Source organism: Ruegeria sp. CF4 (assembly GCF_056537345.1).
Genome location: NZ_JBQFRJ010000001.1, coordinates 1,293,409 through 1,334,677 on the forward strand (window position 1 = coordinate 1,293,409; position 41,269 = coordinate 1,334,677).

Consider the following 41,269-nt stretch of genomic DNA (forward strand, 5'->3'; position numbering starts at 1 on the left):
CCATGAAATCCTCGCAACAAAGTATTGAAATCGAAAAAGAGCTGACCTGCATCAGCCCTTGCATGGTACCAGAAACCGGCATTTTTCTCAAATTGGACCATCAAGGATTGCCCCGCTTGGTCACTCATCAAGCCACGGTTTTGGCAGTTGAATGACGTTTTCGTTTGTCACCTCAACCGGCAGCGCGCGCGAGGAACGGCTGCTGCGAGGTCATCGCAATGACGATGGCTCGCTCAGCTTGTAAAGCAGATCACGTTTCAGTTTGGCAAGTAGGCGCGCGCGCTAACCTAGCTTTTGATCCAGCCAATAGGCAATCTGCCCGGCAGGTTCTTCCCACCCCGGTTCCATGAACAGAAAATGCGCGTGGTTCTCGACGGACAGGAATGTCGCGCGGTCTCCGTAGAGCTTCGCCAACGCGCGGCAGGTACTTGGATTCACAGCCCGGTCCTCGGCACCCGAGACGATCAGAACCGGGCAATCGACCTTGTCGATGTCGACCTTCATCGCGTGGTGGTCGTCGAACATCCAAAAGAACATCTCGAACATCACCCGACCGCTTTCGGGGCCGAGTTGGTCGAACACTTGATGCTGCTGCGCCTCGGGCATCTTGTTCAGCGCAAACGGGGCCATCAGATCAAAATCGACGCGCATGGGCTGTTTCCAGAATGCCCCGCCCTCCATCAGCGCGCGCGGCACGACGCGTTCGTCATCGGTTTCGGGCAAGGTGCCCCAGGCCGCGTTCGGGTTGATCAGGACGATAGCACTGGCCAAGCCCCGAGACGCCACCTGCTGCGCCACCACCCCTGCGATAGCGTGCCCGAGCAGAACCGGTTTGCCGTCCAACCCCTGCACGAAATCGGCAATGTCATCGGCGTAATCCATGACGCTGGTATCAGTCAGGCCGGGATCGGGATCCGCTTTGGGATCTCCGCCATGAAAGCGCAGCGCGGGTGTATGCACTGTCCAGCCGCGTGCGTGGAAGAACGCGGCGTAATCCTGCATGCACCATGGCCCGGCAAAGGCCCCGTGGATCAGAACAATCTCTTTTGTCATGAAAATCTCCCTCACCTCTGATCAGTATGAGAGGTGAGGGATGATATCTGCAAGCCTGTTAAAGCGCGGCTTTGAACAGCGTGGTCAGATTGTCCTCGGTCAGCTCGATCGGGTTGCCGCCACAGGACGGGTCGATGATCGCGCCTTTGACCAGTTCGGGGATCGACGCTTCGGTCACGTCCAGGTCGGACAGTTTACGCGGAATGCCGAGCGAGTTGTTGAACTCCTGCACAAAGGCGCGGAAGCCGTCGAAGCCGCCATCGATGCCCAGATAAGCCGCTGCCTGTTGGAAACGATCCGCAATGGCGGGCGCGTTGAAATCCAGCACGGTCGGCATGCAGACCGCGTTGGTCGTGCCGTGGTGGGTGTTGAACACCGCTCCAATCGGGTGACTCATCGCATGGATCGCACCAAGACCCTTCTGGAAAGCTGTCGCCCCCATCGCTGCAGCACTCATCATCTGGGCACGGGCTTCGATATCGGTGCCATCGGCATAGGCACGCGGTAGATAATCCTTAACCAGCCGCATGCCTTCCAGCGCTATGCCCTGAGACATGGGATGATAATGCGGGCTGCTATACGCCTCAACGCAATGGGCAAAAGCGTCGAGACCAGTACCGGCGGTGATGAACTTGGGCATGCCTACCGTGAGCTCAGGATCGCAGATAACGACCGTTGGCAGGACCTTGGGGTGGAAGATGATCTTCTTGGCATGCGTCTCGGAATTAGTGATGACGCTGGCACGTCCGACCTCCGACCCCGTCCCGGCTGTGGTCGGCACCGCGATGATCGGGGCAATCACGTCGGCAACTGCGCGGGTCCACCAGTCGCCGATGTCCTCAAAATCCCAGACAGGGCGCGACTGACCGCACATGAAGGCAACCATCTTGCCCAGATCCAGCCCCGAGCCTCCACCGAACGCGATCACCCCATCATGGCCGCCCGCGTTATAGGCCGCTACACCGGCCTCAAGGTTCTTTTCATTGGGGTTCGGGTCCACATCGCTGAACAATCCGCGACCCAGCCCTGCGGCTTCCATGATATCCAACGTCGCCGTGGTGATCGGCAAGTCGGCGAGCCCTTTGTCCGTGACCAAAAGCGGGCGTTTCATCCCGGCTGCAGCACAGGCTTCGGGCAATTCCTTGATCCGCCCCGCCCCGAATTTGATTGCGGTCGGATAGGACCAGTTTCCAACAAGTGTCATGTCAGATTTCCTTTGTTTTAGGGGCCTGCCCCGGCGAGGGGGTTAATCCGGGGCAAGCAGATCGTCCTTAGCTCGTTACTTTTTTCAGGTGGTAAGACTTGGGACGTGTCAAGTTGTGGTAACCGATGACAGACAAGCCGCCACCGCGCCCGGTGTTCTTGCATCCGGTCCAGCAAAGACCGGGGTCGAGGTAATCCGCCCGGTTCATGAAAACCGTACCGGTTTCGACCTGATCACCGACACGCGCCGCCCGGTCCAGATCTCGTGTCCAGAGGCTCGCAGTCAGGCCGAACTCACTGTCATTCATCAGCGCGATGGCTTCTTCGTCCGAGGACACTTTCATGATGCCCACGACGGGCCCAAAACTCTCATCCCGCATAACGCGCATGTCATGGGTGACATTGGTCAGAATCTGAGGTGTCAGATATGCGCCACCATCATCCTCGGGGAAAGTGTCGATATGGGCCACCGCGCCAGCCTCGATCGCCTCGGCAATCTGCGCCCGTACCTCATCGGCAAAGCGCACATTGGCCATCGGGCCCATCGTTGTCTCCGCATCCAGCGGATCGCCCAGCTTATACCCCTTCACGATTTCCACCGCTTTGGCGACGAATTGATCGTAAAGGCTTTCATGCACGTAAATTCGTTCGATCCCGCAACAGCACTGACCCGCGTTAAACATGGCGCCATCAATCAGAGTATCCACCGCCGCATCCAGATCGGCATCCTCCATCACATAGCCCGGATCCTTGCCGCCCAGTTCGGTGCCGACGCCGGTGAAGGTCCCCGCCGCGGCGTGCTCCATCGCCTGGCCACCACCGACCGAGCCGGTGAAGTTCACAAAATCAAACGCCTTGCCTGCGATCAGATCATTGGTCACGTCATGGCTCAGAAAGACATTCTGGAACACGTCTTCCGGCACACCCGCCGCATGAAAGGCCCGCGCCATGCGCTCGCCCACCAGCAGCGTCTGTGTGGCATGTTTCAACACCACCGTATTACCAGCGATCAGCGCCGGAGCCACCGTATTGATCGCTGTCATATATGGGTAATTCCAAGGTGCCACCACGAATACCACCCCATGCGGGATGCGCTTTATGTAGCGCTTGAAGGTCCCATCTTCGCCCACGGCGATATCGGCCAGAGACGCCTCGGCGATCCCGGCCATATGGCTGGCACGTTCGTTGAACCCGCCAAACTCACCGCCATAGCGCACAGGACGTCCCATCATGTGCGCAAGCTCTGGCACGATCTCATCATTCATCGCACCAACTGCGGCCACGCCCGCCATGACAAGATCAACCCTCTCCTGCAATGGTCGCGCCGCCCACGCTGCCTGAGCCGCGCGTGCACGCGCAGCAACCTCAAAGGCGGCGTCCTGTGACAACACCTCGCGTTCGGCAAAAACCGACCCGTCAATCGGCGAGACACATTTCAACATCTGTCCCATATTCACTCCATTTCCGAAAGAAACAGGATCCCTGCTTCATCTGGCCATAAATATCCCGGGGAGCGCGAGGGGCTGGCCCCTCGCTTCCACCCTCTCAAGCCCGCTCAAACCCGCGGGCAATTTCCCAATCGGTCACCACGCGCTCGAACTCCTCGATCTCCACTTCCGCCGCGCGGGCATAGTGATCGACAACCTCATCCCCCATCGCTGTGCGCAACATGGCCGAGCCATGCAGTGCTTCCCGCGCCGCTTGCAGATTGCCCGGGATCATCCCGGTCTCACCCTGATAAACATCGCCCGTGGTGGGGGGCTGCAACTCCAGCCCTTCTTCTATGCCAGCGATCCCCGCAGCCAGCATCCCCGCCATCGCCAGATATGGGTTCATGTCCGAGCCCGGGATACGGCACTCCACCCGAACTGCTTTGGTACCGTCTCCGCACAAACGGAAACCCGCAGTCCGGTTATCCACCGACCAGATAATGCGCGTCGGTGCAAAAGTACCCTTCATGAACCGCTTATAGCTGTTGATGTAAGGTGCCATGAAATAGGTATAATCGGCGGCGTATTTCAGCAGACCCGCCATATAGCTTTTCATGATCGTCGACATTCCAAGCGGATCTTTTTCGTCGAAAAAGATCGGCACCCCATCCGCCCAAAGCGACTGATGCACGTGTGAAGAACTGCCGACTTTCTCATGATGCCATTTCGGCAGGAAAGTCGCTGCATGACCGTGCTGCCATGCAATCTCTTTCACCGCGTTTTTTGCGATCGAGTGATACTCGGCCGTGTCCATCGCCGGCGCGTATTTGATGTTCAGCTCTTCCTGCCCGGTCTCGGCTTCACCCTTCGTATTCTCAACCGGTATCCCCGCATTCCACAGATGATTGCGGATCGGGCGCATCACATGCTCTTCCTTGGTGGTCTGTAGGATATGATAGTCCTCGTTGTATCCCGAGATCGGTTCCAGATCGCGAAAACCCTCTTTGCGGATCTGGTCGAAACTCTTTTCGAACAGGAAGAACTCCAGCTCAGTCGCGCACATGGCGTCATAGCCCATGGCCTTCAGCCGCTCGACCTGACGTTTCAGGATCGAACGAGGCGCATGAGGTACTTCTTCATGCGTGTGGTGGTCCAGCACGTCGCACATCACCATAGCTGTGCCTTCCAGCCACGGCACCGGGCGCAGAGTGCTCAAATCCGGCTTCATGACATAGTCGCCGTAGCCCCGCTCCCAACTAGTGGCGGCATAACCATCGGGCGTCGCCATCTCAAGATCCGTGGCCAACAGGTAGTTACAGCAATGGGTTTCCTCCCATGCGCCGGCCACAAAGTGGCCCGCATGGAACCTTTTGCCCATCAAACGCCCCTGCATGTCGACCATGCACACTAACACGGTGTCAATTTCACCGGCAGAAACCTGCGCCTTAAGATGCTCGAATGTCAGCATAAACTACCCCTGCGATGCGCTAGAATTTTCGTCGAAAATTCTTGATCTCCGTTGCGACCGGCCCGCATTCGAACGGGCCGGTCCAGTTTTATCAGCCGTAGCGGTAAGGCCGACCGGCCTTGAGCATTTCGGCGTTGTAGCGTTTGAAGATATCCACGACCTTTGCTTTGGTCTCGGATTCTGCGGCAATTTCGTCCCAGAATTTCACGGCAGCTTCTTCGACGGTTGCCCATTCTTCATCCGGAATACTCGTCAGCTGCATCTTGGTGCCGTTGACGCGCAAATTGGCCTCGCCGCCCCAATACCACCACTGACGGTAGTAGTGTGATTGGTCGCAGCACACTTTGAACAGCGTCTGCAGATCTTCGGGCAGCTCATTCCAGCGATCCATGTTCGCAAAGAAATGACCCGCCCAGGCACCCGAGATATTGTTGGTCAGGAAGTAGTTGGTCACATCTGCCCAACCAACGGTGTAGTCCTCGGTGATGCCCGACCATGCGATACCGTCCAGCTCGCCGGTCTGGACCGCAACCTCGATGTCTTCCCATGGCAGTGTGACCGGTACGACGCCGAACTGGCTCAGGAACCGGCCCGCAGTCGGGAAGGTGAAGACGCGTTTGCCCTGCAGATCTGCGAGGCTGTTGATCGGGTCTTTGGTTGCAAAGTGGCAGGGATCCCAGGCACCGGCGCTGATGTGTTTGACACCGACCTTGGAATATTCCTCGTCCCAGATCTCATTCAGCCCCCACTGGTTGAACAGAACCGGAACGTCCAGCGAATAGCGCGAGGCAAAGGGGAAATAGCCGCCAAACACCGTGACTTCGGTGGGCGAGGCCATCGAGTCATCGTCGGACTGCACCGCATCGATGGTACCCTTCTGCATGGCGCGGAACAGCTCTCCGGTGGGGACAAGCTGATCAGCGTAGAACAGCTCGATCTGCATCCGGTCACCAGCAATCTTGTTGAACATCTCGATCGCGGGATCGATCACATGCGCCGCCAGTGCGGGGCCAGCATAGGTCTGCATCCGCCATGTGATCGTGCTCTGCGCCAGTGCTGGCGTGGCCAGAGGTGCAGCTGCAACCCCAACCCCTGCAGTCTTCAGAAACTTGCGTCTTGTCGTCATGTCAATTTCCTCTCCGATTAAGTTTGGGTGCCCGTTTGCCGGGCCTTCTGGTTAATTTCCGTAAACATACCCGGGCAGCCAAAGGGCGATCTCGGGGAATGTCATGATGATCGCCAGTGCCAGGACCATCACCCCGACAAAGGGCACGATTGAGCGATAGATGTCTTTCAGGCTGATCTCGGGCGGTGCCATCGCCCGCATCAGAAACAGGTTATAGCCGAAAGGCGGCGTCATATACGCGATCTGGGTGGTGATGGTGTAAAGCACACCATACCAGATCAGATCGAACCCAAGCGCACCGACCAGCGGCACATAGAGCGGGGCCACGATCACCAACATCGCCGTGTCGTCGAGAAACGTGCCCATGACGATAAAGCTGAGCTGCATCAGGATCAGGATCAGCCAGGGCGACAAACCCAATTGCTCGGTGAACAGGTTCTCGATGGCCTTGACTGCGCCCAGTCCGTCGAACACCGCCCCGAAGCCCAGCGCGGCGAGGATGATCCACATGAACATGCACGAAATCGCCAGCGTCTGCTTGGTGCAGTCTTCGAAAATCTTCCACGTCATCCGACGTTTGAGAATAGACGCCACCAGTGCCGCCAGCGCCCCGATGGCCGAGCTTTCCACCAGCGAAGTCCAGCCGTTCACGAACGGAAGCATCATCGCAGCAAAGATGATCAGCGGCAGAGCCCCTGCCCCAAGAAGCCGCAGCTTCTCGGCCCGTGGCACCTCATGCGCGTCTTCCATCGCCGGGCCCAGATGCGGCTGCAGCCTGCATCGAATCCAGATATAGAGGATGAACATCGACGCCATCAGCAGCCCCGGCACAATGCCAGCCAGCCACAACTGGCCCACGGGTTGCCGCGCGATCATGGCGTAGAGCACCAGAACCACCGACGGCGGCACGAGGATACCAAGGCTCGACCCGGCCTGAATGACCCCGGTCACCATGGTCTTGTCATATCCGCGCCGGAGCAACTCGGGCAGAGCAATCGTCGCCCCGATGGCCATACCAGCCACGCTGAGCCCGTTCATGGCCGAGACCAGCACCATCAACCCGATGGTACCGATGGCAAGCCCCCCATTCACCGGCCCCATCCAGACGTGGAACATGCGGTAGAGGTCGTCGGCCAGACGGCTTTCGCTGAGGACATAGCCCATGAAGATGAACATCGGCAGCGTCAGCAGCGGGTACCATTTCATCAGCTTCATCGCGGCTGAGAACGGGATATCCTGCCCGCCTGTGCCCCATAGCGCCAGCGCCGCAATGGCCGCGACCGCGCCGATGGCACCAAAGACGCGTTGCCCCGTGAACAACATCAGCATCATCGAGGCAAACATGAAGATTGCGATAAATTCCTGGCTCATGCCCGCGCTGCCCCGATCTCTTGCCCGTTGATCCGCGCAATGTCTTTGAAAAATTCTGATATCGCCTGCAGCAGCATCAGGAAGAAGCCGAAGACCATGATCGCCTTCACCGGCCAGATATAGGGTCGCCACGCGGTCGAGGATCGCTCCAGCCGGCCAATCTCTTCGCTTCCGGTCAGAAGGCCGGTGAAATAGGCAATAGGCTCATCGCCCCAATAGCCGAGGCTGTAAGCAGTGGACCCAAGCCCACCGTAGAACAGCACACCCAGATAGAGGATCAGCAAGAGAACCGTGAAGGCATCGAACCAAGCTTTCCGATGCGGGCTCCAGTTATGATAGAACAGATCCATCCGGACGTTTGAACCCAGCTGGATCGAGTATGGCCCGCCCACGATGTAATAGGTCACCATCGCAAATTGCGCCATTTCCAGTGTCCAAAGGGATGGCAGGAAGAAGGTCTTCGAGATCGACGACCAAAGCAGGATGCCCATCATCACAAACAGGCCCCACATCATGACGCGCCCGATCCGGTAGTTCACCGCATCGACAACCCGAACATATGCCGCCATCGCTTTGATCATGCGATTTCACTGCCTCGCAAAGCCGTCAGTGTTTGTCCGATCCAGGGGGCCAGGCAATCGGCGATTGCTTGTTGCTGCTCGGATGTCTGGATCAGATCGTTCCGTATCTCGATCATGACGTTCAGCAGTCCATTGGGCAAAGCATGGTGATCCAGAGTGTGCGCCACGCCGTCCGCCGCCGAATAGGGTTCGTTCAAACGCGTGATCAGGGGCAGCTCAGAAGGTGCGCTGGCAAGCATCTCTTTTGCGAACCGGGCATCCTTGCCATGCAGCAAGCCCAGCTCAACCTCCCGCCGCTTGCCTCGGTAAATCGGGGTAAAACTGTGGACTGTCACCATCAGCTCCAAAGTGGAAGCATGACGGGTCAGTACGTCTGCCAACCCATGGCAGAACGGCGTGTAGATTCCATCGACCCGCTCCTGCCGAGCCTGCGCACTCAGAGCAACATTGGCGGGGATCGTTGTATCCTCGCTCCGCTCTGGCATCGCATCATGGGCTTCGGGTGGTCGATTGCAGTCATAGACCAGCCGTGAAACTTCGCCATGAACAAAAGCACCCTTTAGCTGCCGGGCAAGCGCCTGCGCGACCGGCAGCGCGCCCGGATCCCAAGCGATATGGCTGCTCAGCTCTGCGGCACTCAACCCCATATCCCCCAACCAGTCCGGGATACGGCGTGAGGCGTGTTCACAGACCACGATGACCCGAGGATCGCTCGGCGCCTCATCGATGTGAACGACAGGGCCGAAATCCGGATGCACGGCAGAAGGAGAGGTCTTGTGTGATTCCATGTGGAAAGATTTCTACAGCTATTCTTCACCTGTCAATTATTTTCCTGTACAAATCTCCCCACACGAGATCGCTTTGTCAAATTTTCTACATCAAAGCGATCACCAACGAACCGAGGAACTTGCCGTGCGAGTGACAGAAAGGCTCCTTGCGCATCGCGAAACGATGACGCCCTCCGAGCGGCAGTTGGTGAATGTGCTGCTGGATGATTATCCGATGGCCGGTCTTGGTAGCATAACGGAACTGGCCAGCGTTGCTTCGGTCTCGACGACCACGGTTGCGCGGATGCTGCAGAAAACAGGGTTCGACGGTTACCCTCAGTTTCAGGCCGCGATCCGCGGCGAAGTAAAAGAAATGATCTCGGGGCCTGTCGCCAAGCGGGATGTCTGGCAGAATGACCTGCCCGAAGAACACATCCTCAACCGCTATTCACGTCAGGCATTGGATAATCAAAGGCGTTCGATCGATGAGGTCGATCCGGAAGAGTTTGACAGCTTTTGCCGCCTACTTTGTGATCCCAATCGGCGTGTTTTCATCACCGGGGGCCGCATCACCGGCACGCTTGCGCAATATCTCTATCTGCATCTGCAAATGATCCGTCCGGATGTAAAGCTGCTATCAGACGCTGCTTCATGGACGCATGATCTGCTGGAAGTCCGCGAGGGTGATGTGTTGGTGGCGCTTGATGTGCGCCGGTATGAAAACACGACCCTTCTGATCGGCCAGCTCTGCCACGAGCGTGGAGCCGACGTTATTCTGCTGACGGATCAGTGGAGATCTCCTATCCACCGGCTGGCAAAACACACATTCGCGGCCCGGATCGCAGTGCCGTCCGCATGGGATTCGATGGCATCACTGATGGTGCTGCTGGAATGCGTGATTGCCGAGATGCAGGAACGCCTCTGGGATAGCGTCAAACAGCGCACGGATGAGCTGGAGCAGGCGTTCGATCGCACAAAACTGTTTCGCAAATTCGGCCAGAGCTCGGGATCGTAACACAATCGCATGCGTTACAACTGCGCGTGAGGACTGTTGCCAGTCCGCATGCAGACCGTACACTCTGAGCCATGACTTTTGTTGCTGAAAACCAACTACCGCTGCTGATCCTGTTCTTCCTGATCGGGTTGGTCGGCACGGGCTTTCTGTTTCGCAAACCTGCCGGGCACCGGGCGTGGAAGCTTGCCGATCTGGTCTGGGTCGTGCTGGGCGGAATTGGTGCGCTGGTGGCCGTGCTTGCGGGGCTTTATACCACGGACAGTTCCCGTCTGGATCGGCAGATCGACGTGGCGTATGCCGCCACGCTGGCCTTTGATCGCGATGCTGCTCGGTTCCGGTTGCGGTTCTGTGATCCCGCCTATGACCCCGATACAGCCGTCTTGTGTGAAAAGGTCGAATTCCTGTCTGCCTCCACCGCCAGCAACTCTGAACTGCCGCTGTTTATCGCCGTGACCAACGAGGTCGCGCCACTGCAGGGATTACATTTCCTGTTCGGCGGCAGCGCGAAAGACGACATGGACGAAGCACGCGAAATGGCGGCAAAAGCAGATGCGTTCAGCATCGATCAGTTTCTTGTCTTCACGTCGCTCGACGAAGAAACACAGGCCGCAATCGACAACATGCGACGCAAGGTGCCTGCGATTGCGGGCGACTATCTGATCCTTGCCCAGAGCTATGATGATCTGATCGAGCAGGTCAGCAAGCTCAAGGATGAGTGGGAATATCTGCAGGCGAACGCGCATATCCTGGTGCTTCAGATCATCGCCCTGTGTCTGGTCAGCTTCGCCGCACCCTTCCGACTGGGTAAATCCATTGTCGAACTACGCACGGCGTTCAACGCCGATACGTCTGCGCCAGCTGCTCTGGATCAGCCCCAAGAAAATAGCGCATCAGAGTCCAGAGATTCCGCGCGCCGCGACGAAACCAGCCCTGACGGATATAGCGTTCCGCACTCGTAAACACGTCGGCCTTCAACAGCGTGACCGACGACAAAGCCCGGATCAAGGCCACATCTTCCATGAGCGGTTGGTCGGGGAAGCCACCCGCCGCATCATAGTCTGCACGACGGACTAGCAACCCCTGATCGCCATAGGTCAGTCCAAAGACACGGCTGCGCATATTGGCCCAGCCCGCCACCCAACGCGCACCAAAACCGCTAGCGCGAAAGCGAAGCCGAAAGGCCGCCGGTCGTCCCGAAGGCAAATGGTCGGCGACAACGCTGCTCCACCCGGTCTGCAATTCGGTATCGGCGTGCAGGATCAGCAGCCATGCGCCCTTTGCTGCTGCGCAACCACGCCGCAACTGCCCCCCGCGCGATGGCGGACCCGTGATGATCTCGGCCCCTGCCTCGTCGACCATCTCAAGCGTTGCATCTTCCGAACCGCCATCAGTCACGATCAGCTCGCAAATCAGCCCGGTATGTAGTCCCTCCATCAACGCCTGCAACGTTGCGGGCAAGACCTGCTCGGCATTCAATGTAGGTATCACGATAGAGATCGGAGCGGGCACGTCTGAAACCCTCTGGTCATGGCGGCGCGAACTCCTATATCACGGGGCCAGACCAGATGACGAGGATCAAACCATGCCCAATCGCCGCATTCTGCGCCTGTCCGGCAAGGACACAGACAGTTTTCTGCAGGGGCTGATCACCAACGACGTCCGGCGGTTGGATGATGGGCTAGTCTATGCCGCGCTGCTGACGCCACAGGGCAAATATCTGGCCGACTTTTTCTTGAAGCGGGACGGGGATTCGATCCTTCTGGACATAGCTGAAGCGTTGGCCGATGAGATTCAGAAACGCCTGACCATGTACAAGCTGCGCGCTGACGTGCAGATCGAGGTCACCGATCTGAACCTGCAACGTGGAACCGGTCCCGTGCCCGAGGGCGCCCTGCCCGACCCGCGCCACCCGGATCTTGGCTGGCGCACATATTCAGCAAGCCCCGAAAACGACGACAGCACCGATTGGGACTCCATCCGCGTGCGGCATTGCATCCCCGAAAGCGGCATCGAACTGCACCCCGACAGCTATATCCTGGAATCCGGGTTCGAGGCTCTCAACGGTCTGGACTTCAAGAAAGGCTGCTATGTGGGTCAAGAGGTCACCGCGCGGATGAAACACAAAACCGAGCTACGGAAAGGTCTGCGGGTTGTCGAGATTTCTGGATCGGCCCCGGTCGGTACGGAAATTCAGTCCGGAGGCAAACCAGCAGGCGTTCTGTTTACGCAATCGGGCGGCAAGGCCATTGCCTATCTCCGGCTTGATCGTGCGGGCGATGACATGCAGGCGGGCGATGCAAACTTGCGTTTTCCCGGCTGATACTTGTTGCCCTCGCGGCACGCGGAGGAAGCAACCCGTCATGTATGTTTGACCCCTGCCCTACACGCGGTATCACTGGGGTTACTCAGGTATCGGGATATCCGCATGTTACGTCTTTACTCCGCTATCTGGCGCGTCAGCGCCGGTCGTCAGATCATCCTCATCCTGCTCTCATTAGCGATCGCCGCGCTGGCCGCCGCCCCGCTGGAGTTTCAGCGCGACATCGTCAATCACCTCACCTCGGACAATATCGACGTCAATCATCTGGTCCTGCTGTGCGCGGGTATGATGGCGATCATCCTGCTGAGCCTCGCACTGAAATGGGTGCTTGGCTATCGGGCCGGAACCTTGGGCGAAGACCTCATACGCCTGATCCGGGGGCGGTTGCTGGTTCGCGCTGTGGATATCGACCAGGCCGGAGAAGACCTGCGCACCGGCACGATGACAACCGCCGTTTCCGCCGAGGCCGAAGAACTGGGCAAATTCGCCGGCGGCGCGTTTTCAGACCCTGTGGTGCAGATCGGCACGTTGATCAGTGTCATCGGCTATATCTCATCGACGCAACCCGGGCTGGGTCTGATCGCCTTTTCCATGATCGTGCCGCAGATCGTCATCGTTCTGATCTCACAGCGCAAGGTGAACGTCTTCGTGGCCGAGCGCGTGCGAATCCTGCGGGACTCGACCGACCGTCTGACTCAACAGGATATTGACGCGGCCGCACAGGACATCGAACGGCTGTTCGACGACATCTACGAGACGCGTCGCAAGATGTTCCTGTGGAAGCTCTCCGCGAAATTCCTGCTAAGCGTCATCAATGGCGCAGGCACGGTTGGCGTTCTGATGCTGGGGGGCTGGCTGGTGCTGCAGGGCCGGACGGATGTCGGCACCGTCGTGGCTGCCACCAGCGGGCTCAGCCGCATTCAGGGGCCAACTGCATTCCTGATCGCTTTCTACCGGCAGGTAAGCGCCAATCGCATCAAATACGAGCTTGTGCTTGAGCTGTTCGGCGACCATCCCGAACGGTACCGTCGCACCAACGCATAAAAAAAGGGGCCGTGTTCAGCCCCTTTGGTAACCTTCCGGCGCAGTGTCAGGCGCGCTCGGAATAATCCATGGTCTCGGTGTTCACTACGATCATCTCATCCTGGCCAATAAAAGGCGGAACCATGACCTTGACGCCGTTGTCCAATATCGCCGGTTTGAACGAGTTCGCAGCGGTCTGACCTTTGACCACCGGTTCGGTTTCGACGATCTTGCAGGTTACTTTCTGGGGCAACGTGGCGTTCAGTGCCTCGGATTCGTAGAACTCAACCACGATGGTCATGCCGTCTTGCAGAAACGGACGACGCTCACCCAGCAGGTCCGAAGGCAGTTCGATCTGCTCATAGGTCTCAGAGTCCATGAACACCAGCATGCCGTCAGATTCGTACAGAAACTGCTGATCCTTCTGCTCCAGGCGTACGCGTTCAACTTTATCCGCTGACCGGAAACGTTCGTTCAGCTTCGAGCCATTGCGCAAGTTGCGCAATTCAACCTGCGCAAAAGCGCCGCCTTTACCGGGCTTTACGTGATCCACTTTGACCGCCGCCCACAGCCCGTCGTTATGCTCAAGCACATTGCCGGGGCGAATTTCGTTCCCATTTATCTTGGGCATGACTTAAATCCTTCATAAACGGTTGATGCGTCAGTTGCCGTCCCTATATCTGGCGTGACCACACCTGACAAGACAACGAGACCTAGTGCTGCAACCGCAGCAAGCCATGCAAATGACGCAACGCAACTATGCATTTTAGGTGTATCCGAATCGCACCTAATAGGTCATAAGGACCGTCACGCCGAAAATGCAAGAGCAAGAACAACAAGGAAAACGAGATGAGAGATTTCGTTGACGGCACTGCCTTTAACAACGAGCAAGGCAATCGTGCACGCAAACTTTTCGCGGCCGTTGTACTGGCTGCTCTGGACGACGCCATCGCCGATGACAAGAAATACGGTAATGGTCCTGAACAAATCGCCCGTTGGGCCCGTTCGCGCGATGGGCGCGAAGTGCTGTCCTGCGCTGGTATCGACCCGAACGAGCGGGTTGTCGATGGCCTGATGGAATTCGTAGGCCGCGGTGTGCGGACCTCGGTTGCGCTATCGCGCGAGGAAAGCGAACGCCGGAATGCAGCACAACAGGCAGAAGCTGCCTGATCACGTTCTGTATTTCGTGCAAAAAGCGCGCCCTCTCAGCAGGGCGCGCTTTTTCGTTGTCGGCCAAGAAGGTTCAGAAAAACAGCAGCCATTGCCGCGCGACCCAAAGCTCAGCGGCGAGCATCAATGCAAATACCAGCTTGGCTGATGTTGATAGCCCTCGGCGCCACAGAATTCCGTAGGACCCGATGCACATCGCAATGGAAATCGGTGCGATCCACAGCGCATGGTGCGCGCTGTCCCAATAGCTGAACGGACTGTGAAATACCCAATTGCTGAACGGCCAGAAATGCGGTCGCCCGTCACCCGCATGCAGCAGGAAATCCAGTGCCAGATGCAGAAGGCCTGCCGACGCGCCGACCGTCAACAGATGCCATCCACGCCAAAGCCCCAAGGCCAGAGCCATCCCCCATAAGAAAAAGGAGTTGTCGACGGCAAACACCGTCTGCCAGCCCGGAGAGAAGTAGAGCTGCCCAAACACGACCTGTTCTGGGATATTGAGCAGGAACAGCGACACCCCTGCCATCAGATACAAAGACAGATCGGGCAACAGGGATCCGACCACCACCGCCCACAAGACGGGCCCTCGGGCCGGGCGGGCAAAGGCGGCAGCGCCAATCAAAAGATGCGCAGGTGTGTTCATCTAGGCTTTTCCTTTGCCACCAAATCAGGTCATGTGCGCATCAACATAGGAGAGGGTCCATGGCGCGGTCCATCATGATTCAGGGCACTGGCAGCAATGTCGGAAAATCGGTTTTGGTGGCCGGGCTGGCACGCGCCTACACGCGGCGCGGGTTGAGGGTGGCGCCCTTCAAGCCGCAGAATATGTCAAACAACGCCGCCGTCACCGTAAACGGGGGTGAGATCGGGCGTGCTCAGGCGCTACAGGCGCGGGCTGCGAAACGGCCAACCCACACGGATATGAACCCGATCCTGCTCAAGCCCGAGACCGATACTGGCGCTCAGATCATCGTTCAGGGCCAGCGGGCGGGTACGATGAAAGCAGGTGATTATCGCAAAGATAAATCCAAACTGCTGAACGCGGCGATGGAGAGCTTTGATCGTTTGTGCGGTGATGCCGATCTGGTTCTGATCGAAGGTGCAGGCAGCCCCGCCGAAACAAACCTGCGCAAGGGGGATATTGCCAATATGGGCTTTGCCTGCGCCGCCGACGTTCCGGTGGTGCTGGTCGGCGATATTCATCGTGGAGGTGTGATCGCCCAGATCGTAGGAACGCAGGCGGTTTTGGACGCCAAAGATGTGCAGATGATCCGGGGCTTCGCCGTGAACCGGTTTAAAGGCGATGTGTCGCTTTTTGATGAAGGGCGTGACGATATCGCCGTCCGCACCGGTTGGCCCTGTCTAGGCGTGGTACCGTGGTTCCATGACGCGTGGAAACTTCCCGCTGAGGATATGATGGATATCCGCTCGCACACGGGTGGAGACTGCAAAATCGTAGTGCCTCAGCTGGAGCGGATGGCGAATTTCGACGATCTCGACCCGCTCTCGGCTGAGCCGGGTTTGTCGGTCGAGATTATTCCAGCCGGCCATCCCCTGCCCGGCGACGCGGATCTGGTTCTGCTGCCGGGCAGCAAGTCAACCATCGGCGATCTGACTTATTTCCGCGCACAGGGCTGGGATATCGACCTCTATGCGCATGTGCGCCGGGGTGGGCATGTTCTGGGGCTCTGCGGCGGGTATCAGATGTTGGGCAAGACTATCTCTGACCCCGATGGCGTGGATGGCCGCCCCGGCACGGTCGATGGGCTGGGCCTGCTGGATGTCAGCACTACGATGGTGGGGCAGAAGCAAGTCACACTCCGCAACGCGACCGCCTTACCCAATGGCGAACCGGTAAGTGGTTACGAAATCCATATGGGCCGCACAGATGGACCGGACTGCACTCGCGCATGGCTACAAATCGAAGGACGGCCCGAAGGGGCCGCAAGCGCCGATGGTCGGATACGCGGCAGCTATCTGCATGGAATCTTCACCTCGGACGCGTTTCGCGCCAGCTATCTGGCGCAATTGGGTGTGAGCGCAGAAAACGCATATGAGGATGGGGTCGAGCAGGTTCTGGACGATCTTGCCGACCATCTGGAGAAGCATATGAATCTGGATCTTTTGCTGGCGCTTGCGCAAGAACCTCGGCGCGGTTAGCGATTATTTGGCGCTTTGCCCCGCAATAGCACGGGCAATCTCGCGCCGGACCATTTTACGCAGATTGCGCGTGATCCGTTCCCCGAGTGCGCCCTGCAGCTCTTCTCTGACGATCTGAGTCACGATTTCGCGCAGTTCCTCTTCGCTCAGGTTCAACACAGACGGCTTGCTGACCTTATCTCCGGCAACAGCTGGGGCGCGTACGAAGGTCGCGGCCTGTTCTACCTCGGGTTCGGTGGTTTTGGCTTGAGCGAAACCATTTTCAACCGGCCATTCAACAGCCTTGGTCCTGGTTCCCGAATAGTCGTCATCGCTTTCGCCATCGGGTTCCCACTGATCCTCGGTCCGAGCGATAGCGGCTTCAAGGGCCTCAATCTTGGCGCTCAAACTGCCAGCCAGATCGCGTTTGGGGGCCTCTTCTTGAGCGACCTTTGTCTTCGCGTCGCCCTCGCGCACGACATCACTGGGTTGCAAGCGCATCGGTTCGGCAGGGGATCGAGGCGCATTCGCAGCCTCCGCAGGCGCACTCTGTGGGGCGCTGTGCTGTGGCGTCAATTTGAGCGGCGCAAGCTTCTCGGGCATCAGCGGTTCGTCGCTTACGCGCAGCGCATCGGTCAAAACGAGCCGACCCGGCTTGGGCGCCGGAGCGGTTGGGATAAAGATAAATTCTGATTCCTCATGCGTATCTTCGTTGACCAAGCGTTTGACCGACGAAAGAACGTCCTGAGAACCGGTATTTACAACACTATCTGACATAATTCACTACCGCTCTAAGCCTAAGTCCGATTGTAGCCAATCCGGACCCTTACCACAACCGGTAGTGATGCCACTTAGTCGCGGCGCAACGCCTTGAGCACCCGATCCAGATCGCGGCTTTGCTTGCTGATCTGCGACGGTGCCTTCTTAACCAGGTTGTAATACAGCGTCGGATCATAGATCTGAACGGCCAATCCCAGGCGTTCAGCAGTCAGCAACCCCTGAGCCTGCAGCAACTCATACGCGGCGCGGGACCGTTCTGTGCGTGACGCAACCTCGGCAAGTTGCGCATCCAGCAAATCCTGCTGCGCGTTCAGAACATCCAATGTGGTCCGCGCACCCAGAGTTGCCTCTTCGCGGATGCCGTCGAATGCGACCTGCGAGGCGCGAACCCGTTCGGTTGAGGCTCGCAAGCTGGCTGAGGCAGCCTGGAATGCCGCATAACGATCCGTGACACCCTGCGTGATGTCTTTCTGAACATTCAGCAGATTTGCGCGCGACGCATCTCGTGTCGCCATTGCGCGACGCACAGCCGCGGCTAGCCCACCGCCGGAATAGATCGGCTGATTGAAGTTCAGCGAGATCGTCGCGTCGTTGACATAGTTGTCGTTGTCGTAGCTTTCCGTAATGCCCGCATCCGCGTTCAAGCTGACATTCGGACCCAGATTTGCGCGTTGTTGCTGCACGATCAGGTCCAAAGCGCGAACCTGATGCTGCGCTGAAAGGATGGCAGGGTGGTTTCGCTGCGCCAGATTGATCGCATCGCCCTCTGATCGCGGGAGATTGGGCAATCTCGGCTGACCTGCCGTGCGTCCCGGCGCCTTGCCGACCGCGTTTACATATTCGGCCTGCGCGATGCTCAGGTTGCCGCGGGCGACCGCCAGATCCGCCTGCGAGCTGGCAAGCTGCGCTTCCGACAGCGCCACGTCTGTACGGGTGACCTCACCAACTTCGAAACGGTCCTGAGAGGCACGCAATTCTTCCGCAGACACTTCGACGTTGTTCACGCGAATCGCCACGGTTTCTTCCTGCAACAGCACGCCCAGATAAGCATTCGCCGCGCGGATCAGGATTTGTTGTTCGATATCGATCAAGGATTGGCGGGTGGACAGCACGGTTTCCTGCGCCGACTGTTTTCCCAGAACAGATGCCCCACCATCATAGATCAATTGACCCAAAGTAAGACCACTGAAAAAGTTCGATGGCTCATTCGTGGTGACAATTCCACCGGTGCGCGATCGCGTGTAGTCCCGGCTCACCTGTACCGTCCAGCTGATGATCGGGCGCAGCGCAGAGAGGGCAATTGCAACATCTTCATCCGCTGCCCGCAACAAGGCGCGGTTCTGTTCAAGCAGGCCGCTGGTGTTATATGCACCGATAAACGCATCGGTCAGATTATCCGCCCAAACCGGTCTTTCGGGCACCGCACTCAATGCAATACCAGCTGCCAAAGCCAATCCTTTGACCAGCTTCCCTGTTGCCGTCCCGCGCATCACCAAATCCTCTCAAATCGAAATTACGCAACCACCAAGGCAGTTTGCGCCGTTGTTTTCAAGTAATCAAGGCGTCAAAAAACTTCTATTTATTAACTATAGCGAAAATGCACACTCAGCGCAAAAAGCGGGTAAAACCGGGGCGCTGGCATTAAAGGCATAGCGCCAGGATACACGGCCTGAGGATTTGTGACCGATTTTTACTGTGCCCAAATCGCCTTCCATGAACAGACAGACGATCCGACCCCGATCTTTGAGCTGATCCAGCAGAGTGTCGGGCACCTGTTCCACCCCACCCTGGATCATGATCACATCATAAGGTCCGTGCTCGGCCGCGCCCTGCTCCAATGGTCCTGTGTGCACGATCGCATTGTCGGCATCCGCTTCCATCAGCAAGGATTGTGCTTCAGCAGCCAGATCCTCATCCGATTCAACGGCGACCACCAGTTCAGCCATGCGCGCGGCTACCGCGGTCGAATATCCAAGTGCCGGAGCGATATCCAACACCACTTCGTCGTTGGAGATATTCAAAGCATCAAGCATCTTGGCCAGCGTCCGGGGCTCCAACAAGCAACGACCGGCACCCAATTCGATCAGATCGCCGACATAGGCGGCCTCACGCTGCGCATCTGGCACGAAGTTTTCGCGCTTAACGGTCAGCATGGCATCAATGATCGGGAATTTGGTCACGTCCGAGGGCCGAACCTGCGTATCGACCATGGTAAGGCGTCGTGCTGCGAAATCTGTCATGTGATCGCTCATTCTTTTTCGCTCAGTTATCGGGCTTGTGCCACATCCGACCCCCTGCGGCAACGGGCCAGAGCGCAAATCCGTCCGCGGCAAAAAAGACCTGCCGACACGGCGTCGAATTCGCAGACCGGGACCCCAGAATTGCATGTTAGGCTCTGGACCTTCATTTAGAAAGCTGTTAGAACCCCACCCACACCACGGCAAGTGATTGATTTCACTGGGAAAGGCGAGTTGGCGGAGTGGTGACGCAGCGGATTGCAAATCCGTGTACACCGGTTCGATTCCGGTACTCGCCTCCAAATACTCTCAAATTCATAGCACAGGCCTGCGTGGTTCGGACTGGTGACTTGATATCTTCCACCTCCAAAACGCTGGTTTCGCCAGAGTGGACCGCGAGACATCAGGTTGCTTGTGATTGAGCTTACTTCCAAAAAACCATGACAACTTGCCGGGCATCACCTAGAAATACGAGTTACGCTCTCGACGAAAGGACCCTGGTGACCGCGTGGAACAATTGACATTCACCTACGAAATGGGCGTCGTCTGCGCGCTGCTGGCTTTTACTGTATTCCTCTTTGTTTCGGAAATCGTCCGAATTGACCTCTCGGCCATTCTGGTCCTCGTTCTGATTGGCCTTCTGAGCTATTTGCCTGGTCTGGGCAATCTGGCGGACGTCCCGCACCTGTTTGATGGATTTGCTTCAAACGCGGTGATTTCGATCATCGCAGTTATGATCGTTGGTGCCGGTCTGGACAAAACCGGCATCATGAACAAGGTCGCCGCAGTCATCCTGAAGTATGGCGGAACGGCCGAGAACCGGGTGCTGCCGATCATTTCGGGGACCGTAGGTGTTATCTCGTCCTTCATGCAGAATGTGGGCGCGGCAGCGCTGTTTCTACCGGTTGTCAGCCGAATATCATCACGATCCGGGATCCCTTTGTCGCGTCTGCTGATGCCGATGGGGTTTTGCGCCATCCTCGGCGGTACGATGACCATGGTGGGGTCGTCACCGCTGATCCTGCTGAATGATCTGATCCAGACCGCGAACGACGGACTGCCGGACGATCAAAAGATGCAACCCTTTGGATTGTTCTCCGTCACTCCCATTGGCGCTGCGCTGATCCTTACCGGTATCGCTTATTTTCTATTGCTGGGGCGCTGGGTTTTGCCGGGCGACGCAGGTTCGGACAGCACCGGAACCAGTCAGGGGACACAGGAATATCTACAGCGCGTTTACGGGCTGAAAGCGGATGTATTCGAAGTGGTTGTCCCGGCAGACAGCCCGCTCGTGGGGCAGATTCTGGCGGATATAAATTACGAAAACCATCTCTATATCATTTCGACTTTCTATCGCGGTAAAACCTCGATGGTGCAGGTGTTGACAGCCGAGATTGCCGCCCCGTGTCGGCTGGCCATTGTGGGGCGCCGATGGGTGGTTGAGAAATTCGCCGAGAAATACGGGCTGACAGTTCTTCCGGATCTGGATGTGTTTGTCGAAGAGTTCGCCCCCACCAACGCAGGCATCGCCGAAGTCGTGGTAACCCCGGACAGCAAACTGATCGGAAAGTGCCCGCGCGAGCTGTTGTTTCGCAAGACCTATGGGATGTCCCTTCTGGCAATCCATCGCGGTGAAGAAACGCTCAGCCATGTTGAGACCGAGGATCACGAATCCACGCAGATCGGGCTTGAGAAGTTTCACGCGGGCGACATGTTGGTGGCCCATACCCGTTGGGACAACCTGATGCGGATCAAACGGGATCCTGATTTCGTTGTTGTGACTTCGGATTTTCCGCAGGACGAACTGCGCCCGCAAAAGGTGGGTTGGGCGCTTGCTTTCTTTGCGATTTCGCTATCGATGATCCTGTTCACCGATATCCGCCTCTCTCTTTGCCTGCTGACCGGAGCAGCCGGGATGATGCTTTCAAAAGTGCTGAGTGTTGATGAGGCGTATCGCGCTGTGGGATGGAATACGGTCTTTCTGCTGGCTTGTCTCATCCCCTTGGGTCAGGCCGTTCAGAATACTGGAACGGCGGCGTGGATAGCCCAACAGATCATGACCATTTTGGACGGTTGGCCAATTTGGTCGCTACAGACCGGCGTAGCCATTCTGGCCACCGCATTCTCGCTCGTGATGTCGAATGTCGGGGCGACGGTTCTGCTGGTTCCTCTGGCGGTATCGATCGCTGTCGCAGCGGGCGCCAGCCCGGCGCTTTTCGCGCTGACCGTGGCGATTTCGACATCGAACAGTTTCATAATCCCCACCCATCAGGTGAACGCGCTGATCATGGGGCCTGCCGGTTACAAAGTGACCGATTTCGTCCGCTCGGGCGGAGTGATGACGTTCCTCTTTCTCATCGTTTCACTCGTCATGCTCAACCTGCTGTTCTGAGCATGTTTGGGTTGGCGAGTTAACACACGCCACACGGTCACGCGGGGTATGTCCGGCGCGTGACCAAGGGCGTCAGATATATCGGCCGATACATCCCGTTCGCGCAGGACATCGATTGCAACGGCTGCAAGTTCGTTCAGTCTGCCCCGCTGACTGGGACGACCTGCCGGTTCTGATTGAGCTATCGCCGTTGGCGAGCGCCCGGCGGACCGGCGAAACCGCCCACTGGATACTCAAACTGCAAAAAAAGATGGATTTTGTGGTTATATCTTCTGACCTTCGGCAAGGCTGGGGTTAGACTTTTTCACAGATGTGTGAGAGATTTAACGAGCCGCTTTTTGGTGTGGAGAGTGGATATATGGTCCCGTTTCGGTTGTTTGGTTTAATTGTATTCGTTCTGGTCATGGGAGCTTGGACGCCAGTTGCTTTGGCGCAAGATACCGAAAACCCGGCAGCCGACACTGAAGAGCCTCCGCAAACTGCGGCGACGTTGCGAAAGATTCTGGCCCTGTTGGAAGAAGAAATCACCCGTGCTCAATCTACCAAATCCGGGTTGATCGAAGATATCGCCAAAGCCGAAGCCGAACTTTCCGAACTGCAGGCGCAGATCACGTCGGTGGATTCTGAACGACGTGACAATGCCTCGCGCCTAGCTGAACTTGAAGAAGCACGCGGCCTGCTGGAACAAGAAAGCGAGGCCAGCCAGAACGCAGTTGCGGAGCGGCGGCAGGAACTGGGCCAACTCGAGGCTTCAACACAGGCCGCTGAAGTTCGGCTTGCTGACCTCAATGTGCAGATTGAGACAGCGGCAGCCGAGGCTGGCAATCTGGAGCAAGTAAAGCTCGAGATGCGCGATCTTCTGACCAAGATGGAAGCCGACCGGATGCTTGCGGGTGAGCTTGCAGCCGATGTTGAGAACCTGACCCGCAGCCAGTTAGAGGCGAATACCGAGCTTGATGCGCTGAAAGAAACACTGGCGCAGAACAGGTCGAGCCTGGAAGGTGTAACCTCGGACCTCGCTGAAAAACAAAACGAACTTGAGCAGATCGCTACGACCCTAGGTGAACAGCAAGCTGAGATGGCGCAGGGGCAGGCAAGCCTGTCCGACCTTCGCGAGAGCATTGCCAGCGCGACTGAGGATCTGCAGGGTCTTCAAAAGGTGGTTGACACCCGGCGCGCAGAGGAAGAGGCGCTGACAACTGCAATCGCGACAGCAACAGCGCGCGAAACGGAACTCAACGCTTCGCTCAATACGCTTAAACAACAAGAGGCAGCATTGCGTAACGAGCTTGAGGCGCTGACATCGGAAAGCAACGCGCAGTCGCAGAATGCCGCGGAAATCGCTTCTGCGGAACAAGCTCTGCAGGCGCTTTCCGAACAGAAAGCCACGGTGGATGCAGAACTGGCGCGCAGCACGGAACAGCTGGAAGGTTTGCGCGCTAATGTGAGTGAGACCGAAGCCGCACTGGAAGCCGCAGTTGGTAGCCGATCATCGGCAGAAACAGAATTGGCCGCGATACAGGAAGAGCTTGAGGCGGCACGAAGCGAGCTTAATCAGGCCCAGACTGAACTGGCCGAAAACCGCGAAACAATGTCGGTCGAAATGGCGTCTTTAGAGGACGCTCGCACAAGTGCCGAGGCTGCCGCGGCGGCCGCCCAGCAAGAACGGGCCTCTGCGGAAAACCAGCTGTCCGAAATTCAGAACCAACTTGCTGCTTTGCAGGAACAGGAAACCGAGACGCAGCAGCTGGTCACGGACAAGTCCGCGATTGAAAGCGAACTGGCTCAAGCACGGCAATCGCTTGAGGCCATCCGCGGGGAAATCGGCGAAGCAGAAGCCCAGCGGGCAACTGCGACCGAAGGGCTTGAAGCAATACAGGCCCAAACTGCCTCGGCCCAGGATAATTTGACCCGGCAAGAGGCCGAATTGGCCGAGTTGAACACGGCCTTGCAAACCCTGTCAGACGAAGTGAGCTCGGGAGAGCAAAGCAAGGTAGATCTCTATGCTTCACTGAACGATCTGCGCACTGAACGAGAGCAAAAGGCTAGTGAGCTTGCCGCGGCGCAAGAGGAGCTTACGCAATTACAAGCAGCAAATGATACGCGATCACAGGAGGCAGCCGATCTTGAAGCTGCTTTGGCAAACCTTCGCACCGAGTCGGAATCGGTAACCACAAGCCTTACAGAGGCGACCAGCGAGCGCGAAGCAGTCAGCGCGCAGATTTCAGAACTTGCAGCCCAACGCGATGCATTGCTCGCTGAGACGGAAGCCGCTGCCGAGGAGCGCGACCGCGCTGCGGAACTGGTTCAACAAGCTGCAACGGCTGAAACGGAATTGAACGCAGTTCTCGATGAAATCGCCATTGCGCGGGATGAGTTGGACCGCGCCAACACCGAAACTGCCGAACTGATATCTGAACGCGAGACCGCGGCGTCCGAGATTGCGGAACTGGCTGAGATCAAGGCCCAAGCAGCACAAGCCTCGCAGGCCGCGCTTGAGGAGCAACAGACCGCATTGCTGCAAGCCGAAGCGCAGGTGGCCGACACACGGGCTGAACTGGAGGCGCTTCGCGAACAAGCGTCGTTGTATCGAGGCCAACTGTCGAACCTTGCCGCAAGTCTGCAGGCGTTGGAGGCACCGGCCATTGCTGAAACAACGCAGCCTGCACCGGTTGCAGTCGCGCCTGATGAAGAAATCGCTGTGGAAACGCCGGAGCCCGAACCGCCGGCTGCCGAAATCAGCCGGGCCTCTGGTCCGCAGATATCCATTGACGTTGTACGCACGGTCCTGAGCGGCGCACCCGGCCTCGGCGGCCTTCCACGTGGTGTCGTCGACGCGCTGGCGGCGGAACTGGCAAGCGGAACCTGTGCAGTCGACGCTCTTCAGGCCGCTACCGGAACAGTCAATCGCCAGATGCTGCTGCATTTGGTGCGCTCAGGAGAGTTCTGTTAGTTTCTATTGGTGATTTAGAGGGAGGTAAGACATGAATTTGTTCAGGCTGGGGAAGCTGCTGACCAGAACCGTCCTATTGGCGGGCCTGAGCCTTGTGCTGCCCGCGACTGCTTCGGCATTCGAGCGCAATATCCTGACCGGAGGGCCGACAGGCACCTATATTCAGATCGGTGGGGATCTGAGCGGTTTGGCCGCATCCTGCGGGATTGAGTTGAATGTCCGCGAAAGCGCCGGATCGCTCGAGAATTTTCTGGGCGTCCGTCAACGTCGCCACACTCAGTTGGGCATCGTGCAAAGCGACGTGCTCGAATATCTCAAAACCTATTCCAGCGAAGACCCCGAGATCGCGCGCGCCATTTTCGGCGTCCGCATCGCATTTCCGCTCTATAATGAAGAGGTGCATATTCTTGCCAAGCGCGACATCAACACTCTTTCGGACCTGAATGGTCGCAAGGTTGCGGTGGGCGTTGAAGACAGCGGCACCTTTCTGACCTCCTCTCTGGTTTTGGATCTGGCTGGTGTCACCCCGGCTGAGCGTCTGACCATCAACGCCGATACATCGCTACAGATGCTGCTTGATGGCAGCATTGATGCATTTTTCTACGTTGCGGGCGCGCCGACAAAGCTGTTCCAGACCGACCAGATCGACCCGGAAAAGCTGCATCTGCTCTCTGTGACCGATCCGACTCTCTCTGCCGTTTATACGCCGTCCCAGATCGAGGCCGGCACCTATCCATTCCAGCAGGAGACCATCGACGTGGTGGCGGTAAAAGCGGTACTCATGACCTATGAGTACACGCCAGAGCGGAACGGTTATCACCGGGCCAGCTGCAACTCTGTCGCTGATGTGGCGCATCTGATCGCGAAAGAATTCCAGACGCTTCAGCAATCAGGTCATCCCAAGTGGAATGACGTCGATCTCAACGACATTCCACCGGGCTGGAACATCGCACAATGCGTGAATTTGGGTCTGAGCGAGAATTATCAGCTCGATTGCGGTCCAACCGAAGTGCCCACACAGACAACCATCGAAAGCGAGGCCAACTCCGCCTATCGCGCCCGCATTTGCGCGGTCATCGGATGCTAATAAAGGGTCAGGCTGAAGATTACTTCAGCCTGATTTCCATCCAGGGTGAGGCCACTTCCCGCCCGTTCTGATCGAGCGCAATAACCCGCCACGTCCGCGCCGCCTGAGGCGGTCTCAGCCGCAGCGCAGATGTTGAAACTTCAGCCGAATAGAGCGCCGTATCACTGAACGTCGATGACAATTCGATGCGATAAGCCGAAGGGTCAGCCCCTTCGCCACTGGTCCAGACCAGTTGCAGCGACCCATCGGGCATCTTCTTCGAAAACAGCGGCGTAGGCACCGAGACCGGCCCGCTCTCGGTGGTGGATTGCATGTCTTCCAGGCGCGCGGCAGCGCCGTCGATTCCCGAGGCAGCCCGGTTGTACCAGATGCGTGCGAGCGTAAGATCCACAGGCACGCCCTCTCCGGTCTCATAGATCTGCCCAAGATAGTAGGCCGAGCGTTCGTGCCCCGAAAGCGCCGCAAGCGCATATCCGACTGCAGCAGCGTCCGGAGCGGTATCTGCCAGTTCCAGCGCCGCCAGATACTGACCGTTTGCAGAGGGTTCAGCCCCGGCCAGAGCGCCCGAGATCCGCTCGACCCGCGCTTCCGCTGCAGCAGCTGTGCCCGGTAATAGCCGCCTAAGTACCGAAGTCCCTCCACCCGCATTGACCGAGCTTGCGACAGCTTCACGTGTTGTCGCCTCTTTTCGTTCCCCTGAAAACCCACCTACCCCAAACAAATAAGCCGCAGTCCCAGCCCCAATCAGAGCAATTGCACCTAATGCGAGCCCCGTTTTGCGACCAAACCTGCTTTTGGCCGGTTCAGTCGAAACATGCTCTTCGTTATCGGCGTCTGATACGCTCTGCAGAATACCTGCTACATGATTGGCGCGCGCCAAAAGCTCTGCATCGGTTGGCACATGGCGCAGGCCTTCTTGATCTCCGCTGGTTCTATCATCCGCATCGGGCGTTCTGATCAAAGAGGCAATCCGGCGGACCTCTGCCTTGTCGAGTTCCGCGGGATCAGCGCTGCTACCATGCTGCTTCAATGCCTCGCAAAAGGCGTCCAACTTGGCCGGAATACCGATTGAAATCACGAACAGTTCTCGGGTCGCGCCTTTGTCGAATGAGCGGTTTTCCAGACCCATCTTGCTCAGGCGCATGCGAACATAGCCGCCGACATCCTTCTCGTTCATGCAATCCAGGGTAAAGGCCGGGCCAATAAGGTCCGGCCTCACGCCGGACAGAATATCAGCCATTCCCGTTTGGCCGACAAAGACGAGCTTAAGCAACGGTCGCTGGTCGACCAACTGGTCACACAAATCGCACAACGCGCCAAGATATAGGTTCGAGAGGTCATCTGCATCATCGACCACAAGCACCGGAAACCGCTGCGCGGCATGCAGTGACTGCAGCAGCGAGATCAGTTTTTCACGGCTCTGCTCGGCACTCGCAGTAGGGTTCTGTTTTGGGTTGAATGCGGTCAGCACATCCCAGAACACTTCGCCCGATAGATGATCCAGGCCCTTGAGCATCCGGATGACAAAGGCCGTGGTGTTGGTCGAAATCCTGTCGCGCACCAGCAAGGTCCGCCCGGTCCCGGGACGGCCGACAAATAGGGTCATCGGCACGCGGCTGGCCACCGCGAAATTCAACCGCTCCCGCGCGAGTTCGTGTGCCTGGCTCCAATAGATCGTGCTGGACTGTTCTGATACGACCGCCCTGCCCGAAGAGTCTGTCGGTTGCGCCCTATTGCCTTCCATAACCCCCAAACTCGCAGTTCACGCCGACTGTTTCAGTGCAATGGCCTCGTCAACCCGAGGGCAAAGATCTGAAGGCTTCAAGGCAGAAAGCCATTGTCGAAACGTGCGAAATCCCCACATCAAACTGCAACAGGCAGCCCAATTCCCAGCATGCTGCAGCAATAATTGGTATAGTGTCGCAAAGTCGGTGGAAAATCTAGGCTGCGGACAGATATCTCTTAACGCAAAGACAATTTAGATATTTGATGAGCATTGAACACTCATACAATCAAGCAATCCTATGTGCGGTTGGGCTGTTCAAGTGGCGGCGCTGTCAGACAAATTCGACCAGTCTCAGTGTGCCGCGGAATCCGCGATCCTAACCAGAACAAAGTTGACGCCACTCGCTAAGAGCGGCGGTGCGCGTCAGCTTGAAAGTGTCCCTGCTGGTGAGCGACCTTTCCTGGTTGAAGTGGTTGTAGATGGAGGAGTGGACGAAGGCGAATTTCTGCAAACTTCGCATGCGCCTGAAACGCTGCATCGCGCGTTCACGTCGTCGAAACGGCAGGTGTGAATTCTCGACGCGGTTATTGAGCCACCTGCCCGTCTGCTGTTTTTCGAGTGCACCCAGTTCTCTGAGAGCGGCCCGATACGATGCGAAGCGATCCGTGACGACGGTTGCCGCTTTGCCGTGTCGCTTCATCAATTTCTTGAGGAATTTCAGTGCTGCCTGCTTGTTTCGGCGTTTCGTGACAACGGCTTCCAGCACCTCGCCCTCGTGATCAACAGCCCGCCAAAGATAATGCCGCTTGCCAATCACCTTCACGAAAACCTCGTCCACGTGCCACTTCCATTTGGAGTATGCTCTCAATTGCTGAACACGCTTTCTTCGGATCTCAGAAGCAAACATCGGGCCAAACCTGTTCCACCAATATCGGACAGTTTCGTGGCTCACGTCGACGCCTCGCTCACGCAGCAGATCTTCGACATTCCGAAGCGAGAGCGGGAAACGGATGTACAGTTTCACCGCAAGGCGGATGATCTCGGGTCTGGTTTAGAAATATTTTAAAGAGGCAGGTTTGGTCATCGACCGAAGCTACGCAACCGCCCTACCCGTCTCAAGGCAAGTTCTTCTGACAAGACCAAGCAGACTCTTTTCGGCATCCTGTTTGCTTCATTCAGGCTCGTATGCTGAAAAATTTCTGGTTTAATCGTTCAAGCAACGTGAAGCTCAAGTTCACCGCCTGCTGGACCTTAGCAAACCTACAATGTTTGGGTATGGTGCTGAATACCACCGCCTATGAATAACGTGTCAAATGCTCTTGCAACGTGTGTCATATGGATGTCGCGGATAGCTTGCAAAAGGCACGCTGGCCAACCAACTTGAGAGGTGCCCAATGTCTTTCTCTAATCGTCCACTATTTTCGCGCCGCCAATTTCTCTCCACAACTGCTATCGGTGCTGCTGCAATTACACTGCACCCTTTCTCGGCTGCTGCAGCCAACAATCAGGCGCATCTTCGGATCATGGAAACAACCGACATCCATGTCCATGTGTTTCCCTATGACTATTATGCCGATAAGCCCCGCGACACGGTGGGCCTGTCCCGCACGGCCTCGATCATCAATGAAATCCGCTCTGAGGCGACGAACTCGCTTTTGGTTGATAACGGAGATTTTCTGCAAGGCAATCCGATGGGCGACTACATCGCCTATGAACGCGGCATGAAAGAGGGGGATAGCCACCCAATCATCACTGCATTCAACACGGTGGGTTATGATGCAGCCACGCTGGGCAATCACGAGTTCAACTATGGGCTGAACTTTCTTGAGACCTCTTTGGCAGGTGCGGATTTCCCAGTGGTTCTGGCCAACGTAGCGAAAGAGAAAGGCGCAAGCCCGCGCGATGACAAGACGCTTGTTCAGCCTTACGCCATTCTCGACCGCGAGATCGAAATGGGTGACGGCACGAAACATCCGATTAAAATCGGTGTGATTGGCTTTACGCCTCCACAGATCATGAACTGGGATCGCAAGCATCTGGAGGGCAATGTCGAAGCGCGGGATATCGTCGAGACGGCACAGGCATATGTGCCTGAGATGCAGGAACAAGGCTGCGATCTGATCATCGCGTTGTCGCATTCCGGAATTGGTGATGCCAACCATGTAGATGGTATGGAAAACGCGTCGGTTGTGCTTGCCGGTGTCGAAGGGATCGACGCGCTGGTCACAGGACACAACCACTTGGTCTTTCCTTCGCCAACATTTGCAGACCGTGCCGGTATCGATGTCGACAAGGGCACGCTGATGGGTAAACCCGCCGTTATGGGCGGCTTCTGGGGGTCGCATCTTGGCCTGCTTGATCTGCTGCTGGAAAGGGACGGAAATGAATGGCGGGTGGTGTCCACCACATCCGAGGCGCGGCCCATTTCCAGAAGAAACGAGGATCGCTCAATCACCGCTTTGGTCGGAGATGATCAGCGTGTCCTTGACTCGGTTGCGACAGATCACGACGAAACGCTGGCCTATGTACGTCGCGCTGTCGGCAAGACCTCGGCCCCGTTGCACAGTTATTTCGCTCTGGTCGCAGATGACCCATCTGTCCAGATCGTATCGATTGCGCAAAAGTGGTATGTCGAAGAGATGCTTAAAGGCACTGAACATGAAGGCCTGCCGATCCTGTCAGCGGCAGCGCCATTCAAGGCCGGTGGCCGCGGTGGACCAGAGTATTACACCGATGTTCCCGTTGGCGACGTTGCCATCAAGAACGTTGCCGATCTTTATCTCTATCCGAACACGGTGCGAGCAGTCCGCGTGAATGGTGCGCAGGTCAGGGGCTGGTTGGAACGTTCGGCCGGTATGTTCAATCAGGTGGAGGCCGGATCAAAAGATGCGATCCTGCTGAATTCGGAGTTCCCGTCCTACAACTTCGACGTGATGGATGGTGTGACCTACCAAATTGACCTATCCCAGCCCTCACGCTTTGGACCGAAAGGCGAGGAGATTAACCCAGACGCAGCGCGAATTGTGAACCTCACCTACAATGGCGAACCGGTCAGGGATGACATGGAGTTCATCATTGCCACCAACAACTATCGCGCATCAGGCGGCGGATCATTCCCCGGCGCGTTGGGTGACACAATCATATTCGAAGCCCCGGATACCAACCGCGACGTCATTGTGCGCTATATCGTAGAGCAGGGCACGATCGATCCAAAGGCAGATGCCAACTGGTCTTTTGCGCCGCTTTCGGACACCACGGTGTTGTTCGAGACTGGCCCAAAAGCGCGGGATTATATGGGCGACGTTAAGGGTGTCACAATCGAGGATGCCGGAGAAGGCGCCGACGGTTTCGCAACCTTCCGGATCAAACTCTGATTCAATGTGAGCACGAAAATCACCCGCCACCAAATGAAGCCGGTGGCGGGCTTGCATTGATTGACCGTCGGTCCAAACTGGTCGTTCGCGCAAACCCCAAGTGCGGCCCATCAGACCTGTCGTTCGCTGCAGATGCGAATTGGCGGCAAATTAGCCTCAATGCCGACCGCACAATGCTGTCGAGCTTGTCGGCAGTACTAAGACCCGCTCTTTGGTCAAAAATAGACCTATGGTTCCGAAACGCGCACAGGTAATTATTTGGTCGGTTTTTGTCTCCTTGACTGAACATTAATCCATGGTTGAATCTCGCAATCAATTTTCAAACGTCCAATCGTGGGCGCAGTGGAACAGATGGCCGAAACACTGATCACATCTGAGTTAGATTTCGAGGTAGATGGCAAGCAGTCAGGTTATCTCCGCGTGCCTCACTCGGTCGATCGCTCAGCCTACGGTTGGTTGCCCGTGCCAATCACAATCCTGCGGAATGGAGAAAGCCCGACTCTGATCATCTCTGCCGGTGTGCATGGCGATGAGTACGAAGGTCAAATAGCGGTTGCAGAACTGGCAAGTGATCTGGCCGTCGATGACATTCGGGGACGTTTGATCCTTCTGCCGATGGTGAACGCACCAGCGGCGGAAGCTGGACGTCGGGTGTCCCCGATCGATGATGGCAATCTAAACCGTATTTATCTAGGAAACCCCAAGGGGCTCCCTTCAGAAATGATCGCTCATTTCCACGAAGAAGTGCTATTGCCGCTTGCCGACTTTGCTGTGGATCTTCATTCGGGCGGAGCGTCCTTGGTTTACCCCGCAACACTCTTGCGCGGGCCGGGGCATACACCCGAAGAAGAAGCGATGTTGCAGAAGCTCACGAAGGCTTTTGATCTTCCTTTTTCTTAGGTCTTCACCAGCGGTGGAGGCAGAAACAGCACCGCCAGAACAGCTATGGGCGCTTCCAATCGCAAAGGTGTAATCAATCTGATGGCCGAGCTTGGCGGCGGAGACGTAGTGGACCCCGAGGTCTTGTCGCTCACGCGCCGCGGGTTGCGTCGAATACTGCATATCCTCGGAATGTTGCCAAATTATGTGCCTGATGCCCAACGCGGGACACGCGTTCTGCATGCAAAGGGATCAATCTACGTATATGATTCCGGCCTGTTCGAGCCGCTGAAAAACATTGGCGAAGCAGCGTCCACGGGAGAAATCCTCGCCAAGATCCATCATCCAGAAACACCGGGGCGAAAGCCGGATCGGGTTACTTCGCCCTACGACGGGATGGTTCTGGCGATGCGAACACTAGCGCAAGTTAGGCGTGGTGACGCCATCTTTCAGATCGCTGCGGATATAGACTGATATGCCAACACTTGATTTTGATGAAATCATCAATCGTCGCGAAGTCCCGGCGCTAAAGCACCATCAAATCGTGTTGGGCCAAGGCGGGATAGACCTTTTTGCGGCCGGCGTGGCCGACATGGATCTTCACGTGGCCCCTCGTATTGCCGAGGCCAACAACCGGCGCACGGCACATGAGGTATTCGGCTACGAAGCGACTCCCCACGGCCTTAAGCATCGAGCGGCCCATAGGAGACCTTGAGCGAGGCTTTCAGATGCTGCAGCCGCCCCGCTTTCCGGACTTTCGCCGCAATTGCAAAAGACAGAGGCGACAAACTCACAAATCTGCGGACGAAGCGGACTTCTATAAGTTCAATGTGCGGTCCTCCTGCCGACGTAGCGAACAAATACCTCAACCACCGCGTACGGTAGTTGGCTTGTAGTGATAAGTTTAATTTCCAAAGAAAGTGGGCCATTTGGTTTACAGCTCATGTTTATTTGGGGCGCCAATACAGCTAAATTGCAGGAGTGTTTTGAAGTAAATTGTGTAGGTGCTAATTGTTAAATATTGGTTGCGGGCCGTTTCTTCTTACTTGTTTTATTGCATTTTTGTTTGCCTTCGATGGGCTCTACTCAAGTTCTGGTAAGCTAGGGCCAATCAACCGGAGAGAGTACTTCTGAACTACGATTTGTCCGAGAACCCGGCGCACCAACTATTGCTCAGGAGAGTTTTCACTTTCGCCCAGACGGCTGGATAATTGGCCGAGTTCGAGCTGGAAACTCAGCCTTCTGGGGGCTAACGCCTCCGCAGGCAATTGAAGACATTTCCTTTTTCGAGCCTGATAAGGCGAGCATATTGAACGGTATCACCGCTCAAATTAGAGAAGGCGGTGCAGGCCCAAATAGACTGCCAGGGCGGACCTCCATAGATGAAGCGAATTGTCGTTCTGCCTGCAATAGGTATATCGGCATTACGAGACCGGTGGCTGTGGAGTGCTAGAAAGGCCTGGAAGGCCGGTTTTGCTAGTGGGCCCTTTCGAACCTTTGGTGGCAGTACTTTTCCCCCGAAATTGGCTCAGGGCTGGTCTAGCGAGAAGAGGTCGATCCGCCATAGCCGGTTCTCGGACGTAGCGACATAAAGTATCCAGTCCACCATCGCAAGGCCCTTGGCGAAGAAGCAATGGTGGATGTCCGTCCAGCGATTGCTTTCGGCGATAAAATCACGATTGGTGCGCAAAAGACGGTTCTCGGACGTGGCCGCGAACAGGATGTCGCTGTAGGACGTCATTGTGACAATCTTGTCGTTGCGCTCAAAGCTGTCTATCCGGCGGAACGGATTTGAGGTGCCGTCGGCCGCCTTGCGATGGAGTGCACCGTCGCGATCCACAGCGTACAGCATCCCGCCGGCTCCAGCAATGGCACGTGTGCCGGACGGAGGGCGCACCCGCATCAACTGCCAACTAACCTCAACCTCGACAGGCGAACGGTGCCACAGTCGGTTGTCGCTGGTCAGGCAGAAGAGCCGCCCGTCCGATGAGGTCATGGAGATCACATTGTTGGCATGGCCGATTTCCCTCCAGGGCACGTCGGCGCCAACCGGGAATCGGCGCCAGAGCAGGTCATGTTCGGTGGCCAGGAAAAGCTTACCTTCCAGCGCGGCCATGGCGGTCGGATCGTTGGCATGGCCAACCATTTCCCAGTCCCAGCGAGTGATGCCGCCGAGCCTGCGAAAGATGTTGCGGGTGATCTGGGCGACGACAGGGTCGGTTCTGACCGCGTCGTCCCAGTCGGTTGTCGCGGCGTTGAAAACCGTGCCACGCCGGGAATAGAGCGTCATGGTCGCGCGCCCCGGTTTACCGGGCCAGTGGCGCAGATCGGCAGTGGCAAGCACGGTTGTGTTGAGCGGCGTGCCTTCTTCGCCTGTGACGCGGGGGTAGCCTTCGGGTTCCTCCGCATAGGCTGCAGCGTCGGTTTCGTAGCGCATAAACGATGAGGTCTCGCGGACTGTCACCCCATCGAAGACCCAGTGATCAGGAAAGCGGATGCGATAGCCGCGTCGGTCCTCGTCACTGATTGGGCCGGACCACGCGCCGTGGGTAAAGCCTGCGCCCAAGAGCGTGTTTTGTGGGCGGTTCACGGGTGGTTCGGCGACCGCTACAGTCGCCTCGTCGGGCCGTGTTTCGGCAAGAGGGTCGAGGCTGGCGTATTTGTAGAAGACGACTGTGCGGCCGCTATCCTCGAATCGTACCTGCCGGTAGCAGGTATTGCCCGAAAGGACCGCCACGTTGCCGCCCGCGCGCACAAAACGTTCGACATTGTCGCGCATCTCCTTCGTCCAGTACTCGTCATGATATGACAGGACCAGGCATTGGTAGCGGGAAAGCATCGCAGGCTTGCTGTGCAGATCGTAGCTGGAGCAACAATCAGTCTCGAACCCTTCGTCCTTGAGCCAGGCGAGCAGGCCGGCATCGCGCACGAATTCATTCGGACGGTCAAGACGGGCGACCACTGGTTGCGCCGAAGGCCGGTCCATTCCGACACGCCTGGCCCTGGGCTCGGGTCCGTCCTCGTTTGCCGGGTGGTAAAAGCCTTTGCCGCCCCAAGGGTTATAAGCGGCCGGTGTGAGATAGCTGACATGGACCAGGATCGGCGCTGTTCTGTGGCCGGTGACCGGCCGGACGACGAAGGACATTAGGTTCGCGGTCGTGCCGTCATTGTCGTAGAAGACCCGGTAGAGGCCCGAGGGCCAATCGCTGGGCACGCGGAAGGTTATGGTCCGGGTCCAACCGAACCCCTCCCACGGGCGCTCTGTTGGGATCGGTTGTCGCGAAACCCTGACAGCGACGGTCGTGGCGATGGAAGTTTCGGCGACGTTCTGGATAGTCAGCGTCGTGCCTTGAGGGGAGGCGTCGCCAGGTTCCAATGACAGGTGAAAGTCGATTGAGCGCCCCTGAACAACGGAGGTGCTTGAAGCATATCCCAGGATCATGTGTAATTACCCTTTATCAATGCGGTACCATATATACGCTGCACGATTTGGACACCTCAGCAATGGCCTTCGACAAAAAAAAGCGCCTGAGACTTGGTGTGGAGGGCTTGTCGTCCGGCTTAGCAAGAATGCGCTCTATGCTCCCTTCTGATCGTAGATACGGATCGCGCGACATTCTGATTGTCTGGCCCCGGCCCAAACCAGTCATTGAACACTCAATCCAGACGTCGCAGCCGCACGCGCATCGCGGACATTTGTCAGCGGCAATCGTCGAACTCAACTTGATAGGGTGCGACGCACGACGAGGAGCCCACCGATCTCAATCGAAACAACTAGAAATCGACAAACCTGCAGAAAACATCAGACATTCTACAGGTCTTCTGCAAGTTTCAAATTCCGAACTTTGGCAAGGGTTGTTCCATTGAAAGCGAAATCGATGGAGACAGAAAATGAATACAGCAGCCTCACTTGCCGCCGCGCCAGATCTGGCCGCGGTGAAGTCAATACAACACGCTACTTGGTCGTCGGGTGATTACGCCGCCGTAGGCACGACTCTACAAATTGTCGGTGAAACCCTTGCCGAAGCGATGGATTTGCGACCCGACGCCCGCGTACTAGATGTTGCCGCCGGAAATGGCAACGCAACCCTGGCTGCAGCGCGGAGACACTGCAATGTCGTTTCTACAGACTATGTTACCAGCCTGTTGCGCGCGGGTGCCGCTCGCGCCGAAGCCGAGCAGTTAACCGTTACATTTCGAGAAGCCGACGCAGAAGACCTGCCCTTTGAGGGGGCGTCATTTGATCATGTCACATCTACATTCGGCGTCATGTTTACGGCCAATCAACAGGCGGCCGCCGATGAAATGCTGCGCGTCTGCCGCAGCGGAGGCACCATCGGTCTTGCCAACTGGACGCCAGAAAGTTTCATAGGCGAAGTGTTTCGAACGATCGGACGGCATGTGCCACCGGTTTCCGGCGTTCGTTCTCCGTTGGAATGGGGTACCGAGGCGCGTTTGCAAGAGCTCTTCGGGGCAAAAGCTCAAAAAATCGAAATCACGAAACGCCATTTCACCTTCCGTGAACGTTCACCACAACATTGGGTGGAACGGTGGCGCGAAATTTACGGCCCAATGCACAAAGCTTTTGGCGCCGTCGGCGAGCGTGCACCGCAACTCGCAGCAGACCTGATCGCAATTGCGCGGAATTACTCGACCGATACTCAGGCTATGATCGTTCCGGCGGAATACTCCGAGATCATCATTCATCGCGCATGAAAAACCATCAGCCCGGCGTTACTTCGCCGGGCCAGCCATCGTTAGGAGACATTCCATGCTAGGGCGGTCCGAACACAAAAGATCACTTCCGCTTTTCGATAAATATGGCGGCATGCGTGCTTTGCATTCGGTGATCATTAATTTCTATGATCGGGTGTTGGACAGCGATATCGTAGGCCCGTTTTTCGACGACGTCGACATGGCCAAACTCATTGATCACCAGACAAAATTCTTCGCCTCGGTTCTCGGTGGTCCCGCGAAGTACACGGATCAACGACTGGTAAGCGCTCATCATCATTTGACCGTCACAAATGTGCAGTTCGATGAAGTCATAGCGCTCTTGGGTGAAACGCTTACCGATGCGGGTTTTGCTCCGGACGATCTTTCCAAAACACTGAGTGCTGTTGAAGCGCGCCGTTCTCTCATTGTTGGGTAGTACTATGAAAATACAAGATATCAGTGCGAGGCTACTTAGCTCTATCAATGTTGGGATCTGCATAGTTGATGCTGACGATGGTGTCATCGTCTCTTTAAACCAAACGTTTCGGAACTGGTTCAGAGACGCAACAAAAGGGCAAGTTTTGACTCTGGGTACGTCTCATGCATTGAAGGATTTGCCAGGCCGGAAACCGGTGGAGGTTCGCACCAAAGTCAAAAATCGGACTTTGGTCGTTGAACTCAGTGCCCATGAAGCGGAACACGAAGGCAACAGGTTGATTATCATCGAAGGCCATAACATCTCGCGCCTGCGCGAGACCGAAGCCATGATCGACAGCTATGCAGCCATGGTTGACAAGCGAACCCGCGAGTTGGAGCGGGAAAACAGGCGGGTTGAAAAACTTCTTCTGAACATGATGCCAAAATCTGTTTACGAGGAGTTCATGACATTCGGATGTGTCACCCCTCGGTTGTTCGAGCCGGTGACGGTCATCATGCTCGATTTTGTGAGTTTTACCAAGATGGCCGCAGCGGGCGATCCGAATGTAACTGTTTCTGAACTAAACTCTATTTTCACCGCATTCGATCAAATTGGAGAACTTCACGGCAGCGAGCGGATTAAAACTATCGGAGACTGCTATATCGCGGTGACGGGCTTACCCCATTCCACGCCAGATCACGCACTTTCTGCCGCGCGGGTCGCGGCTAAAATGATGCGTTTTCTGGAGAGACGAAATCAAATGCACCCGCACAAATGGCGCGCTCGCATCGGCATCGCCAGCGGCTCTGTCGTAGGCTCAGTGGTCGGTGTTCAGAAATACGTCTATGATGTCTTTGGCCCTGCGGTGAACATGGCCGCGCGTTTGCAAGCTCAATCAAACCCCATGGAGATCACGATATGCGACTCGATGCGCGACGAATTGATCGACGAATTCAAACTCAGTGAGGCCGAGACAGTCTCCTTGCGTGGATTTGGCGATACGCAAATTGCGCGCCTGAAACACTACCAACCAAACAGAAAGGTCGCTTGAGCCGTAGGCGCGGGATCTGAGTTTTTAAAAACCAGCCTTGCGAAATGAACTGAGCATTCGATCACGGTATACTTGATCTTTCACGACACTTGCTTCTACAAGTTTTTCGGCAGTGGCATCCGGCCTCACGCTACGAACTTTTGCGGCCATGGCATGCATCCGGTCGGTCAGGTTAAGTTCGGCAGCACAGGCTAAGATCAATCGCGGTGCCCATGTGGAGCCGGGCGCTTCAATGTAACCTTGTTCAAGCAGAGATAAGGCATCTTCATATTCGCCCAATCCGTATCGGGCGGCGCCAATGCCAAAGTAATAGCTAAACCGCATCGGATCATGCGGGCTAAGACGCAAAGCTCTTTCGTAGTTTGCTACTGCTTCGTTCATGTTCCCGGCGAAGGTTTCCACGGCCCCCAACATGGCCCAGGCCCAAGCCAGACTTGGGTCCAGCGCAAGGGCAGTCTCAAGGTGATGGCGCGCTGCAGTATGTTGCCCTGCAGCCACCTCGGCCGTGGCCACGAAAGTCAGAACCAATGCATCGCGCGGCGCAAGGTCAAGCGCGCTTTTGCCATGTTCCATCGCCTCTGAGAGCGCTGTCGGACCATCCGGTGCCCAATCGGACATAGCCTGTTGTCCCAGACACCATGCCAGCATAGCATGGGACAAGGCATGTTCGGGATCTGATACCAATGCACGTCGCAAATGAACCACGGCCTGCCGATTGTCGTCCGCATCCATGCGCATGCAAAGCGGCGTCGCTCGCAGGAGTTCATGATATGCATCCGTCAAGTCAGCCTCAGCCAACGCGCGTTGCACTTCAACCATCATGATATTCGGGACGAGGCGGCCCAAAATGGCCGCAACCACCAAGTCTTGCGCCTCAAAAAGGTTGTCAAGCTGTCCCTCAAAACGATCTGCCCAAACCTCTGCCTGCCGTCCGGCATGCAACAAAGAAGCATTCAGGCGAAATGCATTACCCGCAAACCGCAGCTTGAGCCCAAGTACGTACCGAACGCCCAATTCCTCGGCGGCTTGCTTTGCGTCGTCCTGACCTGAATATCGCGCGACATAAATCGTTCCAACCCGACCAATGGCTGCGCTAATATCGTCCTCTAACCCTTCACCAAAGGCCCGTTGAGCATCTGTTGGATGCACCATTGTGGTTGCCATGATGGCAATTGAGGGTTGCGATAAAACCGCTGCAGAGCCGGTCTCGTCATGCGTTTCCTCGACCGTGCCGACAAATTGAAACCCGTGCCTGTGTACAGTTCGCACCAAAGCCTGCCGCGCGCCGTCATCTCCAATGGCCGCTCTGACTGCCTTGACCCGGCTGCTTAGGGCGGCATCCGAAACGATCCTGCCTTTCCAGATAACCGAAAATATCTCGTCCTTCGACACGACACGTTCGCGGTTTTCAATGAGATGCCGAAGCAGCGCAAATACTTGCGGCTCTGTAGCAATTGGAACGTCTTTCCGCGTCAATTGCAGGCGGCTTGCGTCCAGAACGTATTGATCAAATGCATATTTCACAGGGCAATTCTGCGCGAATTCAGTTTTTTCGTAAAGCTTGAACGCAATTCGCGGCACCCATATGCCGTTGTTTTCGTGCCCAAGCAAAGCGCTTTGGCAGCGGCCAGGACACATAATCGTCAAGTCTTCAGAAAATCACCAGAAAACCTCCATGAAAGGACCAAGCATCGCATCGCCCGGCTCGGGCAAACAGGGATTATCTGAAACAAAGATGAATTGGAGCCTGACTTATGAACCGCCCTGGTCTGATCCTATATGGCGCCGCTGCCTATGTTCTTTTCAATTTGGCCTTTCTGTATATGATCGGCTTTCTCCTGCAACTGCCCGTTCCGAAGGCGATCAACGATGGGACCTCATCTGCATGGCCCGTCGCCGTCGTCATCAATGTCGGGCTGATCTTCCTCTTTGGCTTTTTTCACAGCCTCATGGCGCGACAGGTGTTCAAATCCTGGTGGACGCGGATCATTCCTGCGGATGCAGAACGCAGTACCTATGTGCTGCAATCGGCCCTGTTTCTGATCCTGGCCATGTGGCAGTGGCGCCCGCTGCCCGAAACGATCTGGATCGTCGATGGTGCCCTGGCGTGGCTGACCTATAGCATCTGTGCACTGGGTGTCTTTCTGGTTTTGTTTTCGACCTTTCTGATCGACCATTTCGAGTTGTTTGGTCTGCGTCAGATTTGGACTGCAAACAGCGCTCAACTTATGCCCAAGCCGCAGTTCAAAACGCCCGGACTATACCGTTTTGTACGCCACCCGATGCAGCTTGGTGTCATCCTGGTCTTACTCGGCACGCCACACATGACAGTTGGTCACGCGCTCTTTGCCGGGCTGATGACGGTTTACGTGATGATTGGCCTATGGTTCGAAGAAAGATCTCTGGTGCGCGAGTTTGGCGATACGTATCGCGCGTATCAAGCGATGGTTCCCATGTTGGTCCCGCGCCTGACACCCTTGCGTTCCGACCAACTGAATACGCAACGCGGCTAAGGTTTCCCAGACTCCCGGTCGTTCTGTCCGATCGCCGGGAGTTCAATCAATGCAAACTAAATGCGGTGCAATCCACCGCTACAAGGCCGTCGGAAGCTATCGTCAGGTCATCGTTGGTCGGCAAGGTGGCCTTGATATCGGCACTTGATAGAGTACCTGAGCCTGCTTGGCTCAGCGCACTTGAACTTTTGACTTGTTGATCAGGAGGTATGGATGTCGTCTCGCCGCACGTTTCGGACATGAGCGCTCCCCAATGGATGCACATATTCAGCCACCATGCTTCAGTAACCTAACCCACATTTTTGGAAGTACGCCAGAGTCCGTCGTCATGGCGCAGGAAGTTATATACTAGCTGAAGACAATCGAAAGGCACCGATTTCTGGTATCGTGAGCGTACCCACGGTGACGAAATCGTCACCTTCGACGGCTGTTATCAATCGAACCGAGGCAACGATCCGGCTGTATTCGGGATTGGCG

Annotated in this window: 35 protein-coding genes, 1 tRNA gene and 1 pseudogene (1 of these 37 cut by a window edge); 18 read left to right on the forward strand and 19 right to left on the reverse strand. The window is 56.7% G+C overall.

What is annotated here, in order from left to right:
* From ACR0NF_RS06450 to ACR0NF_RS06490, 9 genes are all read right to left on the reverse strand, one after another.
* Window positions 1-4, reverse strand: the start of a protein-coding gene (locus ACR0NF_RS06450; RefSeq protein WP_480470232.1) for a matrixin family metalloprotease. The gene continues 794 nt to the left of window position 1, outside the view; the window shows 4 of its 798 coding nt (coding positions 1-4); its start codon is at window positions 2-4; its stop codon lies off the left edge, out of view.
* A gap of 278 nt (window positions 5-282) precedes the next feature.
* Complete coding sequence (locus tag ACR0NF_RS06455; protein ID WP_480470233.1) at window positions 283-1,053, reverse strand: alpha/beta hydrolase; 771 nt, start codon at window positions 1,051-1,053, stop codon at window positions 283-285.
* A gap of 58 nt (window positions 1,054-1,111) precedes the next feature.
* The gene (locus ACR0NF_RS06460; protein WP_480470234.1) at window positions 1,112-2,257 is read right to left on the reverse strand and encodes an iron-containing alcohol dehydrogenase; all 1,146 of its coding nucleotides are present in this window, start codon (window positions 2,255-2,257) and stop codon (window positions 1,112-1,114) included.
* A gap of 67 nt (window positions 2,258-2,324) precedes the next feature.
* Window positions 2,325-3,707 carry an aldehyde dehydrogenase family protein gene (locus tag ACR0NF_RS06465; protein WP_480470235.1) on the reverse strand — a complete coding sequence of 461 codons (1,383 nt, stop codon included), beginning with the start codon at window positions 3,705-3,707 and terminating at the stop codon, window positions 2,325-2,327.
* A gap of 94 nt (window positions 3,708-3,801) precedes the next feature.
* Window positions 3,802-5,154: a glutamine synthetase family protein gene (locus tag ACR0NF_RS06470; RefSeq protein ID WP_480470236.1), complete on the reverse strand. Its 1,353-nt coding sequence runs from the start codon at window positions 5,152-5,154 to the stop codon at window positions 3,802-3,804.
* Between the two features lie 91 nt (window positions 5,155-5,245).
* Entirely contained in the window at window positions 5,246-6,280 is a 1,035-nt protein-coding gene (locus ACR0NF_RS06475) for a TRAP transporter substrate-binding protein (RefSeq protein WP_480470237.1), read from the reverse strand.
* A gap of 51 nt (window positions 6,281-6,331) precedes the next feature.
* Entirely contained in the window at window positions 6,332-7,651 is a 1,320-nt protein-coding gene (locus ACR0NF_RS06480) for a TRAP transporter large permease (RefSeq protein WP_480470238.1), read from the reverse strand.
* Window positions 7,648-8,232, reverse strand: a complete 585-nt coding sequence (locus tag ACR0NF_RS06485) for a TRAP transporter small permease subunit (RefSeq protein WP_480470239.1) — start codon at window positions 8,230-8,232, stop codon at window positions 7,648-7,650. The genes ACR0NF_RS06480 and ACR0NF_RS06485 overlap by 4 nt, the downstream gene beginning before the upstream one ends.
* The gene (locus ACR0NF_RS06490; RefSeq protein ID WP_480668176.1) at window positions 8,229-9,020 is read right to left on the reverse strand and encodes an N-formylglutamate amidohydrolase; all 792 of its coding nucleotides are present in this window, start codon (window positions 9,018-9,020) and stop codon (window positions 8,229-8,231) included. Before ACR0NF_RS06490 ends, ACR0NF_RS06485 begins: the two co-directional genes overlap by 4 nt.
* Window positions 9,021-9,150: 130 nt before the next feature.
* Here ACR0NF_RS06490 and ACR0NF_RS06495 point away from each other — a divergent pair, with 130 nt between their 5' ends.
* Complete coding sequence (locus ACR0NF_RS06495; RefSeq protein WP_480777945.1) at window positions 9,151-10,014, forward strand: MurR/RpiR family transcriptional regulator; 864 nt, start codon at window positions 9,151-9,153, stop codon at window positions 10,012-10,014.
* A gap of 71 nt (window positions 10,015-10,085) precedes the next feature.
* A pseudogene (locus tag ACR0NF_RS06500) lies at window positions 10,086-10,841 on the forward strand (hypothetical protein); the annotation flags it as partial.
* Between the two features lie 7 nt (window positions 10,842-10,848).
* On the opposite strand, the gene ACR0NF_RS06505 reads toward ACR0NF_RS06500, so the two are convergent.
* Window positions 10,849-11,523, reverse strand: coding sequence for a TIGR04283 family arsenosugar biosynthesis glycosyltransferase (locus ACR0NF_RS06505; RefSeq protein WP_480777946.1), 675 nt, complete (start codon window positions 11,521-11,523; stop codon window positions 10,849-10,851).
* Between the two features lie 73 nt (window positions 11,524-11,596).
* On the opposite strand from ACR0NF_RS06505, the gene ygfZ reads away from it, so the two are divergent.
* Window positions 11,597-12,334, forward strand: coding sequence for a CAF17-like 4Fe-4S cluster assembly/insertion protein YgfZ (gene ygfZ, locus ACR0NF_RS06510; RefSeq protein ID WP_480777947.1), 738 nt, complete (start codon window positions 11,597-11,599; stop codon window positions 12,332-12,334).
* Between the two features lie 105 nt (window positions 12,335-12,439).
* Window positions 12,440-13,378 carry an ABC transporter transmembrane domain-containing protein gene (locus tag ACR0NF_RS06515; RefSeq protein WP_480658153.1) on the forward strand — a complete coding sequence of 313 codons (939 nt, stop codon included), beginning with the start codon at window positions 12,440-12,442 and terminating at the stop codon, window positions 13,376-13,378.
* 46 nt (window positions 13,379-13,424) lie between these two features.
* Here ACR0NF_RS06515 and efp read toward each other — a convergent pair whose 3' ends face one another.
* Entirely contained in the window at window positions 13,425-13,988 is a 564-nt protein-coding gene (efp, locus tag ACR0NF_RS06520) for an elongation factor P (RefSeq protein WP_420586640.1), read from the reverse strand.
* A 218-nt stretch (window positions 13,989-14,206) separates the two neighbouring features.
* On the opposite strand from efp, the gene ACR0NF_RS06525 reads away from it, so the two are divergent.
* Window positions 14,207-14,527 (forward strand): DUF6280 family protein, encoded by a 321-nt coding sequence (locus ACR0NF_RS06525; RefSeq protein ID WP_170572372.1) that lies wholly within the window; start codon window positions 14,207-14,209, stop codon window positions 14,525-14,527.
* A 73-nt stretch (window positions 14,528-14,600) separates the two neighbouring features.
* Here ACR0NF_RS06525 and ACR0NF_RS06530 read toward each other — a convergent pair whose 3' ends face one another.
* Window positions 14,601-15,170, reverse strand: a complete 570-nt coding sequence (locus tag ACR0NF_RS06530; RefSeq protein WP_480777948.1) for a cobalamin biosynthesis protein CobQ — start codon at window positions 15,168-15,170, stop codon at window positions 14,601-14,603.
* A 59-nt stretch (window positions 15,171-15,229) separates the two neighbouring features.
* Between ACR0NF_RS06530 and ACR0NF_RS06535 the strand changes: the two genes are divergently transcribed.
* The gene (locus tag ACR0NF_RS06535; protein WP_480777949.1) at window positions 15,230-16,687 is read left to right on the forward strand and encodes a cobyric acid synthase; all 1,458 of its coding nucleotides are present in this window, start codon (window positions 15,230-15,232) and stop codon (window positions 16,685-16,687) included.
* 3 nt (window positions 16,688-16,690) lie between these two features.
* Here the strand turns inward: ACR0NF_RS06535 and ACR0NF_RS06540 are convergent, their stop codons facing one another.
* The 3 genes from ACR0NF_RS06540 to ACR0NF_RS06550 all read right to left on the reverse strand — a co-directional run bounded on the left by ACR0NF_RS06540 (window position 16,691) and on the right by ACR0NF_RS06550 (window position 19,686).
* A complete protein-coding gene (locus ACR0NF_RS06540; RefSeq protein ID WP_480777950.1) occupies window positions 16,691-17,443 on the reverse strand; it encodes a hypothetical protein in 753 nt (250 codons plus the stop codon).
* 74 nt (window positions 17,444-17,517) lie between these two features.
* The gene (locus ACR0NF_RS06545; protein WP_480470248.1) at window positions 17,518-18,936 is read right to left on the reverse strand and encodes a TolC family outer membrane protein; all 1,419 of its coding nucleotides are present in this window, start codon (window positions 18,934-18,936) and stop codon (window positions 17,518-17,520) included.
* Window positions 18,937-19,032: 96 nt separating this feature from the next.
* A complete protein-coding gene (locus tag ACR0NF_RS06550) occupies window positions 19,033-19,686 on the reverse strand; it encodes a protein-L-isoaspartate O-methyltransferase family protein (protein WP_480658158.1) in 654 nt (217 codons plus the stop codon).
* A 225-nt stretch (window positions 19,687-19,911) separates the two neighbouring features.
* Between ACR0NF_RS06550 and ACR0NF_RS06555 the strand changes: the two genes are divergently transcribed.
* The 4 genes from ACR0NF_RS06555 to ACR0NF_RS06570 all read left to right on the forward strand — a co-directional run bounded on the left by ACR0NF_RS06555 (window position 19,912) and on the right by ACR0NF_RS06570 (window position 26,115).
* Window positions 19,912-19,985: transfer RNA gene (locus ACR0NF_RS06555), tRNA-Cys, on the forward strand.
* A gap of 233 nt (window positions 19,986-20,218) precedes the next feature.
* Entirely contained in the window at window positions 20,219-22,075 is a 1,857-nt protein-coding gene (locus tag ACR0NF_RS06560) for an SLC13 family permease (protein ID WP_480471909.1), read from the forward strand.
* A 358-nt stretch (window positions 22,076-22,433) separates the two neighbouring features.
* The gene (locus tag ACR0NF_RS06565) at window positions 22,434-25,028 is read left to right on the forward strand and encodes a coiled-coil domain-containing protein (protein ID WP_480777951.1); all 2,595 of its coding nucleotides are present in this window, start codon (window positions 22,434-22,436) and stop codon (window positions 25,026-25,028) included.
* Window positions 25,029-25,059: 31 nt separating this feature from the next.
* Window positions 25,060-26,115, forward strand: a complete 1,056-nt coding sequence (locus ACR0NF_RS06570; protein ID WP_480777952.1) for a TAXI family TRAP transporter solute-binding subunit — start codon at window positions 25,060-25,062, stop codon at window positions 26,113-26,115.
* A gap of 19 nt (window positions 26,116-26,134) precedes the next feature.
* On the opposite strand, the gene ACR0NF_RS06575 is transcribed toward ACR0NF_RS06570, so the two are convergent.
* Window positions 26,135-27,721 carry an AAA family ATPase gene (locus ACR0NF_RS06575; protein ID WP_480777953.1) on the reverse strand — a complete coding sequence of 529 codons (1,587 nt, stop codon included), beginning with the start codon at window positions 27,719-27,721 and terminating at the stop codon, window positions 26,135-26,137.
* Between the two features lie 496 nt (window positions 27,722-28,217).
* On the reverse strand, window positions 28,218-28,880 hold the full coding sequence (locus ACR0NF_RS06580; protein ID WP_480668205.1) for an IS6 family transposase: 663 nt from the start codon (window positions 28,878-28,880) through the stop codon (window positions 28,218-28,220).
* A 355-nt stretch (window positions 28,881-29,235) separates the two neighbouring features.
* Between ACR0NF_RS06580 and ACR0NF_RS06585 the strand changes: the two genes are divergently transcribed.
* From ACR0NF_RS06585 to ACR0NF_RS06600, 4 genes are all read left to right on the forward strand, one after another.
* Window positions 29,236-31,215: a bifunctional 2',3'-cyclic-nucleotide 2'-phosphodiesterase/3'-nucleotidase gene (locus tag ACR0NF_RS06585; protein ID WP_480777954.1), complete on the forward strand. Its 1,980-nt coding sequence runs from the start codon at window positions 29,236-29,238 to the stop codon at window positions 31,213-31,215.
* A 351-nt stretch (window positions 31,216-31,566) separates the two neighbouring features.
* On the forward strand, window positions 31,567-32,115 hold the full coding sequence (locus tag ACR0NF_RS06590) for a M14 family metallopeptidase (protein WP_480668196.1): 549 nt from the start codon (window positions 31,567-31,569) through the stop codon (window positions 32,113-32,115).
* Between the two features lie 45 nt (window positions 32,116-32,160).
* On the forward strand, window positions 32,161-32,568 hold the full coding sequence (locus ACR0NF_RS06595; protein WP_480668197.1) for a succinylglutamate desuccinylase/aspartoacylase family protein: 408 nt from the start codon (window positions 32,161-32,163) through the stop codon (window positions 32,566-32,568).
* A gap of 1 nt (window position 32,569) precedes the next feature.
* A complete protein-coding gene (locus ACR0NF_RS06600) occupies window positions 32,570-32,809 on the forward strand; it encodes a hypothetical protein (protein ID WP_480668198.1) in 240 nt (79 codons plus the stop codon).
* 813 nt (window positions 32,810-33,622) lie between these two features.
* On the opposite strand, the gene ACR0NF_RS06605 is transcribed toward ACR0NF_RS06600, so the two are convergent.
* Entirely contained in the window at window positions 33,623-35,536 is a 1,914-nt protein-coding gene (locus ACR0NF_RS06605) for a N,N-dimethylformamidase beta subunit family domain-containing protein (RefSeq protein ID WP_480777955.1), read from the reverse strand.
* Between the two features lie 449 nt (window positions 35,537-35,985).
* Here ACR0NF_RS06605 and ACR0NF_RS06610 point away from each other — a divergent pair, with 449 nt between their 5' ends.
* The 3 genes from ACR0NF_RS06610 to ACR0NF_RS06620 are packed head-to-tail and all read left to right on the forward strand — an operon-like array spanning window position 35,986 to window position 38,279.
* Entirely contained in the window at window positions 35,986-36,810 is an 825-nt protein-coding gene (locus ACR0NF_RS06610; RefSeq protein ID WP_480777956.1) for a class I SAM-dependent methyltransferase, read from the forward strand.
* Between the two features lie 55 nt (window positions 36,811-36,865).
* Window positions 36,866-37,246, forward strand: a complete 381-nt coding sequence (locus ACR0NF_RS06615) for a group I truncated hemoglobin (protein WP_480668201.1) — start codon at window positions 36,866-36,868, stop codon at window positions 37,244-37,246.
* The gene (locus ACR0NF_RS06620) at window positions 37,209-38,279 is read left to right on the forward strand and encodes an adenylate/guanylate cyclase domain-containing protein (RefSeq protein ID WP_480777957.1); all 1,071 of its coding nucleotides are present in this window, start codon (window positions 37,209-37,211) and stop codon (window positions 38,277-38,279) included. The genes ACR0NF_RS06615 and ACR0NF_RS06620 overlap by 38 nt, the downstream gene beginning before the upstream one ends.
* Before the next feature lie 24 nt (window positions 38,280-38,303).
* Here the strand turns inward: ACR0NF_RS06620 and ACR0NF_RS06625 are convergent, their stop codons facing one another.
* Entirely contained in the window at window positions 38,304-39,803 is a 1,500-nt protein-coding gene (locus ACR0NF_RS06625) for a winged helix-turn-helix domain-containing tetratricopeptide repeat protein (protein ID WP_480668203.1), read from the reverse strand.
* 230 nt (window positions 39,804-40,033) lie between these two features.
* On the opposite strand from ACR0NF_RS06625, the gene mddA reads away from it, so the two are divergent.
* Entirely contained in the window at window positions 40,034-40,792 is a 759-nt protein-coding gene (gene mddA / locus ACR0NF_RS06630; RefSeq protein ID WP_480668204.1) for a methanethiol S-methyltransferase, read from the forward strand.
* Window positions 40,793-41,269: the final 477 nt, after the last annotated feature.

Coding starts and splice junctions, on each gene's coding strand:
- ACR0NF_RS06455 (WP_480470233.1), bottom strand. CDS start 1,053: ATGACAAAAGAGATTGTTCTGATCCACGGGGCCTTTGCCGGGCCATGG.
- ACR0NF_RS06460 (WP_480470234.1), bottom strand. CDS start 2,257: ATGACACTTGTTGGAAACTGGTCCTATCCGACCGCAATCAAATTCGGG.
- ACR0NF_RS06465 (WP_480470235.1), bottom strand. CDS start 3,707: ATGGGACAGATGTTGAAATGTGTCTCGCCGATTGACGGGTCGGTTTTT.
- ACR0NF_RS06470 (WP_480470236.1), bottom strand. CDS start 5,154: ATGCTGACATTCGAGCATCTTAAGGCGCAGGTTTCTGCCGGTGAAATT.
- ACR0NF_RS06475 (WP_480470237.1), bottom strand. CDS start 6,280: ATGACGACAAGACGCAAGTTTCTGAAGACTGCAGGGGTTGGGGTTGCA.
- ACR0NF_RS06480 (WP_480470238.1), bottom strand. CDS start 7,651: ATGAGCCAGGAATTTATCGCAATCTTCATGTTTGCCTCGATGATGCTG.
- ACR0NF_RS06485 (WP_480470239.1), bottom strand. CDS start 8,232: ATGATCAAAGCGATGGCGGCATATGTTCGGGTTGTCGATGCGGTGAAC.
- ACR0NF_RS06490 (WP_480668176.1), bottom strand. CDS start 9,020: ATGGAATCACACAAGACCTCTCCTTCTGCCGTGCATCCGGATTTCGGC.
- ygfZ (WP_480777947.1), top strand. CDS start 11,597: ATGCCCAATCGCCGCATTCTGCGCCTGTCCGGCAAGGACACAGACAGT.
- ACR0NF_RS06515 (WP_480658153.1), top strand. CDS start 12,440: ATGTTACGTCTTTACTCCGCTATCTGGCGCGTCAGCGCCGGTCGTCAG.
- efp (WP_420586640.1), bottom strand. CDS start 13,988: ATGCCCAAGATAAATGGGAACGAAATTCGCCCCGGCAATGTGCTTGAG.
- ACR0NF_RS06525 (WP_170572372.1), top strand. CDS start 14,207: ATGAGAGATTTCGTTGACGGCACTGCCTTTAACAACGAGCAAGGCAAT.
- ACR0NF_RS06530 (WP_480777948.1), bottom strand. CDS start 15,170: ATGAACACACCTGCGCATCTTTTGATTGGCGCTGCCGCCTTTGCCCGC.
- ACR0NF_RS06535 (WP_480777949.1), top strand. CDS start 15,230: ATGGCGCGGTCCATCATGATTCAGGGCACTGGCAGCAATGTCGGAAAA.
- ACR0NF_RS06540 (WP_480777950.1), bottom strand. CDS start 17,443: ATGTCAGATAGTGTTGTAAATACCGGTTCTCAGGACGTTCTTTCGTCG.
- ACR0NF_RS06545 (WP_480470248.1), bottom strand. CDS start 18,936: ATGCGCGGGACGGCAACAGGGAAGCTGGTCAAAGGATTGGCTTTGGCA.
- ACR0NF_RS06550 (WP_480658158.1), bottom strand. CDS start 19,686: ATGACAGATTTCGCAGCACGACGCCTTACCATGGTCGATACGCAGGTT.
- ACR0NF_RS06560 (WP_480471909.1), top strand. CDS start 20,219: ATGGGCGTCGTCTGCGCGCTGCTGGCTTTTACTGTATTCCTCTTTGTT.
- ACR0NF_RS06565 (WP_480777951.1), top strand. CDS start 22,434: ATGGTCCCGTTTCGGTTGTTTGGTTTAATTGTATTCGTTCTGGTCATG.
- ACR0NF_RS06570 (WP_480777952.1), top strand. CDS start 25,060: ATGAATTTGTTCAGGCTGGGGAAGCTGCTGACCAGAACCGTCCTATTG.
- ACR0NF_RS06575 (WP_480777953.1), bottom strand. CDS start 27,721: ATGACCCTATTTGTCGGCCGTCCCGGGACCGGGCGGACCTTGCTGGTG.
- ACR0NF_RS06585 (WP_480777954.1), top strand. CDS start 29,236: ATGTCTTTCTCTAATCGTCCACTATTTTCGCGCCGCCAATTTCTCTCC.
- ACR0NF_RS06590 (WP_480668196.1), top strand. CDS start 31,567: ATGGCCGAAACACTGATCACATCTGAGTTAGATTTCGAGGTAGATGGC.
- ACR0NF_RS06595 (WP_480668197.1), top strand. CDS start 32,161: ATGGGCGCTTCCAATCGCAAAGGTGTAATCAATCTGATGGCCGAGCTT.
- ACR0NF_RS06600 (WP_480668198.1), top strand. CDS start 32,570: ATGCCAACACTTGATTTTGATGAAATCATCAATCGTCGCGAAGTCCCG.
- ACR0NF_RS06605 (WP_480777955.1), bottom strand. CDS start 35,536: ATGATCCTGGGATATGCTTCAAGCACCTCCGTTGTTCAGGGGCGCTCA.
- ACR0NF_RS06610 (WP_480777956.1), top strand. CDS start 35,986: ATGAATACAGCAGCCTCACTTGCCGCCGCGCCAGATCTGGCCGCGGTG.
- ACR0NF_RS06615 (WP_480668201.1), top strand. CDS start 36,866: ATGCTAGGGCGGTCCGAACACAAAAGATCACTTCCGCTTTTCGATAAA.
- mddA (WP_480668204.1), top strand. CDS start 40,034: ATGAACCGCCCTGGTCTGATCCTATATGGCGCCGCTGCCTATGTTCTT.